Source organism: Candidatus Jettenia sp. AMX1, from assembly GCF_030263775.1.
Classification (GTDB): domain Bacteria; phylum Planctomycetota; class Brocadiia; order Brocadiales; family Brocadiaceae; genus Jettenia; species Jettenia caeni.
The window spans coordinates 1-56,085 of sequence record NZ_SZPP01000013.1; the positions used below are offsets into that span (position 1 = coordinate 1).

Genomic DNA, 56,085 nt, shown 5'->3' on the forward strand with positions numbered 1-56,085 from the left:
TTTAACAGCCGTAGCGATGGATGAAGGATTAAGATTCGCTATCAGAGAAGGTGGAAAAACAGTCGGCGCTGGCGTCGTTACAAAAATTATTGAATAAATTGATTTTGTTCTTGTTTATTTTTGAATATATGGTAAACTAAGCCCTTTTGCTATTAGAGTTTACTGGTTTCTTTATTGGAGTATTATAGTGCTGGATCAAATTATAAGAATACGAATGGAGGCTTATGATCATAGAATATTAGATCAATCAGCTTTGGAAGTTGTTGAAACGGCAAAGCGTACCGGAGCAAAGGTATTTGGCCCTGTTCCTTTGCCAACCCGCATTGAGAGATATACTGTGTTAAGGTCTCCGCATGTTGATAAAAAATCTCGGGAACAATTTGAGATTAGAACACATAAAAGATTGATTGATATTGTTGAGCCTACAGCAAAAACTATGGATGCACTAAATAAAATAAATATGCCTGCAGGTATAGAGATTAAGATAAAAGCATAAGTTTAGAAATATTAATATTTCTTAAGATCGAGGTGAAGGTAGGATGTTAAATGGTTTTCTTGGAAAAAAAATAGGAATGACACAGGTATACTCGGAAGATGGTGTGCTTATTCCAGTAACGGTGATTCAAGCTGGACCTTGCAATGTAATGCAAATAAAAACTATAGAAAACGACGGTTATTCTGCAGTTCAGCTGGCATTTGATAATAAAAAAAAGAAGAATGCCAAGAAGCCGGAAATCGGCCATGCAGCAAAGGCCTCTTTGGAACCTAAAAGATTCATCAGAGAGGTGATACCTGAAGATAACACGGACATTAAGTTAGGCCAAACCATTTCTATTGATATGTTGGATGGGGTAAAGATGTTAGATATTGTTGGTTTAACCAAGGGAAAAGGATATGCAGGTGTTATGAAAAGGTGGAACTTTAAGGGCGGTCTTAATACTCATGGTTCAACTCGGCACAGACCGCCTGGTTCTATTGGTTCCAATACAGATCCTGGGCGGGTAATTCGTGGTAAAAAGATGGCTGGAAGGCTCGGTAACGAGCGTGTGACAATAAAAAATATCAGTGTTGTTAAGATAGACAGGGATAGAAATCTGTTATTAGTCAAAGGTGCTATTCCTGGGCATAAAGGAAGTTACCTTATATTAAAAAAGAGTAAAACAAATAAGATAGGTTAATAAAAAGTATGGAAATACTTGTATACAATAAATTAGGCGAAAAAGTAAATAACATACAATTAAATGAAAAGAAGTATGGGGGACCTGTCCGTACTAAGCTATTGCGAGATGCTGTTATTATGTATGAGGCAAACAAGAGGCAGGGAACAGCTTGCACAAAAACAAGAGGAGAGGTTGCTGGTGGTGGTAAAAAGCCATGGGTGCAGAAACATACAGGGAGAGCTAGAGCCGGTAGTATTCGCTCACCAATTTGGAAAGGTGGAGGTGTATCGTTTGGACCCAGGCCTAGAGATTACTCATATTCGATACCAAAGAAAGCGAGAAAATTAGCTCTCTATTCTGCATTAACAGCAAAAATTCGCGATAACGAGCTACTTGTATTAGAAAGTTTGGAATTTGATACTCCAAAGACCAAGCAAATGGTTGGAATACTGAAAGCCCTTGGTATAAATGGGGGTAGTTGCTTGATAGTTTTACCAGAGGCAAATGAAATAGTTTGGAAATCAGCCAGAAATATTCCTTCTGTAAAAGTTATGACAAGTGCGGAGTTGAATGCGTATGATGTTCTTAAGCCGAAAAAGATTTTAATAACGAGGGAAGCTTTAAATAGTATAAATTAGGAGCTATACACCTTATGAATAGTTACCACGTAATAAAGAAACCTTTACGAACAGAAAAAAGCGTCGCTGATGGTGAAGCAACAAACTCTTATCATTTTGAAGTCGATCTAAAGGCGAATAAGATTCAAATAAAAGAAGCGGTAGAGAAGTTTTTTAATGTGAAGGTTGATGGAGTCAGGACGTTAGTCAGAAAAGGGAAGACTAAAAGAGTTAGGTTCAGGTTGGGTAGGACCAAGGACTGGAAAAAGGCTATTGTGACACTGAAAGAAGGAAATACAATTGATCTTGGCTATTAGTTTTAATGGATAAATCAAGAGGTATAGTATAAATATTATGGGTATTAAATATTATAAGCCTGTAACTGCGGGAAGAAGATTTGCAAGTGTTTCAGATTTTTCAGAAATTACCAAAAAAAAGCCTGAAAAATCCTTATTGAAACCATTGAAAAAAACAGGTGGTAGGAACACAGAAGGTAAAATAACTGCTGAACATATAGGTGGTGGAAGCAGAAGGCATTATAGAGTTGTTGATTTCAAAAGAAACAAAGATAATATTCCGGCGAAAGTGGCTAGTATTGAATACGATCCTAATCGTTCAGCACGTATTGCGTTATTACATTATGCTGATGGTGAAAAAAGATATATACTTGCCCCGGATAAGTTAAATATCGGCCAAATGTTAATGTCCGGTGATAAAGTAGAGCCAGAAAAGGGAAATTGTATGCCCCTCAGAAGTATTCCTTTAGGTTTGGAAATTCATAATATTGAATTACGTGTCGGGCAGGGTGGACAGTTGGTGCGTTCTGCGGGAGGCACTGCTAAATTGTTAGCTAAAGAGGGGAATTATGCGCATATTGTGCTTCCTTCTGGAGAAGTGAGGAAGGTGTTTGATGGGTGTAGAGCAACGATAGGTACGCTTGGAAACGTTGATCATATGAATATAAGATTAGGAAAAGCAGGAAGGAAACGCTGGAAGGGAATTAGACCTCATGTAAGAGGTGTAGCTCAAAATCCTGTAGCGCATCCATTGGGTGGTGGTGAAGGAAGAAGTGGTGGTGGCAGACATCCTTGTTCCAGGACAGGTTTATTGGCGAAGGGTGGTAAAACCAGGAAAAAGAAGTCGTTAAGCAATAAATTCATTCTTCGTAGAAGAAGGATCGGACCCAGAGGTAACTTATAAATGAAAAATCAGTACCAGGAGATGTTATGAGTCGTTCAGTAAAAAAGGGACCATACGTTGATAGTAAGTTATTAAAGAAGGTGTTGAAACAAAAAGAGATTAAAAGTGGCGAGCCGATACGTACATGGTGTAGAAGTTGTACAATTGTACCGGATTTTGTATCCCATACTTTTATGATTCATAACGGTAAAGGATTTCAAAAGCTTTTTGTTACAGATGATATGGTAGGACATAAATTAGGAGAATTTGCTCTTACAAGAATTTTTAGAGCACATGGGGGTGTTAAAAAGAAAGAGACACCGCATGGTTAGTATACGGTAAAAGTTTTTTAATATTGCTTTGAGAGGTTTGTTTCATCATGGAATATAAATCTAGTTATAAATATGCGAGGATATCTCCAAGAAAAGCTCGGTATGTGATAGATCTTGTCCGGGGCAAATCTGTTAATGATGCATTGAGAATTTTGAGGTTGACTCATAAGCGTGCATCTTACATGGTTGATAAGGTAATAAGAGCTGCAGTTGCCGCTGCGAATGAAAATATAGATGTAGACGTTGAATCGTTATATGTAAAACAAGCCTTAGTGGATGCTGGGCCAACGAGAAAATGGCAACGTCCGAGACCTCGCGGTATGTCGGCGAGAATTTTAAAAAGGACAAGCCATATTTCCATTACGTTATCCGAAAAGACAAAAAATGTTGATAATCAAAATAGGTGAGGAGATAAAATGGGTCAGAAGGTTTGTCCGATTGGCTTGAGATTAGGTATTACACAAGAGTGGAAATCTTTATGGTATGCCGATAAAAAATCGTTTGGAGCTTTGCTTGTCGAAGATCAAAAAATACGGAAAGCAATAAAGAAAAATTATAGTTTTGCCGGTATTCCAATTATAGATATTGAAAGAACTCGTCAAGATGCGAAAATAACGTTACATACAGCCCGTCCTGGATTAATTATTGGGAGGAAGGGTGCTGAGGTTGACAAGCTCAAAGACGAGATACAAAAACTTATAAACCGAGATGTTGTTATTAAAATAAAAGAAATTAATAAGCCTGAGTTGTATGCGCAGCTTGTCGCTGAAAATATAGCTGAGCAGCTAGTGAAGCGTGCAGCTTTTAGAAGAACTATGAAAAAAGCAATGGAAGCTTCTTTTGATGCAGGTGCGAAAGGTGTGAAACTCCAAGTATCTGGTAGATTGGGTGGTGCTGAGATTGCGAGGACTGAAAAGATGACATCTGGAAGTATACCTTTACATACGTTGAGGGCTGATGTTGATTATGGTTTTGCTGAAGCCAAGACAACATATGGTGTGATTGGAGTTAAGGTATGGATTTATAAAGGATTAATTAGTTCCGAGAAGGAGAAGAAATATGCGCCTGATGCCAAAGAGGGTGAAGTACAGGAAGTCGCAAAGGCAGAAAATTAAAGGAAATGCCACAAGATGTAATACTGTTGCTTTTGGTGAATTCGGTTTACAATCTTTAGAGCCAGGGTGGATTAGTGCTCAACAGCTTGAGGCTGGAAGGGTGGCCGCTTCACATTCGCTTCCTAGAGAAGGAAAGTTAACCATAAGGGTTTTTCCTCATAAATCTGTTACATCCAAACCTATAGAGACCCGTATGGGTAAAGGTAAAGGAGAACCAGAATTATGGGTAGCTGTTGTTAAACCAGGGACTATTCTCTATGAGCTTAGTGGTATAAATGAGGAAATAGCGAGGCAAACCTTTAATAGAATGGCCCATAAAATGCCAGTTAAAGTAAGGCTCGTACAAAGGAGAAAAATAGTTTGAAAGCTAGTGAAATTAGAAGTAAATCAAGACAAGAAATTTTGGAAGAAGTTGATGCTAGCAGGCGTGAATTATTGAATATTAAATTTCAATGGCAAGCAGGTGAGACGAGAAATCCGGCTCAAAAAATGAGTGTTAGGAAAAGCATTGCAAGGTTGTTGACCATATTAAGAGAAATGGATTCTTATGCACATAAGCATCTCGGTGAAAAGGAGTAGGTTTAAAATGGAGCGCGATGATAAAAGAGGTAAGAGAAGAAAAATAATAGGAACAGTAGTTGGGAATAAGATGCAGAAGACTATAGTAGTTGAAGTAGTGAATCTTCTGAAGCACAAAAAATATGGTAAGTATATAAAAAGGGCCTCGTTCTATAAGACTCATGACGAAAATAATCAGGCAAAGATAGGTGATAAGGTAGAGATTATCGAAACAAGACCGTTGAGTAAAACAAAAACTACAAAATTAGTCAGGATTATAACAAAATAAGATTACTATATTATGAGATAACAGGGGAGTTTCCTATAATGATAATGGAACAGACAAAATTAGAGATTGCAGATAACAGTGGAGCTAAGAAAGCCAAATGCATAAAAGTGTTAGGGGGGACAAGTAGAAAATACGCAACGGTTGGTGATATTATAGTTGCTGCTGTTAAAAAGGCAATACCTGATGGAGTTGTGAAAAAAGGGGATGTTGTAAAGGGAGTTGTTGTGCGTACAAGAAAAAATATACGGAGAGATGATGGTTCGTATTTGAAATTTGATAAGAATGCGATTGTTATTATTGATAATGATGGAAATCCGAGAGGAACACGTATATTCGGTGCTGTTGCCAGAGAATTAAGACAAAAGAATTTTATGAAAATTATATCACTAGCCGCTGAGGTAGTGTAAATAGTCTCAGAATAAATAAAATAAGAACACACATACCTACGGAGAATTTTATGCATGTTTGTAAGAATGATTTAGTTGCTGTTATGTCTGGTAATGAAGCCGGTAAAACCGGACGAATAATGAAAGTTTTACGGGATAAAAAACGGGTTGTAATAAAAGGGGTAAACTTGGTTTACAAACACACAAAGCCTAGTCAAAAGAATCCTCAAGGTGGTAGAATGCAAAAAGAGGCTTCTATTGCTGTATCGAATATATTACCTGTTTGTCAAAATAAAAGCTGCGGAAAAAATGGAAAAGGTGTACGGACAAAGAAGAAGGTCCTGGAGAATGGGAATAAGCTTCGTGTTTGTGCTTATTGCGGGTTTGAAATATTATCGGCTGAATGATTTTTGGGATTTTAAAAATGGTGAGATTATTACAAAAATATCAAGAAGAAGTAGTACCACAATTAATTAATAAGTTTCAATATAAAAATAGATTTTCAGTGCCTAAGATACAGAAGATTGTTATTAATATGGGTCTGGGTAAAGCAGTCGATAATAAGAAAATTATTGAAGAAGCTGTAAAACATTTATCATTAATTACTGGTCAAAAACCACTTATTACAAAAGCGAAGAAGGCAATATCTGGTTTTAAACTTCGTGAGGATCAACCTATTGGATGCAAGGTAACTCTCCGTGGAAAGATGATGTTTGAGTTTTTGGACCGTCTAATTAGTATTGTGTTACCAAGAATAAAAGATTTTAGAGGTCTCCCCTCAAAATCATTCGATGGCAGAGGAAATTATACACTAGGTCTTACAGAGTTAAATGTGTTTCCTGAGATTAACATTGATACAATTGAATTTGTGCAAGGTATGGATGTTACTTTAGTTATTACCGGTAATTCCAATGAACAATCTTACGAATTATTAAAATTATTAGGGATGCCTTTAAGGTTAGAATAAGGAGTATGAATGGCAAGGAAATGTTTGATCGAAAAATCGAGAAAAGAGCCTAAATATAAGACAAGAAGATATAATAGATGTAATTTATGCGGGCGAAGGAGAGCTTATTATCGTAAGTTTCAAATCTGTAGAATTTGTTTTAGAAATTTAGCCTCCAAGGGTGAGATTCCTGGGGTAAAGAAGGCGAGTTGGTAAAAAATTAATTGATAATTCAGGTCGTGTTAAAGTAAGGAATAAAAGAATGTCTATGACGGATCCTATTTCTGATATGCTTACTCGTATTAGAAATGCAAATAAGAATCGATATGAGGCGGTTGATATACCATTTTCTAAGATAAAATTAGAAATATTAAAAGTATTAAAAAATGAAGGTTTCATTAAAGAGTTTAAAGAGGTTTCAATTACTAGCAATAAAAATATGATTAGAGTGTATCTTAAGTATGGTCCACTAAAGCAACAACTTATCAATAAGCTTGAAAGAGTGAGTAAATCGAGCAGGCGAGCTTATATAAAAGTAAGCAATATTGGCAGGATATTTGGTGGGATTGGAACGGCTGTATATTCTACATCAAAAGGAGTTCTTAGTGATAAAGATTGTAAAAAATTAAAAGTCGGTGGTGAACTTCTTTGTGTTGTATACTAAGTAGTTTTTGTTAATAGAGGGTTTTATATGTCACGTATAGGAAAACAACCAGTAAAAATTCCAAAAGAGGTAAAAATATCAGTCAACAATAATACCCTTAATATTGAAGGACCAAAAGGGAAGCTAAGTCAAACTTTTCATGATGATATTACGATAACATATAATCAGGAAGCTAAGCAAATACTTGTAAATAGACCATCAGATGAAAAACGTTATAAAGCATTGCATGGTTTGACACGTGCACTTATTGCAAATATGGTTACAGGTGTTACTGTCGGTTATTCTAAAAATCTTGAGATCGTAGGGCTTGGATATACTGCTAAGGTGCAGGGTAAAGATCTTGTATTATCGCTTGGTTATACGCATCCTATCCAATTAGAAATACCAAAAGGATTAAAGGTAGATATCAAGAACCCGACGAATCCTGCTAAAATGACGATTTCAGGTTCTGATAAGCAATTAGTGGGGCAGTTTTCCGCTGTAATCAGAGGGATGAAACCACCCGAGCCATATAAAGGGATGGGTATTAAATATGAGGATGAAATTATTAGAAGAAAGGCTGGAAAAGCGTTAACATCAGGCGCAGCCTAGGATATCTTATTTATAGGTTTTAACTATGGATCTTATAAAAGAAAAATTGCATAAAAGAACAAGACGTCATTATAGAGTCAGAAGAAAGGTGTTTGGAACTAGTGAAAGGCCGCGTTTAAGTGTTTATCGCAGTTTGAAACATATTTATTGCCAGATTATCAATGATGTCGATGGAAAAACTTTAGTATCAGTTTCTACACAAACTGCTGATATTAAATCGCAGGTTGGGTATGGGGGAAATGTTAAAGCTGCGGAGATTGTGGGAAAAATGATTGCTGATGAAGCGAGGAGTCAAGGTATTACAAAAGTTGTTTTTGATAAAGGTGGTTATAAATATCACGGCAGGATAAAAGCTTTAGCGGAAAGTGCTAGGAAGCATAATTTAGATTTCTAAATATTTGATTCTTGCAAGGAGATTCATTTGGGACGTATCGAAGAACCTGTAAAATTAGAAGAAACGGTTGTGAGAATCAACCGATGTACTACAGTAACTAAGGGTGGAAAATCTATGAGCTTTAGTGCCCTTGTTGTTGTAGGTGATAAAAAAGGGAGTGTTGGCATTGGTTTTGGTAAGGCTCGTGAAGTGCCAAATGCTGTAAGCAAAGCAGTTAAAGAGGCAAAAAAAGAAATGGTTAAAATTCCTCTTATTGGTGATACTATACCCCATTTGATGTGGGGAAAATACAAAGCCGCAAGTATTTTTTTAAAGCCAGCTTTGCCGGGAACTGGCATTAAGGCTGGTGCATCTTCCCGCGCTGTACTTGAGTCAGTAGGGATTAAAAATATATTAACAAAATGTTATGGTAAGAGAAATCCTCTTAATGTGGCGAAAGCGACATTAATGGGATTAAAGGCTTTAAGGACAAAGCAGGAAGTTGAAGAATTAAGAGGAGTAAAGATAGAATGAATCTTACTGATATAAAAGCGATACCTTTTTATAGAAAACGTAAAAAAAGAGTAGGCCGTGGTAGGGGTTCAGGCATAGGAAAAACCTCTGGCAGGGGTGGCAAAGGGGCAACAGCCAGATCTGGTAATGAAACGAAGATTCAATTTGAAGGAGGACAAACTCCTCTATTCCGCCGTTTGCCAAAAAGAGGTTTCAATAATCCATTTAAAAAAAGGTATGCAATAATCAATATAAAAGACATCGCACAGTTTGAAAAAGATACAATTGTGGACTTCGGGAAGTTGAAAGACGCGGGGTTGATCAGGAAAGTTTTGGATGGTGTAAAGGTTTTGGGTGAGGGTGAAATAAAAAATCCTTTAACAGTTATTGCAAATAAATTTAGCAAAGTTGCTTTAGAAAAGATTAAGGCAGCAGGTGGAGAAGCAAAGATCTTATCATGATTGAACAATTTGGAAACATTTTCAGAATTCCGGAATTAAGAAAAAAAGTACTTATAACCCTCGGTTTAATAGCATTATGCCGTGTTGGTGTCTATATCCCTATACCAGGAATTGATACGACAGTATTGAAGTCATATTTTCACCAGTTTACGCAGACTGGGGTTGGACAGTTGCTAGGATTAGTTGATATGTTTGCAGGCGGTGCGTTGACCTCAGGTGCTATTTTCGGCTTAGGTGTTATGCCCTATATAAGTGCGTCTATTATATTCCAGTTGCTGGTTGGCGTAATACCATATCTGGAAAAACTACAAAAAGAGGGAGAGGTAGGAAGGAAGAAAATTAATCAGTATACTCGCCTTGCAACAGTTGGGCTTTGCTTATTTCAGGCGTTTGTGATGACGAGGACACTTTATACCGTAGAATTTAATGGAGTGCCGGTTATCCCTGTCTATCTGCAGGGTATTGGATTTCAAATGATGGCAGCGCTTCTTTTGACTACGGGAACAATGACGCTCATGTGGATAGGTGAGCAAATAGAAGAGCACGGAATTGGGAGTGGAATATCGATCGTAATTATGGTCGGTATTATTGAACGTTTACCGTGGGCTTTCTCTCAAGTTATACAAAACTTTACATTCTCTGTAACTCCGGCAGAGCATCAGATTGGTATTGTGAAATTACTTGTCCTTTTAGGTATGTTCTTAGCGATTGTTGGTGGTGTTGTATATATCACACAAGGTCAAAGGAGAATACCTGTTCAGCAGGCAAAACATACACGGGGAAGAAAGGTGTATGGCGGGCAAAGGCATTTTTTGCCGCTTAGAGTGAATCAAGCAGGTGTAATGCCTATTATATTTGCTCAGTCTCTGTTGATTTTTCCGGCTGCAATTATGCAAGGCATACAAGCAAGGCTAGATCCTGGAACAGTTGGTTATTGGATGACTTCTCGTTTATCGGATATATTGCAAGGCGGCGTAATTTATGTTATACTTTACATACTTCTTATAACTTTCTTTTGTTACTTTTGGACCGCTATACAATTCAATCCTAAAGAAATGTCTAATAATATGAAAGATTATGGAAGTTTTATTCCAGGAATCAGGCCTGGACACAGAACAGCAGAATACTTAGAAAGTATTATGGGTAAGATTACGCTGGCTGGGGCGGCCTTTTTAGCATTAATTGCGATCTTGCCTAAACTTGTTGCCGGAGGTTTTGAGCTTAATCGTGCTATAGCTGGCTTTTACGGTGGTACAGGATTGCTGATTATTGTAGGAGTGGCGCTTGATATGGTGCAAAGGATTGAGTCCCATATGATTATGAGGCAATATAGTGGATTTTTAAGTGGAGGCACAAGAATTAGAGGACGGATGGGATGAGGATCGTCTTTCTTGGACCTCCGGGAGCTGGTAAAGGAACTCAGGCACAAAATATTTCTAAAGAGAAGAAGGTGCCCCATATATCTTCCGGAAATTTGTTAAGAGAAGCTGTGGAGATAGGTACCGATACAGGTATAAAAGCACGGTATTATATTGAGAAGGGGTTGTTGGTACCTGACCAGATCGTCGTTGATATTATTAAAGATCGTATTTTGAAAAATGATTGCACAAACGGATTTATTTTAGACGGATTCCCAAGAACTTTATCTCAAGCAAAAGTGTTAGATGAAATGTTAAAAGAACTTGGAAACAAACTAGATCTCGTTTTTCATTTTGCCGTCTCCAAAGAAAGCATTGTCCTTCGTCTATCTGGGAGAAGAATTTGCGGTAGTTGTGGCTCAAATTATCATGTAACGTACGTTCCGTCGACAAGAGATGGATTTTGTGATAAATGCGGTGGTTTTCTCAATCAGCGAGCAGATGATAAACCTGAAACGGTGCTAGAAAGATTAAGGGTTTACCGTGAACAAACTGAGGATTTGATAGCTTATTATAGGAAGAATGGTATCTTAAAAGAGATTCAAAGCGACGCACGTATAGAAGTAATTACAAAAAATATATTAGATACTATTGATACTTTGTCTGAAAAAAAATACTTGGCATTGGAGTAAATTGAATTGATAGTGAGGAAATCTCCTCGAGAAATTGAATTAATGAGGGCTGCCGGGAGAATTACTGCAGATGCGCTGAGGTTAGTTAAAGAGATCGCAAAGCAAGATGTAACAACAGATTATTTAAATTCTGAGCTTGAAAAATATATTATAAGCCAAGGCGGTGTACCGGTTTTTAAAGGTTATCGAGGATTTCCGAAAAGCATCTGTACTTCGATAAACGAGGAAGTTGTTCATGGTGTACCGGATCAAAGGAAATTAAGAAATGGTGATATTCTTAGCGTAGATGTAGGGGTTGGTTATCGTAAATATATTGCAGATGCAGCAATTACGATGCCTATAGGAGAGATTAGTTTAGAGGCAAAAAAACTCCTTGATGTATGTGAAAAGTCGCTTAGTTTAGCGATTGAAATCACAAGAGCAAATGAAAAGTTATCTTTAATCTCAAGAACAATACAAGAATATGTGGAAAAGAATGGTTTCTTTGTTGTAAGGAACTATACCGGTCATGGAATTGGCAGATGTATGCATGAGGATCCACAAGTACCTAATTTTGTGAGCAAATCATTACTAGAAACAGATGAGATTTTAATGCCTGGAGTAACTATTGCTATTGAGCCTATGATATGCATGGGTAAGTGTGATACCGAGGTTTTAAGTAATAAATGGACAGTAGTAACTAAGGATAGAAAACTATCTGCCCATTTTGAACACACGATCGTTGTAACTGAAGATGGGGCGGATATTCTAACACAATAGGAAAACTATTTATAAAGTTGCTTTTAATATGGCAAAAGAAGAACCAATAAGAGTTGAGGCGACTGTAAAAGAGGCGCTTCCCAATGCAATGTTCTGGGTAGAGTTGCAGAATGGCCATAAGGTGCTCGCGCATGTCTCTGGAAAGATGAGGATGCATTTTATTAAGATATTGCCTGGTGATAAAGTAACCATTGAAATGTCTCCTTATGATCTTGATAAAGGTAGAATTATTTATAGGCAAGTCTAATATAAATTTGATAATTTTTAGTTACGTAGGAATAATAAATTATGAAAGTTAGGTCTTCTGTAAAGAGAATCTGTGAAAATTGTAAAATAATAAGACGAAAAAAGATTGTTCGAGTAATTTGCACCAATCCCCGCCATAAGCAAAGGCAAGGATAGTTTATATATATTAAGTTTGATTTTACAACACATTAAGAAAGGATTGATGAATGCCGAGAATTGCAGGAACGGACATTCCAGCAGATAAAAGAATAGTTATTTCACTTACCTATATTTACGGAATTGGAAAGGCTTTATCTGAAAAGATATTAAAAGATATTAATATCGATGAGAATATACGCGCAAAGGATCTTCATGAAGATCAGTTAAGTATGATAAGCGGGTACATCGAGAAGAGCTTTGCTACAGAAGGTCAGTTGCGCAGGCAGGAAATGCAGAATATTGCACGCATGAAAAGTATCAGTTGTTATCGTGGAATACGGCATAAAATCGGTTTACCGGTTAGAGGTCAAAGGACAAAAACAAATGCACGTACCAGAAAAGGTCGTAAGAAGACGGTAGCCGGGAAGAAGAGCGTGAAAGAATTAGGTTAATGATATGCTTTCCTGGCTAAAATAAAGGATGCTGAAAGAGATTTTTATGGAGGATAAAGAAGCTATAGCGAAAGAATTGAGATCTAGTAAAGAATTTCTGAACGCTATAGCCTTGAATATTGAACAAGCCGGCGATGATCGTGATGTAAAGAAATTTAATGAGGTTGTAGGTTTTTGTGAGCAAATTATACAGATCATTCAAACGTATCAAATCGATAAAGAAGTTGTGTTTCTTGAGTGCTCATGTGGTAAGTCCTACTTATCTTTTGCCATCAATTATATTCTCTCAAAGCGGTTTTCCATAAATACAATCTTTTATGGGGTAGATATTAATCAGATACTTATAAAAAAATGTAATCAGACAAAAGATAACCTTGGTTACCAAAATATGCATTTTATCAACGATAGGATTATCAATGTTCAAATTGAAAAGCCTGTTGATATTGTGATCGCGCTGCATGCGTGCGATATAGCTACAGACGAGGCCATCGCTAAGGGGATTAAATTAGGTGCTAAATATATTGCAGTTGTTCCTTGCTGCCAAAATCAAATAAGAAATCGTTTAAAAATAGGTCACCCCTTAGTGAATATAACTGATTTTGGGCTTTTAAGATATCGTTTTGCTGATATTTTAACAGAGGCCTTAAGGGCGCAGTTTTTGACAGGAGCCGGTTACTATGTGAAGTTTACGGAAGTAACTTCTCCTAAGTTTACCCCAAAAAATCTCATGATCATAGCCCGTAGAAAAAAGGGTAGTAAAAAATATAATATGGATAAATATAAAAATTTGGATGAAATGTTTCATACCGAGTTTATTTTACAAGATTATTTTAGCGGATATGAATTACGTTAAGAAAATTTCTTAATTCAATAAGTTAGAATTTTTTTATTTTGAGGAATAGAGTTAATCATGTCAACTGCGGTAAAGAAAAAGGCAAGACATAATGTTACACGAGCAATTGCGAATATTAAGGCAACATTTAATAATACCTATGTTACAATATCAGATGTTAATGGTGAAACAATATGCTGGGCAAGTGCTGGTACGGTAGGTTTCAAAGGATCGCGCAAGAGCACTCCATTTGCTGCTCAGAAGGCAGCATCGAGCGCTGCTGAAAAAGCTAAAAAATATGGGGTTCAGGAAATTGAAATTAGAGTGAAGGGCCCAGGCCCCGGCAGAGAATCTGCTATTACAGCAATTCAGTCTTCAGGATTGAATTTGAAGGCGATTGAGGATGTAACACCGCTTCCCCATAATGGTTGTCGGCCAAGAAAAAAACGCAGAGTATAAGCATGATTTACATAAGTTTAAAATGAGGTTCGAGAAAGGAACGATATGGCAAGATATGTAGGTCCACAATGCAGATTGTGTAGAAGAGAGGGTGAAAAATTATTCCTGAAAGGAATCAGGTGTGATACAGTAAAATGCGCAATCTCAAAACGCAAGTATCCTCCTGGTCAATTTACCTGGGGTAGAGGTAAGTTATCAAAATACGGTATTCAGTTTAGAGAAAAGCAAAAAATAAAGCGTTTTTATGGAATTTTGGAAAGGCAGTTTCAAAATTATTATAAAAAAGCTGAAAAACAAAAGGGAAATACAGGCGAAAACCTTTTAAATATATTCGAGAGAAGATTAGATAATGTTTTATATTTGGTCTCTTTTGCTATTTCAAGAAAGCAAGGTAGACAAATTATACAACATGGCCACATAAGCGTGAATGATAAAAAGGTAGACATAGCCTCATATCTTGTAAAGGCTGGGGATATTATAAAACCGAAGAATGATGAATCGAGCCTAAACATTATAAAATCGAATATTGAATTTGTTAAAGGCCGAAATGCCCCTGCTTGGATAGAATTTAGAAAAGATACCTTAGAGGCTGTGGTGACACAGCTCCCTACGAGGGACGATATTTCTGTTCCTATTCAGGAACAATTAATTGTCGAACTGTGTTCTAAATAAATACGGTTAGCCGGTTCATTTCATTCCATAAGTTGTAAATTCAGCAAATATTATTATAGCCTCACAGGAGTTTATTTTCTCATTAATATTATTGAAGCCGAATGGTTTATTTTATTTTAAAATCCCTTATTAATTGGATTAGGGGGAGAATATGCGAATAAGGTGGAGAGGTCTTGAACTTCCAATCCGTATGGATGTGGAAAAAGAGACTTTGACCGATAAATATGGTAAATTTATAGCAGCTCCTTTTGAGCGCGGTTTTGGGCATACAATAGGAAATAGCTTACGTAGAATTTTACTCTCTTCGTTAGAGGGATGTGCTGTTGTATCTGTCAAAATAAATAATATAAGTCACGAGTTTACTTATATTCCAGGCATTGTTGAAGATGTGACAGATATAATGTTGAATATAAAAAATCTCGTTGTTAAGTTACATACGGATCAGTCGAAATTGATAAGAATTGAGGCAAATAAGAAGGGCGAAGTAAAAGCAAAAGATATTATTACTGATGATAATGTAGAGGTTATAAATGAAGATCTGCACATTGCAACACTCTCAGAGGATGTAGATTTTAGCGTAGAAATGCAGGTACAAAAAGGGCGTGGATATGTGACCGCTGAAGAAAATGAATCTGAAGAGCAGGAAATTGGATTAATAGCTTTAGATTCTATGTTTTCTCCTGTTAGAAATGTTCGTTATGCTATTGAAGAAACACGTGTAGGCAGAAGAACAAATTATGATAGACTTATTATGGAAATATGGACAAATGGTGTAGTTTCTCCAGAGATGGCTCTTGTTGAAGCTGCTAAGATTCTCAGAAAACATTTAAATCCATTTGTGCAGTATTTTGAAATTGGGAGAGAATTACAACAAGTCGAAAAAAGGATGGGAATTGAATCTGTTCCCGAAATATCAGAGGAAGAACTTAATAAAAAGCTTAGTATTCCAATAACTGAATTAGATTTATCAGTAAGGGCATCAAATTGCCTTGAGACTGCAAATATCTTAACAGTTGGTGATCTCGTTTCAAAAAAAGAAGAACAACTTCTCGAGATTAAGAATTTTGGTAAAACAACACTGAAAGAAGTAAAGAAAAAATTAACACAGCTGAATTTAACAATCGGAATGCCTGTGGCAGCTAAACAAATGGAAAAGGGGAAAGGATAATTCCATGAGACACGGAATGAGAGGAAGACACTTATCGAGGACTTCTGCTCATAGAAAGGCGTTAAGGCAGAATATTACTAATAGCCTTTTTATATATGGTAGAATCATAACAACACTTGAAAAGGCAAAAGAGACAAAATCTTTTGCTGAAAAAATTATTACTATTGTTAAGAAAGGGTTATTAAAGAAGAATACAGATAGACCTGGATATGTTCATTGCTATCGTCAGGTTCTCTCAAAACTAGGAAATGCTGATGTAGTAGAAAAGCTTTTTGGAGAAGGACAATGGCGTGAAGCAGGAAGTATCATTCAAGGGTACATGAATCGAAATGGTGGATATACAAGAATATTAAAGTTATCCGGTACCCGGTTAGGAGTATTATCCGGTAGTAGTGTGGGTAAGGTGCCTGTGCTTGAGTATAAAATGGAAGGAAAGGATAGAAAATTACGATTATTGGGAAGAAGACTGAATGATAATGCATCCCGCGTGATTTTTGAATTAGTTGAAGGTCAGACACGCATAGATGAAGAAGTTAAGCCTGAAGTCATCACGGCTTAATAAAAGGGCCGCTGTATTAATTTTTAAAATAAACAATTCTCTTACCCTCCTGCTAAGTACTTTAGTAGGAGGGTTTTTTATTCAAGGGAGATTATGCAGAAAAGACGCTTTGTGCTTGCCTCAAATTCATCAAGGCGGATTGCCTTGCTGAAATTATTAGGATATAAGTTTGATATTATACCGCATGAAATAGAAGAAGATGTCTGCTGCGATATTTTACCATCAGATCTGGTTCAGAATCTTGCATTTCTAAAAGCAAATGATGTTGCCAAAAGAGTAGACGATGCCATTATTATTGCTGCTGATACCATTATTTCATGTAAGGGTGCTATTTTAGGTAAACCGAAAGATGTCTATGATGCTAAAAGAATGCTTTCAATGCTGAGTGGTACAGAGCACGATGTTCTATCGGGTATATGCATAATAAATATGCCATTAAAAAAGAAATTATTGCGAATTGGAAGAACATATATTAAAATTAGGCATATAACTGAAGAGGAAATTGATGCATATATTCAAACAGGTGAACCATTAGACAAGGCCGGTGCATATGCTATTCAGGGTGGTAGCTATACAAATGCGGTTGGTTTGCCATTAGAAATAGTCCGAGAAATGCTTAACAATATTTTAAATGATACCAATGCCTAGAAATTTTAGTTGGCTGATAAAAGACGAAATTGCCGGTATGGGGAGACCTATATCGATAGTAACAGATCTTGAATTCCTGAAAGATAATGGAATTGAAGCGATAGTTTCCTTAACGGAGGTACCGCTTCATAAAACTTTAATAGAAGAGTTTGGGTTTGAATATAAACATATTCCTGTGGCTGATTTTACATCACCAACTCAGGAACAAATCGATGAATTCTTATATTTCGTAAATAATCTTATATCTTCTAAGAAAAAGATTGTTGTTCATTGTGACGCTGGAGCTGGTAGAACAGGAACTATGTTAGCCTGTTACCTTGTAAATAAAGGTTGCAGTGCGAGGAAAGCTATTCTGGAAGTACGTACAAGAAGACCAGGTTCAGTTGAAACTATGGAACAAGAGGATACTGTGGTAAAGTACGAGGAAAGACTTTTGAAGAAACGTAGTGATTAGATAGACTTTTTAAAGAATATCTTCTCTTTTTATAGCAGAATCCTGTTACTTTGATTTCCTGAGAAAATGCTCGTAAGCAATAATTGCTGCGCCTAACGCTGTAGTAATTTGTGGGTCAGATGGGATATGCAGTTTGACTCCCAATTCCTGTTCCAATGCAATCTTCAATCCTTGATTAAAGGCAGGACCTCCATCGAAAAATACAGCTTCTCTGATACCAATTTTCTTAACCATAGCGCCTACCCTCTTAGCAATTGATTTGTGGATACCCGCAATTATATCAGGTACCTGTCTTCCTTGTGATAATAAGGAAATAACCTCAGACTCGCCAAAAACTGTGCATAAGCTATTTATGGGTGGTATATCCTCTGCCTTTTGAGATAATGTACCCAATTCATCTAATTCTACCTCAAGGATTCGGCTCATAACCTCCAAAAATCGACCTGTTCCAGCGGCACATTTATCATTCATTGCAAAATCCAACATTATGCCATTGTTATCTAATGCGATTACTTTACAATCCTGTCCGCCAATATTTATAATGGTTTTTACAATTTGTTTTTCATGCATGAGCCATTTAGCTGCTCTCGCGTTGGCCGTTATTTCGGTGACAATCTCATTGCTACAGATCATCCTGCGTCCGTACCCTGTGGCCACAGTATATTGGACTTCTTCTTCTTTTAGATGATGTTCTTCTAACACATTACTGAGTAGCTGTTTTACCGTTCTTTTGCAATTAGCTCCCGTGGAGGAGAGCCTTGAGCCAAGGACCGTGTTGTCCCGCATTATTACTACCTTTGTGGTAGTTGAACCGATATCAATTCCTGCGACTATTACCATAATTATATATTAATAATTATAAATATGCAGGGCAAGGTAAAAGGTGGTTATTTTCAAGGTATTTTCAGATATTCTCACATGTTCTTTTGGCTAGCGTAACGTCTCATGAAAATGTATTAAGTGATGATCTGAATTCATATGCATAGGTAATAAGAGAATAATATACCAGAGATGTTTAATACCACAAGCTCTCTGTATTTTTATTGACAAAAAAGATTTTATTTGTAATAATTTAAAGCGTTTTATGTAGCGTAGTTGTAGGCTTAATAATTTACTATGATATTTGTAAAGCCGCTACGATTTTTCGTTGCGGCTTTTTTTATTTATATGCAATTTTACGGATTAGTTGCATTATTATGTGGTATATTTGAGGAATAACATGACACAGTTAGTAAGAGATGATATACGTAATGTGGCAATTATTGCCCACGTTGACCATGGTAAGACCACCCTTGTTGATCAATTGCTTAAACAGAGCGGCACATTCCGGGCCAATCAGCAGATACAGAATGTAGAGAGAATCATGGATTCCAATGATCTCGAACGTGAGCGGGGTATTACCATTTTAGCAAAGAATACTGCTATTAATTATAAAGGGGTAAAGATTAATATTATTGATACCCCCGGACATGCTGATTTCGGCGGAGAAGTGGAGCGTGTTCTTAAGATGGCTGACGGTGTCTTATTGCTGGTAGATGCAGCTGAAGGAACTATGCCTCAGACAAGATTTGTACTTCGTAAAGCACTGAGTTATAATTTAAGGCCTCTTGTGGTGATCAATAAGATTGATAGACCCGATGCCCGTTGTGTAGAAGTGTTGAATGAGGTCTTTGATCTCTTTGTCGAGCTGAATGCAACTGATGAACAGTTGGATTTTATGGTGCTTTATGCTAGCGGACGTGAAGGTTTTGCAAAATTATCTCTGGAAGAAGCTAATAAGGATATTACCCCGTTACTTGATGCTATTTTACACTATGTTCCCAAGCCCAATGGTGACCCTAACGGATCGCTGCAAATGCAAATAACCTCATTAGATTATAATGATTATGTTGGTCGAATTGGTATTGGTAGAATATTCATGGGTAGTATTAATGCAGGTCAGCAAGTTACGAGAATTGATAAAGATGGTAAACAAACAGTGCATAAAGTGGTAGAACTATTTACCTTTACAGGGCTAGGAAGACAAACTACAAAATCGGCTAGCGCTGGCGATATCGTTGCTATAACCGGGATTGAGAATATTGACATTAGTGATACGATTGCATCTCTTGAGAACCCGCAAGCAATGCCAAAAATTAGTATCGATGAACCAACGCTCTCCATGATATTTTCTGTCAATAATTCTCCTTTTAGTGGTCGGGATGGCAAATATGTGACCAGCCGAAACTTGAGAGAGAGGCTTTATAGAGAACTTCGTTCGAATGTAGCTCTTAAAGTGGAAGATACGGAGACACCAGACGCATTCCGGATTTCAGGGCGCGGGCTTTTGCATCTATCTGTATTGATTGAAAATATGCGGCGGGAAGGTTATGAAATGCAGGTTTCAAAGCCTAAGGTAATTTTTAAGGAACTAAAAGGGGAAAAGGCGGAACCTATAGAATATGTTGTTATCGATGTGCCGAAAGAATATGAAGGACAAGTTATCTCCTTATTAGGTGCCCGGAAGGGAGAGATGCTTAGTATGGATACCGATAAGGATATAACCCATTTTGAATTTAAGGTACCATCCCGTGGTTTAATTGGCCTGAGAAACCGCATCTTAAGTTCTACCCGTGGTGAAGCTGTAATGTACCATAATTTTTATGATTACGAGCCTTATAAGGGCGATATTGCTCATCGGATACAAGGTGTGTTAATTTCTATGGCGACAGGTGAGGCAACTACTTATGCTCTAGATGGATTGTTGGATAGGGGTATAATGTTCGTAAAGCCAAGCGATCAAGTGTACGAAGGGATGATTGTAGGTGAACATTGTGAGCAGAACGATATTACCGTGAATGTCATCAGGGCAAAAAAGGCTACTAATATCCGGTGTGCTACTGCAGAAAAAGGTATTAAACTTCCTCCACCCAGAGAATTCTCGTTGGAAATGGCTTTAGAATATATCGAGGATGATGAGCTAGTAGAGATTACTCCAAAAACCTTTCGATTAAGGAAAAAGCTTCTTACTGAAAACGAGCGTAGGGTTGTTCGCAGACAGCAAACCCTGGAACCTGTGGAGACTTCTCCGGAGAAGGCATAAAGAATGTTATTTCAGGCAATAAAAAAGCAGGCACTAAAGCCTGCTTTTTTGTTTATATATTTTAATAGCGAATCGATTACTTATTTACGATATTTTTAAAATCCTGTCCGGGAGTAAATTTTATCGCTTTGCTTGCTTTGATATTAATTGTAGCGCCTGTTTGTGGGTTACGGCCTTTTCGTGCTTTTCTTGCTTTTATCGTGAAACTACCAAATCCAATCAGTCTGACTTCTTTATTTTTTTTAACACCAGTTTTTATACCATTTAAAACAGCATTTACTGCCTTTTCCCCGTTAGCCTTTGACATCTCACATTCCTTCGCCACCATTTCAACTAACTCCTGCTTATTCATCCAATAACCTCCTTTCAAAAATAGTTTATATAAGGTACGCTAAGTTTGGGGGTAGAATACATTAAATGAGCTTCTGAATCAAGTATTTTCTGGATTATTTTGAAAATAATGTTTTTATAAAATAAGAATGTTTATTGATGCATGCGCTAAATGTCTCATTTTGGAAATGCAACTACGGAACAAAAATTGTCCCAGCTGGTGTAGTCTTTTCCATCTTAACTGTATAATACAGATCTGTTAAATTCTTTTTCTAATACTCTTCCAACAATGATAAGTGCTGTCTTTTTTATAGATTCCTGCTTAACCCTTTCAGCAATATCCGATAATTTTGAACGGATAATTTTTTGATCAGGCCAGGTCGCTTTATAAACGACAGCAACCGGACAATCATTGCTATAATGGGACGACAATATCTTTACGATTTCTTCAATTTTATCAATACTCAAAAAAATACAGAGCGTAGGAGTTGCGGCTGCTAAGGCACTCAAGTGCTCTTTTTCAGGAATAGGGGTTTTTCCCTCCATACGAGTAATTACAATGGTTTGTGTAATGCCTGGGAGGGTTAATTCCTGCCTTAAAACTGCGGCAGCAGCAATAAAGGAGCTGACTCCCGGAATAACCTCATACGGAATTCCTAGCTCATCCAGTGCATGCATTTGTTCCTGTATTGCACCATAAATCGACGGGTCTCCTGAATGTATCCTTACGACATCCGTATTTTGTTCCATTGCTTCTTTATAGAGAACCACCATATCCTCCAAGCTCATACATGAAGAATCATATATCTTTGCATGCATCGGAAGATGTTTCAGTAATTCTGCATTTACGAGAGAGCCTGCGTAAATACAGTAGCCTGCATGTTGAATAGCCTTGAGTCCCTTAATTGTGAGCAATTCAGGGTCACCTGGCCCTGCCCCTATAAAAAATACTTTCATAGATGTTTTAGTTTCCATCTTTCCAATGAATGGCATTGATGATAACTTTTTTTGATTCCTCTCCTACAATTTTAAATTGGCTCTCCTTTACCAGATAGGTAGAGGCCTCTTTACTGCTTGTTCGTACAGTCACTATCCAGAATCCTCCCTCTTTACCTACCGATTCAATCCTTCCTTTCTTCACACTTACACTGATATTTAACATAGATTCCTGTTCGCTATCTGATATTTGCCGGACACTTTCTACAACAAATATGTTCGGTAGACCAGTTTTTAACCTGATCTCAGGGGATTCGTAATCATAAAATTGCCCAAATACCGGAGAAGATATACTGCATAATACAAAAATATATAGAAATATTTTATTCTTCATGTGGTTATCCTCTTCATGTAAAAGTAATAAAATGGGTAAGTGTTCATTATTCTCTTTATATTATTTAAGGTATAAATAAGAGTTTTCGTGAGAATCAAGTTTTTCGTTTGTTCAAAAGTTTATCATTAACCACGAAATTCTTTTCGTAATTTGATAGGTGAATTCAAAGTTCACAGGTCGTTATTCTACACAGAGAACAGACAGGTAGCAATTAATTTTTTGACTTACCTAGTATTTGAGAAAAATTTCAGTTTTTTTAGAGAGCAATCCAATAATGGATTTTTAAAACAGGTATATTATGTTGACACATAACGAATTGTTATTTATAGTACGTAATCGTTATTTTACCCTATTCTCCTATGAGTTTGATCCTGATACTTTCTGTAAAATGATGCATATTAAGAATTTGTCTATAGGGCAAGGCTTGCCCCTGATTTTCATCGCTGGTCCATGCGTTATAGAAAGCTTTGAGAGTTGTTTGAAATTAGCAGAAGAATTAAAGACCTTTTTTCAAATAAAAAACATGCCTTTTATTTTTAAGGCATCATATGATAAGGCAAACCGAACATCCGTTCATTCATACAGGGGACCAGGCCTTAAAGAGGGAATAAGGATTCTTGCTGATATTAAAAAGCGATTGGATGTATTGATACTTTCTGACGTTCATTGCAAGGAAGATATACCGATCGTATCGGAAACACTGGATATAATACAAATTCCTGCTTTTCTCTGCCGCCAAACCGATTTAATTCTGGCAGCAGCAAAAACCGGTAAGCCTATTAATATAAAAAAGGGACAATTTTTGGCTCCCTGGGATATGAAGGCCGTTGTTGAAAAAATACGAAGTACCGGGAACGAACTGATTTTATTAACAGAACGGGGAACTTCCTTTGGTTATAATAATCTTGTGAGCGATATGCGATCGTTGGTTATTATGCGTAAATTAGGGTATCCTGTGATTTATGATGCCACACATAGTGTTCAATTACCGGGGGGGAGGGGAAATACTTCCGGAGGTGAAAGGGACATGATTATACCCCTTGCCAGGGCTGCTGTGGCGACAGGATGTGATGGATTGTTCCTGGAAGTACATGACAATCCTGAGAAAGCACTGTCTGACGCCTCAACCGTGCTGCCGATAAAAGACATTCCTCATCTCATTGAGCAGTTATCTGATATCCATAACATTATTAAGCCCAAGGCTTAAAGGAGAGACATCTTAAGACAGAATAACTATTGTAAATAAAAAAAATTTCCGTATAATACATATTTTATATTACATACATTATCTTAGCCCGCGTAGCTCAATTGGCGGAGCACGTCATTCGTAATGATGAGGTTGTCGGTTCGACTCCGATCGCGGGCTTTATGAATTATTGGATAAAGTCAGAGGTTGATCCCTCCCGATCATTACCAGGCATATCAGATAGCATACTATAAACAGCACATTTCTCTGATTAACGGCTATACCTGATTAACTATCTGTCTTCCTTAAAAATACCTAAAATTTGCTTTGTATCTGATAGCAAACGATAAAAGGACGGAAATCGTAGTTCAATAAATTGTATGATGATTCATGAAAAGAGAGTATTTGTCTTAGGTTTAGATTCAATGCCGCCTGAACTTTTTTTTGATCGGTGGTTAAATCAATTACCTCATATAAAACAACTTGTTTCTCATAGTATCTATGGCGAGATGAAAAGCACTATTCCTGCAATTACCTGTCCGGCATGGATGTCTATGATGACAAGCGCTAACCCTGGCAGGTTAGGTTTGTATGGGTTCAGAAACCGGTCGAATTATGATTATAATGGTTTATCCTTTGCCAATTCAAGGTCTGTTCATATCGATACCGTATGGAGTATTTTATCGAAATTAGGAAAAAAGGTTGTAGTAATTGGCGTTCCCATGACCTATCCCCCTCAACCTGTCAATGGATGTATGGTTACCTGTTTTATGACGCCAGATACGACATGCGAGTACACCTATCCGCCTAACTTAAAATTTGAGGTAGAAGACATCTCACATGGTTATATTCTCGATGTAGAAGAATTTCGGAGCGATGATAAAGAATCGATCTTAAAGACAATTTATGATATGACGGAGAAACGATTCAGGCTAACCCGCCATTTTATCCGTTCAAAGGAATGGGACTTCTTTATGATGGTAGAAATGGGTCCCGATAGAATACATCATGCTTTCTGGAAGTATTTTGATGAGGATCACCCCAAATATATACCAGGTTCAAAATATCAGGATGTCGTTTTGAATTACTATAAGTATCTCGATAAAGAGATTGGCGGTATCTTGGATATTTTACGTGAAGATACTATGGTTCTCATTGTATCTGATCATGGAGCCAAGAGGATGATCGGGGGAATTTGTATTAATGAATGGCTTATCCAAAACGGATATTTGAAATTGATACAATACCCCAGAGAATCTACGTCGTTTAATAAGGCTATTGTCGATTGGGAGAATACAACGGTCTGGGGTGAAGGCGGTTACTATGGACGATTATTTATGAATGTGAAGGGTCGAGAGCCTAAAGGGGTTATTGCAAGGCAGCACTATGAGCATTTTCGGAATGAGCTGATAAAAAAGCTGAAAGATCTCAGAGATGAAAACGGCCGGAATATTAATACACAAGTATATAAGCCTGAGGAAATTTACTCACAATGTAATGGTATACCACCGGATTTGATTGTGTATTACGGTGACCTCTCCTGGCGGTCTATTGGTAATGTTGGAAACAGGACGATATGGGCTAGTGAAAACGATACAGGTCCGGATGATGCAAATCATTCCCAATATGGTATCTTTGTTATGAAGAGCGATAAAAATTATTACGGAATACGACGTAAAGGTGTTACACTTTATGATATAGCTCCTACCATACTAAGCTATATGAATATTAAAATACCGGAGGATATGGAAGGTAAGGTAATTCAGTAAGCCCGGAGGGCTGCCGGTTTAGATATGCGAAAGGATAACATGAGAATGTAGATTGGGAAATACAAAATGATGGGAAGGAATTTGCAGTTTTCAAAGAAGGAGGGAAAAGATGAATAAAGGTTTTACCGTTTGGTTTACCGGATTATCAGGGGCAGGAAAGTCAACAATCTCTCATCTTCTGAAAGAAAAACTGAAAGAATTTGGCAGAGATGTGGAACTACTCGATGGTGATGTGGTGAGAACAAATCTTTGTCAGGATTTGGGTTTTAGTGGGCAGGACAGCGATATTACTATCCAACGTATCGCATTTATCTGCAAATTATTAACGAGAAATGGTATTGCCGTTATCTCTGCTGCTATATCTCCTTACCGGGAAGCAAGAGACAAAGCCCGTAACGAAATTGGCAACTTTATTGAGGTTTACGTGAAATGTCCTTTAGAGGTATGTGTTGAACGAGATGTTAAGGGATTATATAAGAAGGCGTTTAAAGGTGAGATCCAAAGTTTTACAGGAGTCTCGCATCCGTATGAGGAACCACGAAACCCCGATCTTATACTGGAAACAAATAAGGAAACTGTTGAAGAATCCATCAATAAGATAATAAAAAAATTGATAGAGTTGGGATACCTTAATACGAAAGAAGATGTATATTCATCTGAAGAAGAGAGCAAAATAATAAAAAGGCTATCCGGGCTGGGTTATATTAATTAAATGGATGGGAATTTTCTTCTTTCTCAGGAGTTTAATTTTTCTTATTTGCATAAGCAGTTTCTATAATACTTTTCGTCTTCATCGAAAATTTGGTGATGAGTTTATCCAGTTTAGGAATCAAAATAGGGGTTGCCGCTTTTGCTAAAATAGCGAGGAAAGCGTTATCAAATTTTAAATGGACGGCCGTTTTTATATCCTCATAAGGGCCTATCTCATCCTTTTGTGTTGTATAATGAACTTCAAGTACAATAGACCCTGAAAAACTGAAAAATGTTGTGGCATTACCATGTCCCATGTAGATTACTTTCTGCGGTTGTCGCTTCACTAACTGGAACTCTCCCACAACCCGTTTTGAGGGCATGCGTATGCCATACTGGCCATCTTCTTTAATCTCAAGTATCAATTCATTTCTCTTAAAATCCCCTCCCTGTTTCGTGAGTTCTTCTACATGTTCCATGAAATATTCAAGGGTCTCTTTATCGGTACGTACAGTAAGTGGCTTTTGAATTCTTGTGATCGTACTCCTATCAATAAGATGTTGTACTTTATCTATCGGTAAGGGGTCTGAGTATAGAGGTATGAGCCGTGAGCAGCAGAAAATGAAGATAAATAGTGTATAGTAAATAAAATGCACAGGTATTTATAAGAGGATAATTGAAATACAATCAATGTTCATTAAAAATAAAATTGTATCATAAACTACTGTATGATAAAAGGGATTCTTGTTGACAGTTTTTATCAAAATGAATAAGCTCTTGAAGAAATAAAAATGAATAATTTTTTATGGGCGCTTAAATTCCTGACTATTATCCCTATTGACAGAGGAGATAGGATAAAACCGAAGAGCATGGGTTCCGTTGTCTCCTGGTTTCCAACGGTAGGTTTATGCATCGGTATCTTTTTATCCACAGCCTGCTTACCCTTCTATCTCTTTTTCCCCCCCCGTATTGCTGATGCCTTGATTATTGTTGTTTATATTGCAATAACCGGGGCATTTCACCTCGATGGATTTGCCGATACCTGTGATGGCATTTGGGGTGGCTGGAATAAAGAAAAACGGTTGGAAATAATGAAAGATAGCCGTATAGGCAGCTTTGGAGCTATTGGACTGATTTGCCTGCTAGGGTTGAAATATATTAGCCTGGCTAGTATAGCCGAAACCTGTGCAATACATAACTCGCCTTTTGATGTCTGCACAAGGTATGTTTCCTGTTCCATTCCAACGGTCTTAATGAATACGTGTGCTGCATTGATGGTAATGCCCGTTGTAGGAAGATGGGTGCAGGTGTGCGCAGCAGGGTTATCCTCATATGCCCGAAGCGAATCGGGTACGGGAAGTTTTATCCTGAATACTACAACAGTAAGGCACATAATCTATACATCGTTTTTACCATTATTCTTATTGTGGTTTTTTTACAACCTCAACGGGGTAATGATATTTGCACTAATTATTGCTTTTACTCTTATTTGGATTTGGTATATGAAAAAGAAAATTGGCGGGATGACGGGCGATACCTTAGGAGCTACTCATGAGGTCATTGAGCTGGTATTTTTATTGAGTGTTTGTTTACCATGGCTAAAATAACCTTTGTTCTTGGTGGGGCACGTAGTGGAAAATCTGCCTTTGCAGAAGGACTGGCTAAAAGATATCATGACGTGGTTTATATAGCTACTGCAGAGGTCAAGGATGATGAGATGCGTGAAAGGATTCAAACGCACCGTGCCAGACGGCCCTCTCATTGGAAGACCGTAGAATCTCCTTATCATATAGACAGGGCTATATCAGATATACAGGGGAATGCAAATCTTGTGCTCATTGATTGTATTACGTTATACATAACGAATATGCTGTTGTGTGATGAAATAGCAAATTCTGTCAGTTATCCGGAAACAGACATGGAGCATTTGAAACAGAAGCAGGTACAGATCCTTGATGAGATTAATAAACTTAGCAAGGCGTGTCGTAAATCAAAGTCGGATAGTATTGTGGTATCGAATGAGGTTGGACTTGGTATTGTGCCTGATAATCCCCTTTCTCGTCTGTTTCGTGATATTGCAGGCCGTGCAAATCAAATTATTGCGGACGAAGCTGATGAGGTATACTTTATGGTAGCAGGAATTCCTCAAAGATTGAAATAACGAATTCTGTTATAATAACTTTCTATTCCCGGTAAATTTTGTAGATAAATCGTTCTAAAATCATGGATATTCACCAGTGTAAAGATAAGATTTTTCCGATATATGTAGTTTTTGGAGATGAAGAATTTTTTATTCGTGAGGCACTTTCATCGTTAAAGGCACATCTGCTCAAGGATACCGATCCTACTATTTCTTTAGTTGAATTTAAAGGTGACGAAGTTGCCGGAGGGATAATATTTGACGAACTACGGACCATGCCTTTTTTTGCAGGTAAGAATAAGGTAGTGATTGTAGAGGAGGCAGATAGTTTCGTTGAGAAAAACAGACAGGTACTGGAAAAATATGTGCAGGCGCCTGCGAGTCATTCCCAGCTTATTCTTGTATGCGATAAATGGGACAAGAGAACAAAATTGGCAACCCTTGTTGATAAGGTCGGGATTCTGGTCGAATGTAAAAAATTAAAGGATCATCAACTGCCAAACTGGATAATTACTCGCACGAAACAGTACACAAAAAAAGTCACTACCAAAGCGGCTCAAATGATAGCCGAGAATGCAGGTAATAATTTAGCCATCTTGGATAAGCATATTGAGAAGTTATCTATTTATCTTGGCGATAGAACGGCGATTGATGAAAAGGATGTGGAAGCCCTTGTTGGCATTGATAGAAACCGAACGATATTTGAGCTAACCGATGCTGTTGCACAGAGAAATGTAACATTAGCTTTGAAAACCCTTAGTCAAATGCTGATACACGGGGAAGATTCAGTAAAGATTATTAGTTTGCTGGCATGGCAAATGAAGCGGTTGTGGAGGGCTAAGCAGATGTTAAATAAGGGAGAACACGAGTCAAAAGTTACCTCAGAATTACAAGTGCTCCCATTCTTCGCAAAGCGTTTTTTTGAACAAGTTAAGATTTTTACCGAGAAAGATCTCACAAAAAAGTATGCCCTCTTGCTGGAAGCTGATGTGAAGAGTAAGACAAGCTCCTTTAGTATGCAATTACTCCTAGAATTGCTGGTATATAAATTATGTGTTTAAAAGATAAAAGGGCTTTTGTTAACAACTTCAGAGAAAAGGCAAACTTAATCTGTTCTATTGCCGACTTGCTAAGAGCTCACAATAAACAGGCTGATTATGGAAAAGTTATCCTTCCTTTATAATTTACGTTACTACAGAGTAAGAGAATAACAACCAGGAGTGTTTCTCTTTAGGATATCTATAATTATATAAAATAATCAGGTTCTCTTGTTGCGAAATGTATGTTGATTCGATACTATTTCATGAGATAGTCAGATTAAATTTCATAATTTAATGAGAAAGGAAATACAATACGATGAAGTTTTTTATTGATACGGCGGATGTGAAAGAGATTCGAGAGGCGCATAGTCTGGGTATACTGGATGGGGTAACGACAAATCCCAGCTTAATAGCCAAGACAGGCCGTCCTTTTCGTGAAACGATTGAAGAGATTTGCTCTATTGTGGATGGACCGGTCAGCGCTGAAGTCGTAAGCCTCGATACAGAAGGTATGCTCAAGGAGGCGAGGGAATTGGCAAAAATTGCGGATAATGTTGTGGTAAAGATTCCCTTAATAAAAAACGGATTAAAAGCGGTAAAAAAATTAGCGGAAGAGGGAATTAAAACGAACGTGACCCTCTGCTTTTCTGCCAATCAGGCGCTTTTAGCAGCGAAGGCCGGTGGCAGTTACATCAGTCCTTTTGTTGGGAGATTGGATGATAAGGGGCAGGTGGGTATGGAACTTATTCAGGAAATTCGTACTATATATGATAATTATAGTTTCCCTACAGAAATTATTGTTGCCAGTATCCGTAATCCTGTTCATGTACGTGATGCAGCGTTAATGGGTGCAGATATTGCTACGATTCCTTTTCATGTATTTGATTTGCTTGTTCAACATCCGCTTACGGATGACGGCGTTAAGCGGTTCCTGGCAGATTGGGAAAAAGTACCAAAAAAATGAGATAATAGTTAGCTACAGATGACACAGAGATTGCAGAGAAAATATAATAGGGAGGGAAATTTGTTCAAACCTACAAAAAGTAAACTCAGTATCTTTTTCCTGGTACTGACGTTCTTACCGCTTATTGTTATGCGACTTATTGTTTACCCCATTACCTTCCAGACCTTACAGGAAGAGATTATCAAAAATCTGGAGATTGCAGCGCATAAACAAGCTGAGTTGATTACGGCATGGATGGAAAAATGCACTGCAGATGCGCAGCGTATTGCCAGCAATCCTTTTATACCCTTTGTCATCCAACCAGGTACGGGAAGTACTGAATACAGAGAACTGTTGAAGAGTTTGCATGCAATGAAATACTTTGATTCTCTCTGGAAGGAATACGGCCATAAAGAAATCTTTATCTCCGATCGCGATGGTATGGTAAGAATTGCCTCAAGACAAGAGCTTGTTGGAACAAATATATCAGCAAAGGATTTTTTTCGCTCTGCAATCAGAGGTGCTTTGTTTACCTCCAATATCATACCCTCCGATATTCCTATTGAAAACGAAACAGGTATACAGGAGATCGGTATGCCTACAATGCTTGTTTCTGCCCCCATAAAGGATCCTTCACATTCTGTTATGGGTACGGTAACACTGCGGATAGATGTTTCTGAGATAAACAAGATGATGCAAAATATCCATATTGGTATGACAGGAGAAACGTATCTCATTAATGGGTATGGATACCTGCTAACAGAATCAAAATTTATAGAAGATTTGAGAAGTCAGCAGAGGATTGAAAAACGGTCTGCTCTAGAATTAAAGGTTGCCAATCCACAAACAAATATGGTAACAAAAGGCGTTACTGAATGCCTGAAAGGTTTGGAGGGATTTGATGTAAATGGTTATCCGGACTATCGTGGTGTAAACGTTCTGGGATTCTGGCATTGGATGCCCGATTATGGTTGGGGTGTGATTGCCGAAATTGATGTAAATGAAGGTTATGGGGTACTGTATCAATTACGTAACTATATCATGTTTATCTTTGGAATAGTATCAGTAGCAGTCATCATTGTCGCTTTTTTCCTAGGTAAGAAAATTTCTTCTCCCATTCATTACATTTCTGACGTTGCCTGGAAAATTGCTGAGGGTAATTATAATACCAGGGTTGTTTACCAATCGGATGATGAAATCGGTAAACTCGCAAGTGCTATTAACCATATGGCAGAGACCCTGGAAACACAGGTACAAAAGACGGAAATGACGAGTCCTGGCAAGGTATTACTGGACCATGGAAATAGCAAAAGGGCATAGACTCATAAGGAGATTCTCTTGACGGTAAAAAAAACAGAAAGGGATTTATTTAGTGTAAGGACAGATACCACAAAAAAATCTCCCTTGTCCGACCGCATGAGACCACGGAACTTGAAAGAATTTGTAGGACAAGAACACCTCGTTGGACCAAATAAGATACTCCAAAGGCTTGTTGAAAATAAGGAACTGATATCCCTGATTTTCTGGGGTCCGCCTGGCGTGGGAAAAACAACGTTAGCCTTTATCGTTGCACAGGCAATGGACGCTCATTTTATTTCTTTTTCTGCGGTGTTATCGGGTGTTAAGGATATTCGTGAGGTTATTGAAGAGGCAAAAAACCAGGCTCATTATTATCGTAAAAAAACGGTCCTCCTTGTAGATGAAATTCACCGGTTTAACAAAGCTCAGCAGGATGCATTTCTGCATCATGTGGAAGATGGTACTATTACCCTGATCGGCGCTACTACAGAAAATCCTTCCTTCGAGGTTAATGCGCCTCTCTTATCACGCTGTAAGGTGTTGGTGCTGGAACAACTAAATGAAGATCATCTTAGGTCGATTATGAAGAACGCTTTATGTGATAAAGAGCGTGGGCTTGGTAATTTAAGGATTGAAATCCAGCCCGATGCCTTTGACCTTATTGCGCATCTCTCACAGGGGGATGCCCGGGTGGCTTTAAATACCTTAGAGGCATCAGTTATGCTTGCCAGACCTGATCAGGAAGAGAAACGTATAGTAACCAGAGAAATTGCCCAGGAGTCTATGCAGCAAAAGTCGCTTCTTTATGATAAAGGAGGTGAAGAACATTACAATATCATTTCAGCTTTTATCAAATCGATGCGGGGTAGCGATCCTGACGCAGCCCTTTATTGGTTGGCGCGTATGTTAGAATCGGGAGAGGATCCTCTTTTTATTGTACGGCGTATGATTATATTTGCTTCAGAGGATATTGGGAATGCTGATCCTCATGCACTTCAACTAGCAGTATCGACTAAGGATGCCTTTCACTTTATAGGCCTGCCGGAAGGGTGGATACCGTTAGCTCAGTGTGTTACCTATCTTGCCTGTGCACCGAAAAGCAACGCTTCTTATATGGCCTATCTTGAGGCATTAAAAGACGTCAGGGAAAAAGGAGCCTTATCGGTTCCATTCCACATCCGGAATGCACCTACGCCGTTGATGAATGACCTTGGATATGGTAAAGGCTATAAGTATCCACATAGTTGTGGAGGCTATGTGGAACAATCGTATATGCCAGAAGAGCTCCGGGGCAGGGAATATTATAAACCTACAGACAATGGCTACGATAAAGTGATGAAAGAGCGGCTTGCCTTTCGTAAAAAAGAGCACGATTCATTACAATAATAATTTCACCCCTTTGGTTTAGATTTCCTATCAATTTACCGAACATCAAATCGCTTAGCATTTTTTTCATTCAAATCTTGTCAAAACCGTCTATCATAGAAATTTATGACTAACGGATTATTGAAATGAGATAAATTTATAAATACTGAAATATTTAACAATATTGAATTTATCTAAAGATAGTGTATAATATTTCATAGTATCTAAGAAATAGACATGTTTCCTTTCAAATCAAACAAAAAGATTCAAAGAGCATTATCTCTTCACACGTAAATTATAGCTGGTTGTTATTTATCTTCTAAGGCAGAGTATTTATACTCACTTCATAAGGAGGAAAAGCCATGTTTAAAACAACCAAATTTGCTATAGCCGCATGTATCTCTTTCTCTTTGCTATCTATAAGCATAGCAAAAATATCCTTTTCTGATACTCTCAATATTATTAGAGAAGGTATTGTAAGAGATTTACAGGGTATCACCCGAAAACAAGGTGAGATTATAAGAACCTGGATGGATGCAAGAAAAAAAGATGCGAGGGTTACTGCCCATAATTTACATACATACTGTGGCACAACAATCCGGGAAAATAAGGAGCCTGATTTTTCAAAGCCCCTTGAATATCTTACTTTTATGAAAGATATATATCGTTACAAGGAAATCTTTATTACAAATCCCATGGGTACGGTTATTCTCTCAACAGATAAAAATAATATCGGACTTGATATAGCTTCTACTCAATATTTTCAAGAAGCACTGAAAGGGAAAACGGTTTTCTCAGATATTATACCCTCAACAATACCTATTGAGAATGAATTGGGTGAGTTGGAATTGGGATTACCTACTATGTTTGTATCAACTCCTATCGATAATGAAAAGTTAGAAATTTTGGGTGTATTAGTTTTTCGTCTGAATGTAGATGATCTCAAAAAATTAATACTACCTATGAAAGCCACAGAGACAGGAGAGATTTATTTAATTAACAAAGATGGGTGCATGCTAACCGAATCCCGTTTTACTAATGATCTTAAGGGAAGCGGTCTTATTACAAAGAGGACATCTTTAGAATTGAGAGTGGCGAATCCCAAAACAGGAAATCTTACCCTTGCTGTTCAACAGTGTTTAAAAGGACTGGAAGGATATGATGACACAGGTTACCTTGACTATCGGGGTATCAGTGTGATGGGTTATTGGACGTGGATGCAGGATTATAATTGGGGGCTTATCGCTGAAATTAATGTGGATGAGGCATGTGATGCGGTGCGTAAATTTTTTCAGGATACAACCATTAAAAATTTGAGAGGGCTTATGCATCGACAGGTTAACCTGGTAAAGATATACATGGAAGGGCATAAGAATAATGTCAGGTCAATTGCCCGTAAACCCCAAACTACTCATTATACAAAAGGTGTGGCATCGGTAGATGAATTTGTAAATGCCTTAAATTATTTAGAGTTTATCAGGGATGAATATGGGTATAAGGGGATATTTATAGGTGACTCTTCTGGAATTATTAAGTTATCGACAGAGAAAAACCTGGTAGGTCTGGATATTTCAGGAGAAGATTACTTTATTGAGGCAAAAAAATATGGAGTTTTTGTGAGTGATGTGGAATCATCAAATACACCAATCGTAAATGAGTTTGGCAAGGCTGAACGCAATGTGCCCACATTTTTTGTATCCGCAATGATTCAGGATAATGCGGAAAATCTTGCAGGTATTATGGTTCTTCGGGTCGATACCATGGAGTTAAATAAGCTCATGAAAAGTATTGAAATCGGCGAAAGCGGAGAAAGTTATCTTATTAACTCGGAAGGTGTCTTCATCACGGAATCCCGTTTTACGATTGAACTTAAAAGGAACGGCATGATACAAGAGAGAACTGCTTTGGAGCTGAAAGGGATTGATCCTAAATCGGGAAGGCTAACAAAGGGGATTACCGCGTGCCTGAGTGGAGGTGAGGGATATGATGCCACCGGTTATAAAGATTATCGGGGTATACCGGTGTTAGGTACCTGGTGCTGGATTCCGGAATATGAGTGGGGTATAATTATTGAGATCGATCTTGATGAGGCATTCCGCAAGAGTTCCGCCTTCTGGGGCATTAAACAATACTTCTAAGAGAGCATCTGTTTCGAGCATCTTCTCTGGGCAATCTCTCTATGAGTGGTAGGAATCATCTCAGTCGTTATTATAAGGAGATGATTCCTACCGAAGTATTTCTAATATGAATGTACCTCTTTTATTATTTTCTCAAAAGTCTGCAAAAAATCCATTTGCTCAAAAGGACGCATCGAAGTTTTTCAGCCAGTTTCGTATACAATCAATATCTATTGCAATCTTTATATCCGCTTCTATTCCTTCCAAAGGATCTTTTCCTTGACCTTATGACCCATTGCTTTTTCTACTTCATCGACAATAAATTTACTAAAGGAAAAGGCAGATGTAAATGCCGGTGATACGGCATTGAGTATATGGGTAGAATTTTCTCCGTGCTCAATAACAAAATCCATTACTAGTTTCATTTTTTCCCTATCAAGTAATTGTGCCCTGATTCCCGGGTTTAAATAATTACCAAATTTATTTATATCAATCTTTTTAACTAAACATGCAGCTTGTTCTGTAAAATATTTCCGGTTATATTTTTTAATCTCTTCAAGGGTTAACTTCCTAAAATCAAAGGCGTTTGTACAGAAGAGTTTCGCTTCATTGAAAAAAATCTCTAAAAATTCATTTATTTTAAAGTTAGAAAGGCTGCTGTAGTTTTCTCTCCAAAAGGCAGGGATTGCTGTAGGGCCTATCTTTACTTTCCCATCTACCGTCTTCGTAAAGTGTACACCGAGGAATGGATTTCCTAGGTTTGGCACAGGATATATATGTTTTTGAATTAAATTATAATCTTTGTATTCCATGTATAACCCTTTAAAGGGAATAAGGGTATATTTGAGACCAACTCCGAACTGATGAGCTGTTTTATCTGCGTAGAGACCTGCCGAATTGATTAAATACTTGAATTTTATCTTAAGGGTATCCGTTTTTACGGTAGAGATGTCTTCCCGTTTTATACATTGCTCATTGAGTAAAATGTCTACTTTTCCTTTTAAATTATCGGCGATATGCTGTACTATCTGTCTTGGATTTACTACTGAAGTTGTAGGTGAATATAAAGCCTTATTGAAAGTCTTCGCATTCGGTTCGAGTTCTGCTAACCTTTTTTCATCGATTAACTCTAAATCTACACCATTTTTATCGCCTCTCCTTTTCAATTCGTAAAGACCTTCTATTTCCTTCTCATCTTTTGCTACGACAATTTTTCCGCATCTGTTTATTGCAAGATTATGCTGCAGGCAGTAATCGGTCAAAAGCTTATTCCCTTCTGCTGTAAACCTTGCCTTTAAACTATCCGGGGTATAGTAAAAACCAGCGTGAAGTACCCCGCTATTCCTACCACTTGTGTGACACGCCAAAGAAGCCTCTTTTTCCAGTACCGTTATACGTAAATCAGGACGCCTGTTATGAAGTTCCCTTGCAGTAGTAAGGCCTACGATTCCACCTCCGACTATCAATATATCTGTTGTTATCATTATTATTTTACCCTCCGATTGTTAATATACCGGCTCCTCTATCTTCAAATGGTAATAAATCTTTTGCATAAGTTCACCAAAACTATGTTTGTTTGTAGCGAGGCATTTAGCTATGATCTTTAACTTTGAGGGATCGCTGATCCCAAGATTCAATTCAATAGCCCTTTTGATTTGCCGTTGTTCCCAAATATTTTTATCGCTGACCCTTTCCAGTCCACCAAATGCCTTAATAATGCTTAACCCTACAGCATCTGCAGCAATCCTATCGCCAGTAATGATAATAAGGTTCGGTGTAGCTACGGTACCTTTTGTTGGTCCACCCCTTATAAAAATCTTTGTCCCATCGAGAATGTTGAGGTGTGGTATATAGGCTAAATTCAGTTCAGCAATGAGCTCATCCCAGGAATTCGGCGCAATAAAAAATGGACGTTGCCGGGGATGGATTGCTCCCATGAAGTTCTTTAGTGCGATAGAATAGTGGGTGTAACCATGGGTCTTAATGACAGGGATATTGATAACCCTGTCAACTTCATAGATGATCTTTGATACAAAAACCTTCTTTAAAAACCTTCCCTGTTTTATGTCTATTTCTACCCAACCATAGTCCTCAAAGGAGATAAATTCCATGCACTCTTTACCGATAGCTTCCCATATGCCTGATTTCATGGCATTTTTCTTTGTGGGAAGTGCGAAAATGGCTGACATATCTCCCACGAATATTTTAGAAACTCCAGATTCATGCAGAAGTCTTATCGTGTGTTTAACTACGAGGGGATTGGTGTTAGATGGATTTGCATAACGATTAACAATGTTCGGTTTTATGAGTATAGACTTGCCTTTTATTCCCAATTTTTCTAACCCGCCAAGGAGTTTTATACCCTCCCTGAGCATAGTATAAATATCATCGCCTTGTACGATAGAAACGAGGGGCTTGTCTTCTTCTTTATAAACATTATAAACAGGTTTCGGTGTGATTTTTTTTACCCTCGGTCTTATAAAAAGGAGCCTGAAGGTATATCGCCATCGTGAGTTTAAAATAAGGAAGATCGATATACCTATGGAATAGAAAAGTGGATATTTTATAATCCGCATGGAAATCCATTCGTTTTAAGGTTGACCGTATGTTGTGTTTTATGTACTATAACACAGACCTCCAGGTGGTTCAAGCTTTTAAGAATTCCTCAACGTAGATAAAGAGAAGTCATATGATTTTAGTGTTATCGGGTACAGAAGAAGGTAAAGAAATTGTCAGAAGCCTATACAAAGAAGGATTCAGCCTTTTGACAACTGTTGCAACGGAGTACGGCAAGAAGGTTTTTGAGCAGATGGGTTTGGAAACTGTTTGTTTACAAGGCCGCCTGGATGCAAATGGATTTGCTCAATTGATAAAAGAGAGAGAAATAGATACGGTGGTAGATGCAACTCATCCGTATGCAGTACAGGTATCTCAGAATGCAATAGATGCTTGCAAAAAAACAAATACACGATATCTGCGTTTCGAAAGGCAAAAGAGAGAAATCTCAGATCATCCGTTAATCCACAAAATAAAGACAATTGAAGATGCCGTAGATAAGGGCAGGTCACTGGGGAAAAACATATTTCTGACCACCGGTGTATCAAGCGTGGATAAATTTATTCGATTAAAGGGTGAAAAAGAGGTCTATGTTCGAATCCTCCCTATACCTGAACATATTGCTTTTTGTCTGGACTCAGGAGTTCCTCCCATGAATATTATTGCTATGCACGGCCCTTTTTCGGAAGACTTAAATCGTGCGATGTTCAGACAATATAAAATCAACACCATGGTGACCAAAGATAGCGGAGATGCAGGGGGGGTACTTGAGAAGATTCATGCAGCGCTGAGCGAAGGAATAGATACTATAGTTATCGAAAGACCTAAAATAGAATTTCCGAAAGTATACTCGTCTGTTCATGAAGTAATTAATTCGGTTAAGATTAGGGAGAGATGTTAATGAAGATTATATCTTTTGGTGATATTCATGAGGATATAAGTAATTTTATAAGAATGAAATTTGTTCTTGAGAAAGCGGATTTAATTGTAATTTCAGGCGATTTAACAAATTGTCATGGAAAAACAGAAGCGAAAAAAGTACTGGAGGCTGTAAAAAAATATAATAGCCATCTTCTGGCACAGTATGGGAATATGGATAAATCAGAGGTAGATGACTATTTGACGCAGGAGGGTATAAATCTGCACGGGAATGGATATGTATTTGAGGAGGTTGGTATATTTGGTTGTGGCGGCTCAAGCCCAACACCTTTTAATACGCCCTCCGAGATAAGTGAAGCTGATATCGAAAGATATTTAATACATGGTTATAACAAGGTAAAAGATGCGCGATGGAAGATTATGGTCTGCCATACACCACCCAAAGATACAGCGACAGATATTATTCGTACTGGTGCACACGTAGGAAGTTATATCGTTAGGGAGTTTATTATAAAATATAGACCCGATGTCTGTATAACAGGACATATTCACGAATCGAGGGGCAAGGATAAGGTGGGCAGCACCACAGTACTGAATGCCGGCATGTTTAGGGACGGCTGGTACATTGAGATTGATATTGATAAGAATGATATATCTGCAGCGCTGAAATCTATTGCTTAAGTTTAGATTTTTCAGAAGACGGAGATTTTCATTATGGAAAATCAAGAGAAAGCAAGATAAGTAAATGTATGGAAGAAAGTCAAAATAGTTACTACGGCTATAATGACTATTATCGTACCTATCAGTAAAATAAGTCTTATGAGATTATTCTTTTATCTTCTTGATTCGATTCTGTATATAAGCATCCTGGAGTGCAATATAAGGGTCTATGGCCTGCGTTGTTATACTCTCATAGGTTTTTCCTTTACCCAGGGAGGTCTCATTGACATCGTCATAGGTCTTGGTTACAAAGCCCTCTATTGGACCGATAAAAAAGGAAATTAAGGTTAAAGGATTGAGGGCTACATCTCCTGCATATCCCACAGTATCACGAATGGTTGATGGGCCAATAAGAGGCCACTGTATATAATATCCCTGTCCAATTTTGTATTTAGCAAGAGTTTGGCCGAAGTCCTCATCCTGCCTCTCTAAATGAAACTTCGATTTTGCCGGATCAAATAGTCCGCCAATCCCTACCGTGGTATTAATAACAAAACGCATTGCTTCCGTACCGGCTCCTTTAAATTTCCCTTGTAAGAGGCAGTTAACAAGGCGAATGGGCATTTTGATATTTAAGAAGAATTGACTAATACTTAGCCGTGCTTTTTCTGGTACCACTTTACTGTATCCTGTGTGCATGGGTTTAAATACATAGTAGTAAGCCTTATCATTAAAGGCATAGATTTTTCGGTTATATGGCTGTATAGGATCTTTAATTACAGAGACATTTAATTCTGTGTCGGCATACTCATATTCCTCATCCTCAATCGTATCCTCATAGGTATCATTATTACTATCTTCTTGATCACTAACGGCTTCCGTGAGTTGACCTTCCGAAGGTTGACTCTGCTCTCTATCAAAAGCACTTTCTAATTCTACCTGGATAGGTTTTAATTCATTATTCTTATTGGCGGTATCTACTCCAGAATCTTTGGTATCTCTCACCATTTCATCAGATTGACTCTCTGAAACAGGAACGGAATCTGTCGAGGCAGAAGCCGTATACAAACAAATTGCAAAAAGGAATAAAAACGCCAATATAGCAGATGTTCTCACTGGTTTACTCCTAAGGGATCTTGAATTAAGCTGCCTTCGGCAGCAACTTATGAAAAAAACAGAGCAATGCAGGGCAAGATTTTAGCCTTGCAAAGGCGCAAACCTAAAAGGTTCTCCCTACGTAATTGAAATTCCTAATCCTTATTATATTTCACTCTTTTTATTTTTGAGAAATAAATTTTTTTTCTTTTATTTTTTGAATGAGCTCTTTATATGATGATTTCAGTAAGATAGTGTTGAATTGACTACGGTAATTATTGATTAAACTTACACCTTCAATAATTACGTCATAAATCTTCCATTTTCCCTGATTATTAATTAAGCGATAATCTATCAATATTTCTGTATTGTTCTTCGTAATAAATTTTGTTTGTACCGTAGAGTAATTTTTATCTTGTTTTTCGGTTATATAAACTATTTTTTCTCCAGAATAGGTGTCAGTTTTTCCTATATAGGAATCTTTGAGAATTACGGTAAATAATTCTACAAATTCTTTTTTTTCTTCAGGAGAGCGTTTTTTCCAGTACTGACCAAGAGTTCTTTTCGACATCTCTTCAAAATTAAAAATGGGTGAAATCTCATTCCACAGTCTTTGCTTCCGTTCTTGTGCCTTGTCTGCTCCTTGCAGAGATGTATCTTTCAGAATAATTAAACCACTATCTATGGTATTCATAAGTAGTTTTCCTGGTTCTCCCTGTTCGCCTGCTATGAGAAAAGTGGATATCGAGAGAACTATACCAAAAAATATTGCTGGTAGAACCTTTCTGCATTTCATAATCTTCACTCCTTTATTTTCCCAAAAACGAGATTTCCTATCAATTTTTCTAAATCTATTGGTGGTTCTGTCTCATACAAAGTACCGCCAGGTTCTATTAATGTATCTGATCCTCCGGGTGTGATTTCTACATACTTCTCTCCCAGAAGTCCTTTTGTTCGGATAGAGGCAATAGCATCTTCCTGGAGTTTTACATCATCCCGAATCAATAAGGTGACTACTGATTCATAATTAACAAGTTTAATAGTATTAACCTTACCCACTTCAACACCTGATATTTCTACTCCGGTATTTTTTTTAAGGCCTTTAACCGTAGTAAAAACGGCTTTTACCGGATAATAATGATCGCCTAAAAGATTGATATTCCCAAATTTTACAGAGATATAACCCATACAGAGCAGGCCAAAAAAAATAAAGATTCCAACAGCAATTTCAACATCGAATTTCTTCATAATATTTGTTACCTTTTTAGAGTATTGAGAATATAGTTATTTTATAACAATAGGGCCTTCCAATTCAGCGTGAATGAACTGATGAATTACAGGATCTTTTGAACCCTTTATTTCTTCCGGAGTACCTGCAGCGAGTATTTTTCCATCATATAACATAGCAACCCGATCTACCATAGAAAAAATTTCTGGAACCTCATGTGTTACTATAATAGCGGTAAAATTAAGGTTCTTCTGACATGTTCTGATCAAGTTATGTACTGCTTTGCCTATAAGGGGATCAAGACCAGTTGTTGGCTCATCAAAAAGGACTATTTCAGGGTGCATAACCAGACATCGGGCAAGGGCTACTCTTTTTCTCATACCGCCGCTTATCTGGGCTGGGTATTTGTTTTCCTCACCGGTAAGGCCTACCCTGGCGAGTTCATGAAACACAGCATTCCTGATTTGCGAAGCCTTCATTTTTGTCTTTTCTTCAAGGGGAAACGCAACATTTTCAAATACAGTAAGGGAATCAAAAAGGGCGCCTCCCTGAAAAACAACACCAAATCGTTCTTTTAATTGTTTCAGGGACTTTCCTCTTAACCTGCTAATATCCTGGTTATCCAGTAATATCTTACCCTCATCAGGCTTTATCAAACCAATAACAAGCTTTAGAAGTACCGATTTTCCCGTTCCACTGCCTCCAATTAAGGCAAGGATTTGTCCTTTTTCTACTTCTAAATTAATTCCTTGAAGTACCTTACGGCCGTTAAAACTTTTATATAAATCGATGACTTTAATCATAGATAACCACTAAGCAACTAATAAAGACGTCATAAAATAATCCCATACCAGAATCATAACCGAAGAAAGCACTACCGCCTGTGTAGTTGCCTTGCTTACACCTTCTGCCCCGTATCCGGTAAAATATCCCTTATAACAGCCTATCCATGTTATCAAGATACCAAAACTCAGGGACTTATAGAAACCCTCGATGATATCCTTCATGGTAACGAAATCCCTAATTCCACCAAAATAGGTTCCCCCTGATATACTCATAAGCCCTACGCCCACAGCATATCCTCCAAAAATGCCAACCACAACAAAAATAGCATTTAAGAGAGGAAGAGATATTATGCCTGCAAGTAAATTAGGAATAATGAGATATTTATAAGGATTTAAGGCCATAGCGTCAAGCGCATCAATTTGTTCGGTTATTCTCATAATGCCAATCTCCGCCGTTAGCGCAGAGCCCGCACATCCGGTAACCATCAAAGCAGAGATAACCGGTCCTAGTTCTCTGATCAACGATAAGGCTACGACAGGGCCTAAACTGGTTTCAGCACCGAATTTCACTAAGGCATAATACGTTTGCAATGCCAAAACCATCCCGGTAAATGAACCTGTCAAAACAACAACGGAAGTACTTTTTACACCGATAAAATAAATTTGCTTAATAATTCTCCGTATTAAGTAAGGGGAGAAGAACATCCAGAATATGGATCGTGCGAGGAAGCACGTCATGCTTCCTAATTCCCTTATGAATTTATGGAGGTAATTTCCGATAATCTTAAATGGGGTAAAGATAAAATTCATAGCAAAAATCTAAATTTACGTTAAAGAAATTCAATCTGTAGTGGCAAGGCGCGTCTTGCCACTGCTGTTATAAAAGTTACGTAGGGCAACTCTTTATGGTTGCTCTCTCCCGTGCGCACATTTATGCGGGGAAGCAAGGCTAAAGCCTTGCCCTACATCGACTCTATTTTTTACCAGAGGCAAACTGATTTTACTGTTTTAGGCCAAATATAAACAATTATGGGCTGTTCAAAAAGCTTTTATTGGTGCAGGAGGCGATGCGGGGTGGTCATTTCGTTCTACCTGGTGCATACAAAACACTTTTTGATGCTATTCTGAATAACCCTGTAATTTTCGGCTATAGTTTATGATATTTTATGTCATTCTCAATGAAGCAAAAAATCCCCTTTAGAAGCACACCCTGGAATACTTTGGGTGGTAATTAAATCATTTAAGGGGAAAGTTGTCAAGAGGGTAAAACAGTATTATTAAAAAAACGTATCCTTTTAAAAATCTATACGGGTGAAGATTCCAAGATACGATAATACAGGTCCCTTTGCATTGCCTCGTATCCGAGATCTTTAATGAGCGATTCTATCTCTTCTTTATCCATTTGGTAGCTTACCCCGGTAGCTCTGACTACATTTTCTTCAATCATCGTACTGCCCATATCATTGGCGCCGAATTTCAACGAAAGTTGAGCGATTTTTGACCCTTGCGTAACCCATGATGCCTGAATATTCTCAATATTATCTAAATACAGACGCGAAATGGCTATCGTCCTTAAATAATCATAACTCCCGAGTAATGAAGTATGGAGTTGAGTATTTTTTGGCTGAAATGTCCATGCTATAAAGGCAGTAAATCCACCCGTTTCATCCTGAAGCCTCCGTATCTTTTCAAGATGTTCGACACGTTCTTCCAGGGTTTCGACATGGCCAAACATCATGGTAGCGGTGGTTCGCATGCCAAGATTATGCGCCTGGCGCATAACATCAAGCCATTCTTGTGCAGTACACTTGTTTGGACTTAAGAGATTACGGCATCGGTTAACCAGGATTTCAGCGCCTCCCCCGGGTATCGAATCAAGTCCTGCTTCATTGAGTTTTTGAATAATATCCAATACAGGGAGATTATTTAATTTTGAAAAATGGATAATCTCAGGAGGTGAGAAAGCATGGATATGAATATTATATCGCGCCTTGATAGATTTAAGTATATCTACATAGAAATCCAGCCTCAACGATGGATGCAGGCCGCCCTGCATAAGGATTTGCCTACCGCCCAAAGATAAGGTCTCTTCTATCTTTTTAAACAAAGAATCTTTAGAAATGATGTACGCGCCGTTTTGTTCAACCTCTTTGTAAAAGGCACAGAATTTACAGCCTGATGTGCAGATATTCGTATAATTAATATTCCGGTCAATAATGTAGGTCCGGTAATTTTCCGGATGTTTTTTCCGTGAAATTTCATCCGCCGCCATTCCTAAACTGGTAAGTTCTTTGACAGAAAACAACTTTAAGCATTCTTGTGAGGATAATCTCTTATTTTGTAAGGATTTATCAAGAATATCTTCAATCTCATGAAATGAATAGGACAAACTAGGTTTCATTGAAAACAATCTTCACTCCCTGTGGGGCAAGCCCTAAAGATACAGCGTAATGATAAAATGTTTGAAGTCCTTTTATTTCGTTTTTGCCGAGATTGTATTTCATAGAGTTGGTAAGATAGTTCAAACATTTCTCGTAAGGAAACCGGAGACGCTGCGATTCATCGGCTGCTATCGTTTTAACCAATTTCATACCACACTCCTTTGCATTTTGTAATAAAATGTTTATATCTGGCATACGGTGAGTCTTCTTAACAGCCCAAACGGCATAAACGAAGGGAAGGCCGGTATATTCAAACCATGCCTGGCCTAAATCCAAAGTGAAATAACCATTGTCACTGGCTCTCATAGCATTATCTCCAATGATAAGAACGGCGTCAGTATCTATACGGGAAATGTCGTATTGATTATTCCACGATGTATACTGAGGAGAAAGATGATAGTATTCCTTAAAAAGGATCTTCGTGAGTGTACAGGAAGTTAAGGAACTTTTATCTAATGCTGCAGTTCTAATGTTTTGTATCGGTACCTTTGAAAATATCTTTACACTCTCAACAGTTCCCAGCGAAGAAAGAGAAATATTGGGTACGATTGCATAATTGCCATTCCTGAAATATTCAATGGAAGGAATGATAGCTACATCAATATGATCATTATTCAACATCTCCGGGAGAAGCGAAGGTACTTCAAATAGTAATTCAACAGAATCCGATTGTTGAGTTAATGTATAAATCAATGGTTTGGCGTTCATATAAGGGACAACACCAATCCTGAGTTTTTTCGTCATTATACGCTTGCCTAAATAGTCTTTCTGGTATAAACTAAGCTCTTGCAAAATAGAACCCTCTCATAGCTTTAGTAACATGCAAAATTTAACAATGTATTGTATAGAACTTTTATTAATTCTTCAATAAAGAATTACGAAAATCATTTTAAAATGAAAGGAGCCGAAGGAGTGAATAGGATATCTTGCAAGATTTTCTCATTAAAAGGATTTTTTGCATATCTGGTTATTTTTTTAGCCATGTATTGTATTGTTATGTATGGTTATGTTTCTGCGGAAGGACAGACAAACTATAGTAAGGATTTTTTTGATCGTGTAGAACCAATAAAAATGAAAGACCCTTTAGCTGTTGTACTTGGGGCAATGGAGAAGGGGGAGGTTTTTACCTTTACGTATGCTGATGCCGTAAAATCTGCAGGGCATTCTTGCCCGGCAGTTGCTGGCGCCTATAAGTCTACTCAAATGGTGTTGAAGTCCCTGTATGGTGATGAAGTGCCGGTAAGAGGAAATATAAAAGTTACTTTTAAGGGGGAAGTTAATTATAAGGTAAATGGACCAATATCACAAATAGTAACGCTCATAACAGGGGCTTCCGGTGAAAATGGATTCAAAGGGCTTGGGCCTGCCGGAAAATACGGAAGGTATAATTTAATGGTTTTTGATAGGGAGCAATCACCTGATCCCAGGGCAGTTTGCTCTATAATATTTCAAAGAACTGATAGCGGGAAAGCGGTAGAAGTAACGTATTATGTTGAACCGATATCAGGTAGTGAGCGGATGGATAAGCTTATGCCTCTGGTAATTTCTGGTAAAGCTTCTGAGGATGAATCGAGGGAATTTGGTATCCTATGGCAGGAACGTGTAAAAACTATTCTTTTAAATCCACCGCAGGGTACGTTCCTGATAAAGGAGTTGAAGGAATAGATTGTATAGGAATTTCCATTTTCATGAAGCGGGTTTGCGGTAGGGCGGATTAAGCGGAGCGAATCCGCCTTTTTGTAAATATCAATAATTTTATGAGAATTATGGTAACATAATAGTTTTTTAAAAAAATACCGTGAACAGCTCCGTTGGGAGCGAAATATTTACAGACAAATCATTCTGCCACAATCCAGCTCCATCGGAGCGACATGGTGTTGCTGTGTTTCACATGCCGCTCCGATGGAGCTAAGGTTTTGTATACCACATGTTTCTATAAACATTTCATCCCTATGAGGGTATTTTTCAAAAACTACGTGGATATGAGTTCAAAAACTACGGTGTTACGAGTTACGGAACATTAAATTTAAAAGGCGCTTTTGTATCATATCGATACAAAAGCGCCTTAAATTTTATAATATCTATTTTTTGGTAAATTATAAAATGCGTGTTTTCTTAGTGATGATGATGTTCTGTTTTCTCACAGCATTTTTCATTTCCTTCTTTACAACCCTTTTTAAATGTGGCCTCACAACCTTTGCAACATAACGTAACCGTTTTTCCTTCGCATTCCACCGATATTCCTTTATCTTTTTCAACAACTTTTCCACAAACAACACATTTATTTTCCGCTCTTTCAGAAGCGGAAGCCTCTTTACTGCCACAACAACCTTCACCTGCAGAGGTGGTTTTAATAGCATAAGAGGTAATTAATGCACAGGTAATTCCCACAACACTGAAAAAATATCCAATACGCTTCATCTCTTTTCTCCTTTCAAAATAGTAACTTATCTATGATACAGATATAATAAATTCTACCTACTATAAAGTATTTTAGTTGCTAATAAAAACAAAATTATATCCCCGAAAGTTTCAAAATTCTCAAATTCTTAACTTAACCTATTGATGTACGATTTCTTCCGGAAATCTTGCTACAGTACATAAGCTTATCAGACCGTTCCAATAATGTGTTTACTGTATCATCCGGTTGCGCAATTGTAGCGCCAATAGAGATAGTAACCTGGATAATATCTGATCCTATAGAAAAACTGGAATATCCAACAAGGGCATGAAGTTTCTTTGAAATAAAATGCAATCGTTCTTTATCAACATTTGGAGTGATTGCGATAAATTCTTCTCCACCCCAGCGGCCTACAATATCAGATGTCCTAACAGAATGTAATAGTGTCTTCGTTACCATTTTTAATACCTTATCTCCAACACTATGGCCATATGCATCGTTTATTTTCTTGAAGTGATCAATATCCATGAAGAAAATTCCAAAAGATCTGCCGTATCGGCACAATTCATCCAATTTGCTTTGTATGTTCATCTCGATATAGCGTCTGTTTGCCAACTCTGTAAGTGGGTCGAGTAATGCCATTTTCTCAAGGTCTTTAATTCTCTGATTAATGAGAAGCTTTGGTGTATTGTCACTGAATATTTCAACTGCCCCGGTAATATGTTCGTTTGAGTCGAGAAGTGGCGCTGTACGTACGAAAACAGGTATCCGATGCCCTTTTTTGTGTTGGATATATACTTCTACTTCGCGGGGTCTATAATCCCTTATTGTTTCAAACAACGGACATGCCGTTGTATAAAATTTAATACCACACGTATCAACATGATTGAGCACAGTATCGACACATCGTTTTCCTACTACCTCAGAACTCATATATCCGGTAATTTTTTCTGCCCCTTTATTCCAGTAAAGAATCTTTCTTGTACAATCAACAAAGTAAACCCCATCACACAGGATTTCCAGGAGATGTTTATATAGATTATTATCTACTGATGCTGTCATTCGAATGTATTCAATATAGACGGAGTTTTCAGGTAATTCTTACTTTTTCTCTTTTATATCACTTGCACAGCGAAACCCTAACGCCTGGTTAAACAAATCAGGTTGTTCCGATTTTCTCGTGTTAGTTCGTACCTGGAATGGCTGAGAAAAACGAGACCCTCCCCGTATTACCCGTCTGATGCCGTTATCAGGACCTTTAGGGTTTTGATGTGGGGATTCAGCGTAGTACGTATTCAGATACCAATCTGCACACCACTCATGAACGCTGCCGGCCATATCGTAGCAGCCGTAAATACTCTTTCCACTTTCTACACTTCCCACGGGTTTGGGGTCTCCGCTGAGATTGCATCGGGCGGGATTCCACTCATTTCCCCAGGGAAACTTTCTTCCATCCAATCCCCGCGCTGCCTTTTCCCATTCAGCCTCGGTAGGTAACCGTTTCCCTGCCCAGGCAGCATACGCATAGGCATCATACCAGTCAATTCTGACAATAGGGTAATCCGGAACGTTATAGTACTCGTTTTCCCAGAATCTTGGGGTATGATCTTTCCCACTGGGTTCTCCCTTAAAACATTTGCTATGATCGTTTGTCTTTTTCATATATTCTAAAAATTCCCAGTATTGGGCATTTGTTACTTCATAGCGGTCAATTTTAAATGCATCCAAATAGACCTTATGTTCCGGAAATGCATCTTCTCTGGCTTCATTCGTTCCCATAGTAAACTCGCCTGCCGGTATGGTAACGCTTCCATATTTTTGCTTCTGCTCAATCAACGCCTTCCTCATGGTCTCATCCCGATTTTTGAAAGTATCCCGAAGATGTTTTTGCTTCTCCATCGCTTGTTTTAGAATGATGATATAACTTTGTACCTCCGTGAGATCGGTAGCATCCGGTGCGAGTACGATATACTTTTGTAAATGCTGTATTGCCTTTTCAGCGTTTCCCAATTTGCCATAAACCCAACCCATGTTATAATGAAGCGCCGGAAAATCAGAAAACATTTCTTCCGCTTTTTTATATGACTCTATCGCTAAATCATATGATTCGGCATCGCAATGGTCATTGCCTTCTTTATAATATTTTTTAGCAAGTTCTTTTTTGTTTTCTATAGTGTCTGTTTCCTGAAGAGGAGATACCTCAGAAGGTGAAACAAGTTTCTTTCCGTGTTCTTTACAGAATTTCTCTCCCGGAGCCCCTTCTTTATTGCAATCCGGGCATACCATCTTTACTGGTATCTCTACTAATTTTGATCCGTCTTCAGCGCAAAATTTTGTCTTTTCTGAATACACCTTATTACATGCCGGGCATTTTTTTGTTGTTGCAGGTGAAGTAGATATCTCGGCGTGAAGACCTGAGATCGAAATAAAATATGATACCATGATGTAAAATACAGGGATATAAAATATTTTTTTCATGAATTCCTTACCTTAATGCCAAAACTTAACCGTAAAAATACTGAACTATTGAAAAACTATTCCTTGGAATCTGAGGAGATGAAAGATCTCTTATCTTCTCACATTCTACACTCAAGATCGTGCAAAATGAGTTTTACCTTACCAATCTGGTCTAACAATTCCTTCTGGCGATTCTGTTCCATTGCTACAACATGAGCGGGCGCCCTTGCAACAAAATTTTGATTTTCCAGCTTACGCCTTACCACGAGTAAATGGTCTTCCAGTTGTTTTAAATGTTTTAGTTGCCGCTCTTTTTCAGCCATCGGGTCTATAATACCTGCAAGTGGCACAAATGCTTGTATTTGTCCAATAACTTCACAAGCAGAGTTAATGGGTTTCGTAAGATTTTTACCAATCTCTAAATGCTCAAGGTTGGCCATTCGCCTAAGGAGATCTGTATGCTCTTTCAATCCGAACTCACCATTTTCTGAAAAGGAGATCACAGCATTCAATTTTTGCTTTTCCATGATATTCATCTTACTCCGTATATTCCGAATAGCACGGATAATATCCTGCAGGATGACCATGGTTTTTTCGATATGATTTCCATATTGTTTTGTCGCCATGGGCCAGATATTACAGATAATGGCCTTACCGTGTATATCATCCCCGATATCAATTTTATTTTCAGAAATAGTTTGCTTTAAATTTTGCCATAATTCTTCGGTAATAAAAGGAATAAAAGGATGTAATATACGGAGCATTTGATTAAATACCCTTGCCAATACTGTTTGTGCCACCTTTTTATCTCTGGGACTTACCGGCTCATAGAGGCGAGCTTTAACGATTTCCAGGTACCAATCGCAGAAGGAGTGCCACATAAAATCGTAGATTTTCATGGCCGCATCATTAAACTTGAATTGTTCTAGAGATGAAGTACAGGCCTCAATTGTTGCATCTAACCGGTTGAGTATCCATGTGTCTTCAAATTGATAATCTCCGGGTTCAATGGTAATCTCTTTCGGACATTCTTCTTCTAAATTCATCATAACAAACCGTGCTGCATTCCAGAGTTTGTTCGTAAAGTTACGACCCATCTCAAATTTGCTTTCCGAAAGTTTTATATCCTGGCCTTCCGTGGTTAGGATAATAATCGAAAATCGCACAGCATCTGCTCCATAGGTGTCAATCATAGCAAGGGGGTCAATGCCGTTTCCCAGCGATTTGCTCATTTTCCTTCCCTGTTCATCGAGGATTGTACCGTGGATGTAGACATTGGAGAAAGGGACTTGATGCATCATTTCGAGTCCCATCATAACCATTCGGGCTACCCAGAAATAGATAATTCCCCGGTCAGTAACAAGGGTAGACGTAGGGTAGTAATACAGCAATTCAGGCGTTTCCTTAGGCCACCCCATTGTGGAAAAAGGCCATAGAGCAGAACTGAACCATGTATCAAGTACATCTTCATCTTGTTTCAATTGAGTACTACCACATTTTGAACATTTCATGGGCGTTTCACGTGCTACTGTGGTTGCCCTGCACTCCTGACAATACCAGGCGGGAATACGGTGTCCCCACCAGATCTGTCTTGAGATACACCAATCCCGGACATTTTCCAGCCAACTTAAGTATATCTTTTCCCATCGACCAGGGAAGAATGTTATAGACTTTTCCTGTGTTGCCTTTATCGCTGCATCTGCAAGGGGACGCATCTTTACAAACCACTGATCAGAGATATAAGGTTCAATGACGGTATGGCACCGGTAACAATGTCCAACTGAATGCTTATGAGGGACGACATTTTCAATGTATTTTTTCAATTTTAATTCTTCTATCAGAGCATTCCTGCACTCAAAACGGTCCAGTCCTTCGTAATCGCCTGCATTCTCATTCATAATCCCATTCTCATGCATAATAACAATGGAGGTTAACGTATGGCGTTTGCCAATCTCAAAGTCATTAGGATCGTGAGCAGGTGTAACTTTAACTGCACCGGTTCCAAAAGATGGGTCTACAAAATCATCGGCAATAATTGGCAATTCCCGCCCGATAATAGGGAGGGTAAGGATTTCACCTATCATATCCTTAAAGCGGCCATCTTTCGGGTTAACGGCTACGGCAACATCACCCAGCATGGTTTCAGGGCGTGTTGTTGCTACGATAAAATAGAGATGCGGCGCGTCTCTGAACGGATATTTTATATACCACAGATTCCCCTCATGTTCTTCATGCTCAACCTCATCATCGGCTAAGGCTGTACAGCATCGGGGACACCAGTTAATCATGTATTTGCCTTTATAGATTAAGCCTTTCTCAAACAATCGCACGAATGCTTCTTTTACTGCAGTTGAGAGGCCTTCATCCATCGTAAATCTTTCCCGGTTCCAATCGCATGAGCTTCCCAGTTTTTTCAACTGTTTAATAATAGTTGAGCCGTACTGATTTTTCCATTTCCAGACCTCTTCTATAAAACGTTCCCGTCCCAGATGCTCACGCTTTTTGTGTTTAGCTGCTAATTCCCTTTCAACTACATTTTGGGTAGCAATGCCCGCATGGTCCGTACCAGGCATCCACAGGGTGTTGTATCCCTGCATGCGTCTCCATCGGATCAAAATATCTTGAATAATATTGTTTAAGGCGTGTCCCATATGAAGCACACCAGTAATATTTGGAGGAGGAATGACAATAGTATATGGTTTCTGGGAAGGGTTTGGTTCACTATGAAAAAACCCTTTTTCCTCCCAAAACTGATACCATTTGTCGTCTATCTCTTTTGGGTTGTATTGTGTTGACAGTTTTGTCCGCATGGTTTTTATTTTGTAACCTTTTCGTCAGAAATATATACAAATCTCCGTAAATAATAAACAATCATTGTATTGAATAAGCCTCTCATATTCAAGTTATTCTATTTCAAAAAGAGTGACTGAATAGGTGATCTTAGTCCCGCCACGCTCAATCTCCACATTACAGGTATCGCCAAACTGTTTTGTTTGTAAATAACGGACCAGATCCATGACATTTTTTGCTACTCTTCCATCAATTGATAAGATACTATCGCCTACCATGAAACCCGCCTTTTCAGCAGGACTGTTCTGGCCTATTTCCTGGATAACTAATTTATCATCGCTTGTTTTTTGAAGTTGTACTCCCAGGTATACCATCTTTTTTTCCTTTTCGACCGGTGGGATAGCCCAAACAAAATCGGCTGGTTCCAGGGGAATTTCTGTTGAAAACAAGTCTTGATTACCCGTCGGTTTTCCCTCAGTGAATTCGGCCGGATAGATGGTGTAATAGGGGAGAGGAGTGCGGCGAAACACCCTTTTCGGGATTCCAAAATCATACACAATATGACCATTCCCTACAAAGGTGAGAAACTTCTTATCTTTCCCTTCCCATGAGGATAAATAATCTACAATCGTCTGAGCCATGTATTCCTCCCATAAAGATTGTATATCATTATATCTTTCAAAATCTGTTGAACTGCTTACATGTTCCATAATGGCTTTTTTCAAATAGATTCTATGAAAGAAATCGGTTGTATCAATTTCCGGCAATTTTTTTTTCTCTTCCTCGCTCAAATTTTTCAGCCCCTTATTGTGCAGCATTTTTACCAATTCCTTAGGCGCGTTCAGGGCGATTATGGGGATTTTCTTTTCTCGGGCGAAACCAAAGATATCTTTATACAAAGAATAATCATATCCCCACTCTTTATCCCATCGTGTATCCTCAAGAAATTTCTCCTCGTCAATTTCTCCTGCAATCCACTGGTCTAAAAAAGGTTGGTATGGTCTTGTAAACATCTCCATACCAATGGCTATGTTACTCCCAAATTTCTCATAGTATGCCTGAAGCACCTTTAGCTGCACCTGATGGGCTGCCTTGTTTGCATGGGTTTCGCCAACGTAGAGCACGCTTGCACAATCAAAAAAACGGGCAAGGTCAGAAAATTGTACCTTTTCACCCGTTGGGATATGGACAATATCATGGTGAGCGACCTGTGATGGGAAGTTTTTTAATCTATCTGCTTCTGAAAAGGCGTACATAGGTAATAAAAAATTACTTGTTAAAAGAAATAATATGGTTTTGGAAAAACCCTTCATCCAAAGATGTTTAGCAAGACTCTTCATGACCTTAAAGGTATTAAATCCTATTGGCACGAGTTTTGGAAGTATAAAATCCGATATCTTCACGGTGGATAATGATTTGCCAAAAATCTCTATGTTAGTCATATTTTGTTCTCCTATGTTATGTAGCTTGGCAGCTTTTAGAAGAGGCGCCTGAGATGGTGAAACGCAGAGGACCTCTGCCAGGACACGGTCAATGGCGATGCAGTCAATACCTCCGAGGATTAAAGAAACCTGTCTGGGTGTTCCACCCGTTGGCCCATGTTTTTCCATAGCCATAACGGCATCCACGATGGTAAAAGTAGGTTTCACAGCCTGGTAATTTGCCAGGAGCATTTCTGTATACCAGCTCAGGTCATCATGCGACTGAAGATGCCGCCATGCCTTTCTCTTGCCGCTGACGCATCCGTACATATTCTTCACTGCGGCAGTATAGAGCAATTGTACATGGGCTTTCAGTTTGGGAAGGTTTATGATGGCATCTGCATCCAATGCCTTACCAGAAACGGTGAGTGAAAATGATTTTCCTCCGCATTTTGTTTTTATCCTGCGTGGCATATTAAGTTCGATAATCTCGATACCATGCTCCTTTGCAAAGTGGTCAAGACCTATCCGCCTTGCAATTTTTGAGACAGAACCAAAAGCAGGGCTATCGCCAATAATGGGTGTGGTCTCCATCTCCAGTATCTTTTTGGCTATCACTTCTATGATTATAGGATGAGTAACCGCACATTCTTCAGGCGTGCTCTCTTTTATAAAATTTGGTTTTAATAATACCCGTGTTCCCTTTTTTATAATGCTCTGGATACCGCCAAAATGCTGAAAGATCTGATCGATAGCGGAAATGACCTTTTCTTTATCATAATCCTCGCAGTAAACAATAGATACGCCTGTCGTACGTGTCATACATGAACCTGAAATGATACTTTTATGATATACAGCAAAATTGAATTACAACTACTATACTATTTTTTTGTTGTTAATCAAATATTTTGCTAAAAATGACTTTTTTGTTAATTATAATGAGAAATGAGTATTATCGGTACGTGCCGGAAGAGTAAGGTTACTATTATTTTTCCGATAAGATTTATTCCTCATGAGAGTATAATGAAAACAGTGCAAGGTTATGGCCTCAGCCATCTTATTATTCCCTTTATCTTTTGAAAAGGAGACTTATGGATATTCTTAAAGACGGAGACAGGAGGAAAGAATCCGGTAGAACAATCATTTTCAATAGAGATATTTGTCATGACCTTTCCTTAAGCGCAGAAAAGGAGTGGTTAGAGACCAACGGTATTGGTGGCTATGCTTCCTCTACAATAATCGGTGCAAATACAAGGCGGTATCATGGTCTCCTTATGGCTGCTACAAGACCTCCCTTAGGGCGGTCTTTATTGCTATCCAAAGTGGAAGAAACTCTCTCTATAGGAGAGAAGCAGTTTCCGCTCTCTACGAATTTTTACCCGAATGCAATTCATCCTGAAGGATATAAAAATCTTATTCAATTTAGCTTGCATCCATTTCCTACCTTTGCTTATTCTGTGAGCGGGGTAGATATAAAAAAAATAGTGTTTATGGTTCACGGTGAAAATACTACTATCATTTTGTATCAAGTGACTGGTAGAGGAGCACGGCCGTTAGCTCCTTTGTCCTTGAAGATAAGGATCATGATTGCATTTCGTGATTATCATTGGCTTACCTCCGAAAATCCGTCTTTAAAGACCACTTATCATATTCTTCCGCATGGAATATATTTACAGCCATACGAACAGCTTCCCCCCCTGTATCTTTTTCATAATGCACAATCAATCGATACAGTTCAATTCTGGTATAAAAATATGGAATACCCAAAGGAGACCGAACGAGGTCTGGATGCGCACGAAGACCACTTTAGCCCTTTTGCTCTGCAGTTTGATCTGAATAAAGAGATTGATTCCTATATTGTTGCTTCAACAAATGCATGTGAGAGATGGGATATTTTAGAATTACTCAATACAGAAATTAACCGCAGGAAGGGTCTATACAGAAAAAAGTGTGATGATAATGGAAATGCAGATCTCTTAATTTCTCCTGATTTCCCTTTGAAAAAGAAGGATATCGATTATTTCTCTTTTCGCAAAAAGGAAATAAACCGGACTTGCGGAAAGAATGCGGTAGAAAAGACAAAAGATATAACGAAGGAAAATCTTGCTGCATTCATTGAGTCCTTATTGAATGTTTCAGATAGCTTCATTGTAAAGCGGGAAGGTGATAAGAAAAGTATTATTGCAGGATATCACTGGTTCGGGGATTGGGGACGGGATACTATGATTTCACTGCCTGGACTTACCCTTGTACAGGGAAGATTTGAAGATGCCCGGGAAATATTACTTTCGTATGCCCGGTATGTTAGTAAGGGGATGATTCCCAATCGGTTCCCGGATTATGGAGAGACTCCTGAATACAATACTGCCGATGCATCACTGTGGTATATTCATGCAGTATATCAGTATCTGCGCTTTACAAAAGATCTCAATGCCGTTCGCAGGGATTTATACAATGTAC

At 38.1% G+C, this 56,085-nt stretch carries 68 protein-coding genes and 1 tRNA gene (1 of these 69 only partly in view); 50 read left to right on the forward strand and 19 right to left on the reverse strand.

Annotated features, from left to right (window positions below):
* From FBQ94_RS04570 to FBQ94_RS04735, 34 genes are all read left to right on the forward strand, one after another.
* A partial coding sequence (locus FBQ94_RS04570; protein ID WP_285442014.1) for an EF-Tu C-terminal domain-related protein occupies window positions 1-97 on the forward strand: 97 nt, incomplete at its 5' end.
* A gap of 87 nt (window positions 98-184) precedes the next feature.
* Window positions 185-496: a 30S ribosomal protein S10 gene (gene rpsJ / locus FBQ94_RS04575; protein WP_040543711.1), complete on the forward strand. Its 312-nt coding sequence runs from the start codon at window positions 185-187 to the stop codon at window positions 494-496.
* A 43-nt stretch (window positions 497-539) separates the two neighbouring features.
* On the forward strand, window positions 540-1,178 hold the full coding sequence (gene rplC / locus FBQ94_RS04580; protein WP_007221904.1) for a 50S ribosomal protein L3: 639 nt from the start codon (window positions 540-542) through the stop codon (window positions 1,176-1,178).
* Between the two features lie 8 nt (window positions 1,179-1,186).
* Window positions 1,187-1,798 (forward strand): 50S ribosomal protein L4, encoded by a 612-nt coding sequence (rplD, locus tag FBQ94_RS04585; RefSeq protein WP_007221905.1) that lies wholly within the window; start codon window positions 1,187-1,189, stop codon window positions 1,796-1,798.
* Between the two features lie 14 nt (window positions 1,799-1,812).
* Window positions 1,813-2,094: a 50S ribosomal protein L23 gene (locus tag FBQ94_RS04590; protein ID WP_007221906.1), complete on the forward strand. Its 282-nt coding sequence runs from the start codon at window positions 1,813-1,815 to the stop codon at window positions 2,092-2,094.
* Between the two features lie 37 nt (window positions 2,095-2,131).
* Window positions 2,132-2,977, forward strand: a complete 846-nt coding sequence (gene rplB, locus FBQ94_RS04595) for a 50S ribosomal protein L2 (RefSeq protein WP_007221907.1) — start codon at window positions 2,132-2,134, stop codon at window positions 2,975-2,977.
* A 26-nt stretch (window positions 2,978-3,003) separates the two neighbouring features.
* Window positions 3,004-3,288, forward strand: coding sequence for a 30S ribosomal protein S19 (rpsS, locus tag FBQ94_RS04600; RefSeq protein WP_007221908.1), 285 nt, complete (start codon window positions 3,004-3,006; stop codon window positions 3,286-3,288).
* A gap of 47 nt (window positions 3,289-3,335) precedes the next feature.
* Window positions 3,336-3,695: a 50S ribosomal protein L22 gene (gene rplV, locus FBQ94_RS04605; protein WP_007221909.1), complete on the forward strand. Its 360-nt coding sequence runs from the start codon at window positions 3,336-3,338 to the stop codon at window positions 3,693-3,695.
* 9 nt (window positions 3,696-3,704) lie between these two features.
* Entirely contained in the window at window positions 3,705-4,403 is a 699-nt protein-coding gene (rpsC, locus tag FBQ94_RS04610; RefSeq protein ID WP_007221910.1) for a 30S ribosomal protein S3, read from the forward strand.
* Window positions 4,348-4,767, forward strand: a complete 420-nt coding sequence (gene rplP / locus FBQ94_RS04615; protein WP_040543712.1) for a 50S ribosomal protein L16 — start codon at window positions 4,348-4,350, stop codon at window positions 4,765-4,767. The genes rpsC and rplP overlap by 56 nt, the downstream gene beginning before the upstream one ends.
* A complete protein-coding gene (gene rpmC, locus FBQ94_RS04620) occupies window positions 4,764-4,982 on the forward strand; it encodes a 50S ribosomal protein L29 (RefSeq protein ID WP_007221912.1) in 219 nt (72 codons plus the stop codon). Before rplP ends, rpmC begins: the two co-directional genes overlap by 4 nt.
* Before the next feature lie 7 nt (window positions 4,983-4,989).
* On the forward strand, window positions 4,990-5,250 hold the full coding sequence (gene rpsQ, locus FBQ94_RS04625) for a 30S ribosomal protein S17 (RefSeq protein WP_007221913.1): 261 nt from the start codon (window positions 4,990-4,992) through the stop codon (window positions 5,248-5,250).
* Window positions 5,251-5,288: 38 nt separating this feature from the next.
* Window positions 5,289-5,657: a 50S ribosomal protein L14 gene (gene rplN, locus FBQ94_RS04630; RefSeq protein WP_007221914.1), complete on the forward strand. Its 369-nt coding sequence runs from the start codon at window positions 5,289-5,291 to the stop codon at window positions 5,655-5,657.
* 50 nt (window positions 5,658-5,707) lie between these two features.
* On the forward strand, window positions 5,708-6,043 hold the full coding sequence (gene rplX / locus FBQ94_RS04635) for a 50S ribosomal protein L24 (RefSeq protein WP_007221915.1): 336 nt from the start codon (window positions 5,708-5,710) through the stop codon (window positions 6,041-6,043).
* Between the two features lie 17 nt (window positions 6,044-6,060).
* A complete protein-coding gene (gene rplE, locus FBQ94_RS04640; RefSeq protein ID WP_007221916.1) occupies window positions 6,061-6,603 on the forward strand; it encodes a 50S ribosomal protein L5 in 543 nt (180 codons plus the stop codon).
* Window positions 6,604-6,612: 9 nt separating this feature from the next.
* Complete coding sequence (locus FBQ94_RS04645; RefSeq protein ID WP_007221917.1) at window positions 6,613-6,798, forward strand: type Z 30S ribosomal protein S14; 186 nt, start codon at window positions 6,613-6,615, stop codon at window positions 6,796-6,798.
* 46 nt (window positions 6,799-6,844) lie between these two features.
* Complete coding sequence (gene rpsH / locus FBQ94_RS04650) at window positions 6,845-7,246, forward strand: 30S ribosomal protein S8 (protein WP_007221918.1); 402 nt, start codon at window positions 6,845-6,847, stop codon at window positions 7,244-7,246.
* Between the two features lie 27 nt (window positions 7,247-7,273).
* Complete coding sequence (gene rplF, locus FBQ94_RS04655) at window positions 7,274-7,837, forward strand: 50S ribosomal protein L6 (RefSeq protein WP_007221919.1); 564 nt, start codon at window positions 7,274-7,276, stop codon at window positions 7,835-7,837.
* 25 nt (window positions 7,838-7,862) lie between these two features.
* Complete coding sequence (gene rplR / locus FBQ94_RS04660; protein WP_007221920.1) at window positions 7,863-8,231, forward strand: 50S ribosomal protein L18; 369 nt, start codon at window positions 7,863-7,865, stop codon at window positions 8,229-8,231.
* Window positions 8,232-8,258: 27 nt separating this feature from the next.
* Complete coding sequence (gene rpsE / locus FBQ94_RS04665; protein WP_007221921.1) at window positions 8,259-8,744, forward strand: 30S ribosomal protein S5; 486 nt, start codon at window positions 8,259-8,261, stop codon at window positions 8,742-8,744.
* Entirely contained in the window at window positions 8,741-9,184 is a 444-nt protein-coding gene (gene rplO, locus FBQ94_RS04670) for a 50S ribosomal protein L15 (protein WP_007221922.1), read from the forward strand. The genes rpsE and rplO overlap by 4 nt, the downstream gene beginning before the upstream one ends.
* A complete protein-coding gene (gene secY, locus FBQ94_RS04675) occupies window positions 9,181-10,563 on the forward strand; it encodes a preprotein translocase subunit SecY (protein WP_007221923.1) in 1,383 nt (460 codons plus the stop codon). The genes rplO and secY overlap by 4 nt, the downstream gene beginning before the upstream one ends.
* Window positions 10,560-11,234: an adenylate kinase gene (locus FBQ94_RS04680; RefSeq protein WP_007221924.1), complete on the forward strand. Its 675-nt coding sequence runs from the start codon at window positions 10,560-10,562 to the stop codon at window positions 11,232-11,234. The genes secY and FBQ94_RS04680 overlap by 4 nt, the downstream gene beginning before the upstream one ends.
* A 6-nt stretch (window positions 11,235-11,240) precedes the next feature.
* Window positions 11,241-11,993 carry a type I methionyl aminopeptidase gene (gene map / locus FBQ94_RS04685; protein ID WP_040543713.1) on the forward strand — a complete coding sequence of 251 codons (753 nt, stop codon included), beginning with the start codon at window positions 11,241-11,243 and terminating at the stop codon, window positions 11,991-11,993.
* Between the two features lie 28 nt (window positions 11,994-12,021).
* Window positions 12,022-12,240: a translation initiation factor IF-1 gene (gene infA, locus FBQ94_RS04690; RefSeq protein WP_007221926.1), complete on the forward strand. Its 219-nt coding sequence runs from the start codon at window positions 12,022-12,024 to the stop codon at window positions 12,238-12,240.
* Between the two features lie 41 nt (window positions 12,241-12,281).
* The gene (gene rpmJ / locus FBQ94_RS04695; RefSeq protein ID WP_007221927.1) at window positions 12,282-12,395 is read left to right on the forward strand and encodes a 50S ribosomal protein L36; all 114 of its coding nucleotides are present in this window, start codon (window positions 12,282-12,284) and stop codon (window positions 12,393-12,395) included.
* A 50-nt stretch (window positions 12,396-12,445) separates the two neighbouring features.
* Window positions 12,446-12,829, forward strand: coding sequence for a 30S ribosomal protein S13 (gene rpsM, locus FBQ94_RS04700; RefSeq protein WP_007221928.1), 384 nt, complete (start codon window positions 12,446-12,448; stop codon window positions 12,827-12,829).
* Between the two features lie 46 nt (window positions 12,830-12,875).
* Window positions 12,876-13,682 (forward strand): class I SAM-dependent methyltransferase, encoded by an 807-nt coding sequence (locus tag FBQ94_RS04705; RefSeq protein WP_007221929.1) that lies wholly within the window; start codon window positions 12,876-12,878, stop codon window positions 13,680-13,682.
* A 57-nt stretch (window positions 13,683-13,739) separates the two neighbouring features.
* Window positions 13,740-14,120: a 30S ribosomal protein S11 gene (rpsK, locus tag FBQ94_RS04710; RefSeq protein WP_007221930.1), complete on the forward strand. Its 381-nt coding sequence runs from the start codon at window positions 13,740-13,742 to the stop codon at window positions 14,118-14,120.
* Between the two features lie 45 nt (window positions 14,121-14,165).
* Complete coding sequence (gene rpsD, locus FBQ94_RS04715) at window positions 14,166-14,792, forward strand: 30S ribosomal protein S4 (protein WP_007221931.1); 627 nt, start codon at window positions 14,166-14,168, stop codon at window positions 14,790-14,792.
* A gap of 151 nt (window positions 14,793-14,943) precedes the next feature.
* Window positions 14,944-15,960, forward strand: a complete 1,017-nt coding sequence (locus FBQ94_RS04720) for a DNA-directed RNA polymerase subunit alpha (RefSeq protein ID WP_007221932.1) — start codon at window positions 14,944-14,946, stop codon at window positions 15,958-15,960.
* 4 nt (window positions 15,961-15,964) lie between these two features.
* On the forward strand, window positions 15,965-16,519 hold the full coding sequence (gene rplQ / locus FBQ94_RS04725) for a 50S ribosomal protein L17 (protein WP_007221933.1): 555 nt from the start codon (window positions 15,965-15,967) through the stop codon (window positions 16,517-16,519).
* Window positions 16,520-16,612: 93 nt separating this feature from the next.
* The gene (locus tag FBQ94_RS04730; protein WP_285442010.1) at window positions 16,613-17,167 is read left to right on the forward strand and encodes a Maf family protein; all 555 of its coding nucleotides are present in this window, start codon (window positions 16,613-16,615) and stop codon (window positions 17,165-17,167) included.
* Window positions 17,160-17,621 carry a dual specificity protein phosphatase 23 gene (locus tag FBQ94_RS04735; protein WP_007221935.1) on the forward strand — a complete coding sequence of 154 codons (462 nt, stop codon included), beginning with the start codon at window positions 17,160-17,162 and terminating at the stop codon, window positions 17,619-17,621. Before FBQ94_RS04730 ends, FBQ94_RS04735 begins: the two co-directional genes overlap by 8 nt.
* Before the next feature lie 45 nt (window positions 17,622-17,666).
* Here the strand turns inward: FBQ94_RS04735 and FBQ94_RS04740 are convergent, their stop codons facing one another.
* Window positions 17,667-18,461, reverse strand: a complete 795-nt coding sequence (locus FBQ94_RS04740; protein WP_007221936.1) for an acyl-CoA dehydratase activase — start codon at window positions 18,459-18,461, stop codon at window positions 17,667-17,669.
* 379 nt (window positions 18,462-18,840) lie between these two features.
* On the opposite strand from FBQ94_RS04740, the gene typA reads away from it, so the two are divergent.
* Window positions 18,841-20,703, forward strand: a complete 1,863-nt coding sequence (typA, locus tag FBQ94_RS04745; RefSeq protein ID WP_007221937.1) for a translational GTPase TypA — start codon at window positions 18,841-18,843, stop codon at window positions 20,701-20,703.
* A 76-nt stretch (window positions 20,704-20,779) separates the two neighbouring features.
* On the opposite strand, the gene FBQ94_RS04750 is transcribed toward typA, so the two are convergent.
* From FBQ94_RS04750 to FBQ94_RS04760, 3 genes are all read right to left on the reverse strand, one after another.
* Window positions 20,780-21,055: an HU family DNA-binding protein gene (locus FBQ94_RS04750; protein WP_007221938.1), complete on the reverse strand. Its 276-nt coding sequence runs from the start codon at window positions 21,053-21,055 to the stop codon at window positions 20,780-20,782.
* A gap of 215 nt (window positions 21,056-21,270) precedes the next feature.
* Window positions 21,271-21,990 (reverse strand): precorrin-4 C(11)-methyltransferase, encoded by a 720-nt coding sequence (gene cobM / locus FBQ94_RS04755; RefSeq protein ID WP_007221939.1) that lies wholly within the window; start codon window positions 21,988-21,990, stop codon window positions 21,271-21,273.
* 7 nt (window positions 21,991-21,997) lie between these two features.
* Window positions 21,998-22,363 (reverse strand): hypothetical protein, encoded by a 366-nt coding sequence (locus FBQ94_RS04760; RefSeq protein WP_007221940.1) that lies wholly within the window; start codon window positions 22,361-22,363, stop codon window positions 21,998-22,000.
* Between the two features lie 388 nt (window positions 22,364-22,751).
* Between FBQ94_RS04760 and kdsA the strand changes: the two genes are divergently transcribed.
* The 4 genes from kdsA to cysC all read left to right on the forward strand — a co-directional run bounded on the left by kdsA (window position 22,752) and on the right by cysC (window position 26,030).
* Complete coding sequence (kdsA, locus tag FBQ94_RS04765) at window positions 22,752-23,570, forward strand: 3-deoxy-8-phosphooctulonate synthase (protein WP_040544133.1); 819 nt, start codon at window positions 22,752-22,754, stop codon at window positions 23,568-23,570.
* 86 nt (window positions 23,571-23,656) lie between these two features.
* A tRNA-Thr gene (locus tag FBQ94_RS04770) sits at window positions 23,657-23,729 on the forward strand.
* A gap of 203 nt (window positions 23,730-23,932) precedes the next feature.
* Window positions 23,933-25,318, forward strand: coding sequence for an alkaline phosphatase family protein (locus FBQ94_RS04775; protein WP_040543715.1), 1,386 nt, complete (start codon window positions 23,933-23,935; stop codon window positions 25,316-25,318).
* Between the two features lie 79 nt (window positions 25,319-25,397).
* Window positions 25,398-26,030, forward strand: a complete 633-nt coding sequence (gene cysC / locus FBQ94_RS04780; protein WP_285442016.1) for an adenylyl-sulfate kinase — start codon at window positions 25,398-25,400, stop codon at window positions 26,028-26,030.
* 31 nt (window positions 26,031-26,061) lie between these two features.
* Here cysC and FBQ94_RS04785 read toward each other — a convergent pair whose 3' ends face one another.
* Window positions 26,062-26,487: a hypothetical protein gene (locus tag FBQ94_RS04785; protein ID WP_007221944.1), complete on the reverse strand. Its 426-nt coding sequence runs from the start codon at window positions 26,485-26,487 to the stop codon at window positions 26,062-26,064.
* 312 nt (window positions 26,488-26,799) lie between these two features.
* On the opposite strand from FBQ94_RS04785, the gene FBQ94_RS04790 reads away from it, so the two are divergent.
* The 7 genes from FBQ94_RS04790 to FBQ94_RS04820 all read left to right on the forward strand — a co-directional run bounded on the left by FBQ94_RS04790 (window position 26,800) and on the right by FBQ94_RS04820 (window position 34,933).
* Window positions 26,800-27,615 carry an adenosylcobinamide-GDP ribazoletransferase gene (locus FBQ94_RS04790; RefSeq protein ID WP_007221945.1) on the forward strand — a complete coding sequence of 272 codons (816 nt, stop codon included), beginning with the start codon at window positions 26,800-26,802 and terminating at the stop codon, window positions 27,613-27,615.
* Window positions 27,603-28,169, forward strand: coding sequence for a bifunctional adenosylcobinamide kinase/adenosylcobinamide-phosphate guanylyltransferase (gene cobU / locus FBQ94_RS04795; protein WP_007221946.1), 567 nt, complete (start codon window positions 27,603-27,605; stop codon window positions 28,167-28,169). Before FBQ94_RS04790 ends, cobU begins: the two co-directional genes overlap by 13 nt.
* 62 nt (window positions 28,170-28,231) lie before the next feature.
* Window positions 28,232-29,209 carry a DNA polymerase III subunit delta gene (holA, locus tag FBQ94_RS04800; protein WP_007221947.1) on the forward strand — a complete coding sequence of 326 codons (978 nt, stop codon included), beginning with the start codon at window positions 28,232-28,234 and terminating at the stop codon, window positions 29,207-29,209.
* Between the two features lie 295 nt (window positions 29,210-29,504).
* Window positions 29,505-30,152 carry a fructose-6-phosphate aldolase gene (fsa, locus tag FBQ94_RS04805; protein ID WP_007221948.1) on the forward strand — a complete coding sequence of 216 codons (648 nt, stop codon included), beginning with the start codon at window positions 29,505-29,507 and terminating at the stop codon, window positions 30,150-30,152.
* 60 nt (window positions 30,153-30,212) lie between these two features.
* Complete coding sequence (locus tag FBQ94_RS04810) at window positions 30,213-31,451, forward strand: cache domain-containing protein (RefSeq protein WP_007221949.1); 1,239 nt, start codon at window positions 30,213-30,215, stop codon at window positions 31,449-31,451.
* Between the two features lie 18 nt (window positions 31,452-31,469).
* Window positions 31,470-32,816, forward strand: coding sequence for a replication-associated recombination protein A (locus FBQ94_RS04815; RefSeq protein WP_007221950.1), 1,347 nt, complete (start codon window positions 31,470-31,472; stop codon window positions 32,814-32,816).
* A 341-nt stretch (window positions 32,817-33,157) separates the two neighbouring features.
* Window positions 33,158-34,933 (forward strand): cache domain-containing protein, encoded by a 1,776-nt coding sequence (locus tag FBQ94_RS04820; protein ID WP_007221951.1) that lies wholly within the window; start codon window positions 33,158-33,160, stop codon window positions 34,931-34,933.
* 233 nt (window positions 34,934-35,166) lie between these two features.
* On the opposite strand, the gene lhgD is transcribed toward FBQ94_RS04820, so the two are convergent.
* Complete coding sequence (lhgD, locus tag FBQ94_RS04825; protein ID WP_007221952.1) at window positions 35,167-36,396, reverse strand: L-2-hydroxyglutarate dehydrogenase; 1,230 nt, start codon at window positions 36,394-36,396, stop codon at window positions 35,167-35,169.
* Window positions 36,397-36,417: 21 nt separating this feature from the next.
* Window positions 36,418-37,488 (reverse strand): DUF362 domain-containing protein, encoded by a 1,071-nt coding sequence (locus tag FBQ94_RS04830; RefSeq protein ID WP_007221953.1) that lies wholly within the window; start codon window positions 37,486-37,488, stop codon window positions 36,418-36,420.
* 113 nt (window positions 37,489-37,601) lie between these two features.
* Here FBQ94_RS04830 and cobK point away from each other — a divergent pair, with 113 nt between their 5' ends.
* Together cobK and FBQ94_RS04840 are read left to right on the forward strand one after the other, a co-directional pair.
* Window positions 37,602-38,369: a precorrin-6A reductase gene (cobK, locus tag FBQ94_RS04835; RefSeq protein WP_007221954.1), complete on the forward strand. Its 768-nt coding sequence runs from the start codon at window positions 37,602-37,604 to the stop codon at window positions 38,367-38,369.
* A complete protein-coding gene (locus tag FBQ94_RS04840) occupies window positions 38,369-39,028 on the forward strand; it encodes a metallophosphoesterase (protein ID WP_007221955.1) in 660 nt (219 codons plus the stop codon). The genes cobK and FBQ94_RS04840 overlap by 1 nt, the downstream gene beginning before the upstream one ends.
* A gap of 144 nt (window positions 39,029-39,172) precedes the next feature.
* Here FBQ94_RS04840 and FBQ94_RS04845 read toward each other — a convergent pair whose 3' ends face one another.
* The 7 genes from FBQ94_RS04845 to FBQ94_RS04875 all read right to left on the reverse strand — a co-directional run bounded on the left by FBQ94_RS04845 (window position 39,173) and on the right by FBQ94_RS04875 (window position 45,300).
* Complete coding sequence (locus FBQ94_RS04845) at window positions 39,173-40,123, reverse strand: MlaA family lipoprotein (RefSeq protein ID WP_007221956.1); 951 nt, start codon at window positions 40,121-40,123, stop codon at window positions 39,173-39,175.
* 160 nt (window positions 40,124-40,283) lie between these two features.
* Window positions 40,284-40,796 (reverse strand): Tgt2/MlaC family protein, encoded by a 513-nt coding sequence (locus FBQ94_RS04850; protein WP_285442011.1) that lies wholly within the window; start codon window positions 40,794-40,796, stop codon window positions 40,284-40,286.
* Between the two features lie 107 nt (window positions 40,797-40,903).
* Window positions 40,904-41,350, reverse strand: a complete 447-nt coding sequence (mlaD, locus tag FBQ94_RS04855) for an outer membrane lipid asymmetry maintenance protein MlaD (RefSeq protein WP_007221958.1) — start codon at window positions 41,348-41,350, stop codon at window positions 40,904-40,906.
* Window positions 41,351-41,386: 36 nt separating this feature from the next.
* Window positions 41,387-42,133: an ABC transporter ATP-binding protein gene (locus tag FBQ94_RS04860; protein WP_007221959.1), complete on the reverse strand. Its 747-nt coding sequence runs from the start codon at window positions 42,131-42,133 to the stop codon at window positions 41,387-41,389.
* Between the two features lie 9 nt (window positions 42,134-42,142).
* Window positions 42,143-42,925: an MlaE family ABC transporter permease gene (locus FBQ94_RS04865; RefSeq protein ID WP_007221960.1), complete on the reverse strand. Its 783-nt coding sequence runs from the start codon at window positions 42,923-42,925 to the stop codon at window positions 42,143-42,145.
* Window positions 42,926-43,418: 493 nt separating this feature from the next.
* Entirely contained in the window at window positions 43,419-44,516 is a 1,098-nt protein-coding gene (gene mqnC, locus FBQ94_RS04870) for a cyclic dehypoxanthinyl futalosine synthase (protein WP_040543717.1), read from the reverse strand.
* Window positions 44,506-45,300 carry a menaquinone biosynthetic enzyme MqnA/MqnD family protein gene (locus FBQ94_RS04875; protein WP_040544136.1) on the reverse strand — a complete coding sequence of 265 codons (795 nt, stop codon included), beginning with the start codon at window positions 45,298-45,300 and terminating at the stop codon, window positions 44,506-44,508. The genes mqnC and FBQ94_RS04875 overlap by 11 nt, the downstream gene beginning before the upstream one ends.
* Window positions 45,301-45,468: 168 nt before the next feature.
* Here FBQ94_RS04875 and FBQ94_RS04880 point away from each other — a divergent pair, with 168 nt between their 5' ends.
* On the forward strand, window positions 45,469-46,221 hold the full coding sequence (locus FBQ94_RS04880) for a hypothetical protein (protein ID WP_285442012.1): 753 nt from the start codon (window positions 45,469-45,471) through the stop codon (window positions 46,219-46,221).
* A gap of 450 nt (window positions 46,222-46,671) precedes the next feature.
* Here the strand turns inward: FBQ94_RS04880 and FBQ94_RS04885 are convergent, their stop codons facing one another.
* From FBQ94_RS04885 to FBQ94_RS04905, 5 genes are all read right to left on the reverse strand, one after another.
* Window positions 46,672-46,977, reverse strand: coding sequence for a hypothetical protein (locus FBQ94_RS04885; RefSeq protein ID WP_007221964.1), 306 nt, complete (start codon window positions 46,975-46,977; stop codon window positions 46,672-46,674).
* Window positions 46,978-47,110: 133 nt separating this feature from the next.
* Entirely contained in the window at window positions 47,111-48,019 is a 909-nt protein-coding gene (locus tag FBQ94_RS04890; RefSeq protein ID WP_007221965.1) for a sensor domain-containing diguanylate cyclase, read from the reverse strand.
* Window positions 48,020-48,058: 39 nt separating this feature from the next.
* A complete protein-coding gene (locus FBQ94_RS04895) occupies window positions 48,059-49,435 on the reverse strand; it encodes an SUMF1/EgtB/PvdO family nonheme iron enzyme (RefSeq protein ID WP_007221966.1) in 1,377 nt (458 codons plus the stop codon).
* A gap of 98 nt (window positions 49,436-49,533) precedes the next feature.
* Complete coding sequence (locus tag FBQ94_RS04900; protein ID WP_007221967.1) at window positions 49,534-52,224, reverse strand: valine--tRNA ligase; 2,691 nt, start codon at window positions 52,222-52,224, stop codon at window positions 49,534-49,536.
* A 93-nt stretch (window positions 52,225-52,317) separates the two neighbouring features.
* Window positions 52,318-54,447, reverse strand: a complete 2,130-nt coding sequence (locus tag FBQ94_RS04905) for a ChaN family lipoprotein (protein ID WP_007221968.1) — start codon at window positions 54,445-54,447, stop codon at window positions 52,318-52,320.
* Window positions 54,448-54,716: 269 nt separating this feature from the next.
* Here FBQ94_RS04905 and FBQ94_RS04910 point away from each other — a divergent pair, with 269 nt between their 5' ends.
* On the forward strand, window positions 54,717-56,085 hold the 5' portion of the coding sequence (locus FBQ94_RS04910) for an amylo-alpha-1,6-glucosidase (RefSeq protein WP_007221969.1). Its footprint extends 809 nt past the window's final position; only the first 1,369 of its 2,178 coding nucleotides appear in the window; it begins with the start codon at window positions 54,717-54,719; its stop codon lies beyond the right edge, outside the window.

Excerpts from the sequence above, each read along its gene's own strand:
- rplC (WP_007221904.1), top strand. The coding sequence starts at position 540 with ATGTTAAATGGTTTTCTTGGAAAAAAAATAGGAATGACACAGGTATAC.
- rplD (WP_007221905.1), top strand. The coding sequence starts at position 1,187 with ATGGAAATACTTGTATACAATAAATTAGGCGAAAAAGTAAATAACATA.
- FBQ94_RS04590 (WP_007221906.1), top strand. The coding sequence starts at position 1,813 with ATGAATAGTTACCACGTAATAAAGAAACCTTTACGAACAGAAAAAAGC.
- rplB (WP_007221907.1), top strand. The coding sequence starts at position 2,132 with ATGGGTATTAAATATTATAAGCCTGTAACTGCGGGAAGAAGATTTGCA.
- rpsS (WP_007221908.1), top strand. The coding sequence starts at position 3,004 with ATGAGTCGTTCAGTAAAAAAGGGACCATACGTTGATAGTAAGTTATTA.
- rplV (WP_007221909.1), top strand. The coding sequence starts at position 3,336 with ATGGAATATAAATCTAGTTATAAATATGCGAGGATATCTCCAAGAAAA.
- rpsC (WP_007221910.1), top strand. The coding sequence starts at position 3,705 with ATGGGTCAGAAGGTTTGTCCGATTGGCTTGAGATTAGGTATTACACAA.
- rplP (WP_040543712.1), top strand. The coding sequence starts at position 4,348 with ATGCGCCTGATGCCAAAGAGGGTGAAGTACAGGAAGTCGCAAAGGCAG.
- rpsQ (WP_007221913.1), top strand. The coding sequence starts at position 4,990 with ATGGAGCGCGATGATAAAAGAGGTAAGAGAAGAAAAATAATAGGAACA.
- rplN (WP_007221914.1), top strand. The coding sequence starts at position 5,289 with ATGATAATGGAACAGACAAAATTAGAGATTGCAGATAACAGTGGAGCT.
- rplX (WP_007221915.1), top strand. The coding sequence starts at position 5,708 with ATGCATGTTTGTAAGAATGATTTAGTTGCTGTTATGTCTGGTAATGAA.
- rplE (WP_007221916.1), top strand. The coding sequence starts at position 6,061 with ATGGTGAGATTATTACAAAAATATCAAGAAGAAGTAGTACCACAATTA.
- FBQ94_RS04645 (WP_007221917.1), top strand. The coding sequence starts at position 6,613 with ATGGCAAGGAAATGTTTGATCGAAAAATCGAGAAAAGAGCCTAAATAT.
- rpsH (WP_007221918.1), top strand. The coding sequence starts at position 6,845 with ATGTCTATGACGGATCCTATTTCTGATATGCTTACTCGTATTAGAAAT.
- rplF (WP_007221919.1), top strand. The coding sequence starts at position 7,274 with ATGTCACGTATAGGAAAACAACCAGTAAAAATTCCAAAAGAGGTAAAA.
- rplR (WP_007221920.1), top strand. The coding sequence starts at position 7,863 with ATGGATCTTATAAAAGAAAAATTGCATAAAAGAACAAGACGTCATTAT.
- rplO (WP_007221922.1), top strand. The coding sequence starts at position 8,741 with ATGAATCTTACTGATATAAAAGCGATACCTTTTTATAGAAAACGTAAA.
- secY (WP_007221923.1), top strand. The coding sequence starts at position 9,181 with ATGATTGAACAATTTGGAAACATTTTCAGAATTCCGGAATTAAGAAAA.
- FBQ94_RS04680 (WP_007221924.1), top strand. The coding sequence starts at position 10,560 with ATGAGGATCGTCTTTCTTGGACCTCCGGGAGCTGGTAAAGGAACTCAG.
- infA (WP_007221926.1), top strand. The coding sequence starts at position 12,022 with ATGGCAAAAGAAGAACCAATAAGAGTTGAGGCGACTGTAAAAGAGGCG.
- rpmJ (WP_007221927.1), top strand. The coding sequence starts at position 12,282 with ATGAAAGTTAGGTCTTCTGTAAAGAGAATCTGTGAAAATTGTAAAATA.
- rpsM (WP_007221928.1), top strand. The coding sequence starts at position 12,446 with ATGCCGAGAATTGCAGGAACGGACATTCCAGCAGATAAAAGAATAGTT.
- FBQ94_RS04705 (WP_007221929.1), top strand. The coding sequence starts at position 12,876 with ATGGAGGATAAAGAAGCTATAGCGAAAGAATTGAGATCTAGTAAAGAA.
- rpsK (WP_007221930.1), top strand. The coding sequence starts at position 13,740 with ATGTCAACTGCGGTAAAGAAAAAGGCAAGACATAATGTTACACGAGCA.
- rpsD (WP_007221931.1), top strand. The coding sequence starts at position 14,166 with ATGGCAAGATATGTAGGTCCACAATGCAGATTGTGTAGAAGAGAGGGT.
- FBQ94_RS04720 (WP_007221932.1), top strand. The coding sequence starts at position 14,944 with ATGCGAATAAGGTGGAGAGGTCTTGAACTTCCAATCCGTATGGATGTG.
- rplQ (WP_007221933.1), top strand. The coding sequence starts at position 15,965 with ATGAGACACGGAATGAGAGGAAGACACTTATCGAGGACTTCTGCTCAT.
- FBQ94_RS04730 (WP_285442010.1), top strand. The coding sequence starts at position 16,613 with ATGCAGAAAAGACGCTTTGTGCTTGCCTCAAATTCATCAAGGCGGATT.
- FBQ94_RS04735 (WP_007221935.1), top strand. The coding sequence starts at position 17,160 with ATGCCTAGAAATTTTAGTTGGCTGATAAAAGACGAAATTGCCGGTATG.
- FBQ94_RS04740 (WP_007221936.1), bottom strand. The coding sequence starts at position 18,461 with ATGGTAATAGTCGCAGGAATTGATATCGGTTCAACTACCACAAAGGTA.
- typA (WP_007221937.1), top strand. The coding sequence starts at position 18,841 with ATGACACAGTTAGTAAGAGATGATATACGTAATGTGGCAATTATTGCC.
- FBQ94_RS04750 (WP_007221938.1), bottom strand. The coding sequence starts at position 21,055 with ATGAATAAGCAGGAGTTAGTTGAAATGGTGGCGAAGGAATGTGAGATG.
- cobM (WP_007221939.1), bottom strand. The coding sequence starts at position 21,990 with ATGAAAGTATTTTTTATAGGGGCAGGGCCAGGTGACCCTGAATTGCTC.
- FBQ94_RS04760 (WP_007221940.1), bottom strand. The coding sequence starts at position 22,363 with ATGAAGAATAAAATATTTCTATATATTTTTGTATTATGCAGTATATCT.
- kdsA (WP_040544133.1), top strand. The coding sequence starts at position 22,752 with ATGATGCATATTAAGAATTTGTCTATAGGGCAAGGCTTGCCCCTGATT.
- FBQ94_RS04775 (WP_040543715.1), top strand. The coding sequence starts at position 23,933 with ATGATTCATGAAAAGAGAGTATTTGTCTTAGGTTTAGATTCAATGCCG.
- FBQ94_RS04785 (WP_007221944.1), bottom strand. The coding sequence starts at position 26,487 with ATGGAACATGTAGAAGAACTCACGAAACAGGGAGGGGATTTTAAGAGA.
- FBQ94_RS04790 (WP_007221945.1), top strand. The coding sequence starts at position 26,800 with ATGAATAATTTTTTATGGGCGCTTAAATTCCTGACTATTATCCCTATT.
- cobU (WP_007221946.1), top strand. The coding sequence starts at position 27,603 with ATGGCTAAAATAACCTTTGTTCTTGGTGGGGCACGTAGTGGAAAATCT.
- holA (WP_007221947.1), top strand. The coding sequence starts at position 28,232 with ATGGATATTCACCAGTGTAAAGATAAGATTTTTCCGATATATGTAGTT.
- fsa (WP_007221948.1), top strand. The coding sequence starts at position 29,505 with ATGAAGTTTTTTATTGATACGGCGGATGTGAAAGAGATTCGAGAGGCG.
- FBQ94_RS04820 (WP_007221951.1), top strand. The coding sequence starts at position 33,158 with ATGTTTAAAACAACCAAATTTGCTATAGCCGCATGTATCTCTTTCTCT.
- lhgD (WP_007221952.1), bottom strand. The coding sequence starts at position 36,396 with ATGATAACAACAGATATATTGATAGTCGGAGGTGGAATCGTAGGCCTT.
- FBQ94_RS04830 (WP_007221953.1), bottom strand. The coding sequence starts at position 37,488 with ATGCGGATTATAAAATATCCACTTTTCTATTCCATAGGTATATCGATC.
- cobK (WP_007221954.1), top strand. The coding sequence starts at position 37,602 with ATGATTTTAGTGTTATCGGGTACAGAAGAAGGTAAAGAAATTGTCAGA.
- FBQ94_RS04840 (WP_007221955.1), top strand. The coding sequence starts at position 38,369 with ATGAAGATTATATCTTTTGGTGATATTCATGAGGATATAAGTAATTTT.
- FBQ94_RS04850 (WP_285442011.1), bottom strand. The coding sequence starts at position 40,796 with ATGAATACCATAGATAGTGGTTTAATTATTCTGAAAGATACATCTCTG.
- mlaD (WP_007221958.1), bottom strand. The coding sequence starts at position 41,350 with ATGAAGAAATTCGATGTTGAAATTGCTGTTGGAATCTTTATTTTTTTT.
- FBQ94_RS04860 (WP_007221959.1), bottom strand. The coding sequence starts at position 42,133 with ATGATTAAAGTCATCGATTTATATAAAAGTTTTAACGGCCGTAAGGTA.
- FBQ94_RS04865 (WP_007221960.1), bottom strand. The coding sequence starts at position 42,925 with ATGAATTTTATCTTTACCCCATTTAAGATTATCGGAAATTACCTCCAT.
- mqnC (WP_040543717.1), bottom strand. The coding sequence starts at position 44,516 with ATGAAACCTAGTTTGTCCTATTCATTTCATGAGATTGAAGATATTCTT.
- FBQ94_RS04875 (WP_040544136.1), bottom strand. The coding sequence starts at position 45,300 with ATGACGAAAAAACTCAGGATTGGTGTTGTCCCTTATATGAACGCCAAA.
- FBQ94_RS04885 (WP_007221964.1), bottom strand. The coding sequence starts at position 46,977 with ATGAAGCGTATTGGATATTTTTTCAGTGTTGTGGGAATTACCTGTGCA.
- FBQ94_RS04890 (WP_007221965.1), bottom strand. The coding sequence starts at position 48,019 with ATGACAGCATCAGTAGATAATAATCTATATAAACATCTCCTGGAAATC.
- FBQ94_RS04895 (WP_007221966.1), bottom strand. The coding sequence starts at position 49,435 with ATGAAAAAAATATTTTATATCCCTGTATTTTACATCATGGTATCATAT.
- FBQ94_RS04900 (WP_007221967.1), bottom strand. The coding sequence starts at position 52,224 with ATGCGGACAAAACTGTCAACACAATACAACCCAAAAGAGATAGACGAC.
- FBQ94_RS04905 (WP_007221968.1), bottom strand. The coding sequence starts at position 54,447 with ATGACACGTACGACAGGCGTATCTATTGTTTACTGCGAGGATTATGAT.